The following is a 57,671-nucleotide window of genomic DNA, read 5'->3' as shown; positions in this document are numbered from 1 at the left end:
GTGCTCGTCGCTCTGATCTACGGCTTCTTCGTGATCAAGAAGGACGACCAGGAAGTCGGCGGTGACCCGTTCTACACCGACAAGCAGCTGCGCGCGATGGAAGCCGCCAAGGCCTGATCCGCTTCAGCCGCGCACACCTCGCGGTATCCGGAGCCTCTCGCTCCGGATACCGTCTTCATAACCGAACACACCACTGAACACACGTTACGATCCGTCCGAACGGATCACCACCATCGCACTGCCCGAGCGGCGTAACGCCCGAACATTGCCACAGAAAGGAAGTATTCGACGATGAGTGACTTCTCCCCCACCCTTACCCCGATCAAGGACCATGCCGAGGAGCTCGCCAAGGCCGAGGTCGGCGTGACCGAGCTTGCCGCCAAGCGCGACAACCGCTGGTACCCCAAGTTCCACATCGCCTCCAACGGCGGCTGGATCAACGACCCGAACGGCCTGTGCTTCTATAAGGGCCGCTGGCACGTCTTCTACCAGCTGCACCCCTACGGCACCCAGTGGGGACCGATGCACTGGGGCCATGTCTCCTCCACCGATATGGTCAACTGGAAGCGCGAGCCCGTGATGTTCGCCCCCAGCCTCGAGCAGGAGAAGAACGGCGTGTTCTCCGGTTCCGCCGTGATCGGCGACGACGGAGCGCTGCGCTTCTACTACACCGGCCATCGCTGGGCCAACGGCGTGGACGGATCCGGCGGCGAATGGCAGGTGCAGATGTACGCCACGCCGGATAACGACGAGCTCACCAGCGCCACCAAGCACGGCATGGTCGTCGACTGCCCGCGCGATCAGGTCGATTCCCACTTCCGAGATCCGAAGGTGTGGAAGACCGGCGACACCTGGTACATGACCTTCGGTGTGTGCTCCGCCGACCGCCGCGGTCAGATGTGGCTCTACACCTCCGAAGACATGGTCGAGTGGACCTTCAAGCGCGTGCTCTTCCAGCATCCGGATCCGGATGTGTGGATGCTCGAATGCCCCGACTTCTTCCCCATCAAAGACAAGGACGGCAACGAGAAGTGGGTGATCGGCTTCTCCGCCATGGGCGCCAAGAAGAACGGCTTCATGAACCGCAACGTGAACAACGCCGGCTATATGATCGGCACTTGGGAACCGGGCGGCGAGTTCAAGCCGGAGACCGAGTTCCGCCTGTGGGATTGCGGCCATAACTTCTACGCTCCGCAGTCCTTCGCCACCGAGGACGGCCGCCAGATCATGTACGGATGGATGAGCCCGTTCGCACAGCCCATCCCGATGGAGAACGACGGATGGTGCGGCAACCTCACCCTGCCGCGCGAGATCACGCTGGGCGAGGACGGCGACGTGCACACCGCTCCCTGCGCCGAAGTCGAAGGCTACCGCGAGAGCACCGTCGAACATGGCGAGATCGCCTTGGGCTTCAACGAGGAGAAGGTCATCTGCGACGACGCCGAAGCCGTGGAGATCGAGATGGTTATCGATCTGGACAACTCCACCGCCGAACGCGCGGGTCTCAAGGTGCATGCCACCGAGGACGGCGCCTACACCTACGTGGCCTACGACGACCAGATCGGCCGTGTGGTCATCGACCGTCAGGCCGCGGTGAACGGCGATAAGGGCTACCGCGCCGCACCGCTGGACGAGGCCGAACTGGGCGGCAAGCTCAAGCTGCGCGTGTTCGTGGACCGCGGCTGCGTCGAGGTCTACGTCAACGACGGCCATCAGGCGATGAGCTCCTACAGCTACCCGACCGACGGACCGCGCGCCATCAAGCTCACCAGCGAGTCCGGCGAGCTGAAGGTCGACTCCCTGACCGTGCACACGCTCAAGAGCATCGGCCTGGAGTAAACACTCCCCCATTCCAAGAGCCCCTGTGAGGATCGCGCCATGAGATCCTCACAGGGGCTCTGTCTGTATGTATGACATTTCCGTGTTCGCCGGTGTCAGACGCGGAAGGATGTTTGAGATTCCTCGACTACGCTCGGAATGACGGGGTGACGGACAGCTCGGAATGACTGGGATGAGCCGAAGTCACTTTTTGACGCCGCCGAAGCGACGGTCGCGGTGGATGTAGTGGTCGATGGAACGCCACAGCACCTCACGGCCGCAATCGGGGAACAATTCGGGTACGAAGTCGAGTTCGGCGTAGGCGGCCTCCCACGGCAGGAAATTGCTGGTGCGCTGCTCGCCGGAGGTGCGAATCACCAGATCGCAGTCAGGGATGTCGGGGTTGTACAGATGGTCGGCGATCATCTTCTCGGTCACGCGGTCGCCGCTGATTTTGCCGTCGCGCACCTCGCGCGCGATCGCGGCGCAGGCGTCGGCGATCTCGGCACGGCCACCGTAGTTGATGCAGAACACCACATCGATCACCTTGTTGTTTTTGGTGCGCTCCATCGCCACCTCAAGCTCGTCGATCACCGACTTCCACAGTTTGGGGCGGCGTCCGGACCAACGCACGCGCACCCCCCACTCGTCCATCTGCGCCACACGGCGGTGGATGATGTCACGTGAGAATCCCATCAGGAAACGCACCTCTTGGGGACTGCGCTTCCAGTTCTCCGTGGAGAAGGTGTACAGGCTCAAGTAGCGCACGCCGGCCTCGATGGCACCGGCGATGGTGTCGAACACCACCGGTTCGGCGGCCTGATGCCCATTGGTGCGGATCAGTCCGCGCTCCTGGGCCCAACGGCCGTTGCCGTCCATAATCACGCCGATATGCTTCGGCACCTGGTTTTTCGGAAAATCGGGAATGCGCGACGGATCGGAGAAGGGCGCGGCGGGAACGCTCAGCGAGGTATAGTCCACGTGTTCAAAAGCCATACTCATGAATCTAGCAAGCGCAGTGAACGAATCGGCCGCTCCAGATAATATTCCCCCCATTCCTCGACCAACCGTTCGGTGGCGGATTCGAGCGTGCCGCCGTCCAGTACGTTCCAGTCACCGGTGACCAAGGCGTGGAATTGGGCCAGAACGGACGAGTCGACACGCTGCGACTCGGGGGTGTGGTCGATGGCGCACATCACGCCGCCCGCGGGAATCGACAGATATTCGGTCGGGATGCCGCCGCATACCACGCACGCCCCCAATCGTGGGCTCCATCCGGCAAGCGACAGCGCGCGCATCACATACGAGCCGCCGATCGCCTTGGGATCATGCGTATGCCGGGCGAGCGCGGCCAATGCCGCGATGAGCAGACGGTACTGCTCTCCCACATGTTCCATCTGCACGTCGATGAGTTTGTCGACGGTTTCCACAACGATGCTCGCCGCGCCATACGTGTCGAAATCGGCGGCGATCGCCCCGCCATACGCGGCGACCGATTCCGCCTGGGAAATCACATCCAGCGAACGTCCCTCGGCGATCAGCACATCGACGCGCATAAAGGGTTCCAATCGCCCGCCGAAGCGGGATTTGGTGCGGCGCACGCCTTTGGCGACCGCACGCACCTTGCCGTGCCCACGAGTGAGCAGGGTGACGATGCGGTCGGCCTCCCCCAGTTTGGCGGTGCGCAGCACCACTCCCTCATCTCGATACAACGGCATGCTCACCATTATGCCGCATGGTCTGCGGTATATGGAGATATGCCTTCAGATAAGCCCCGCCTTATTCCGGCGCATTCTCGGATGCCGCGCAGCCCCGTTCGCGAACGAAGCGTCGCATACCGATTGCATGCGGCCCAACATATGCGGAAAGACCGGGCATCGCGGATGGATCAGTGCCCTGGATGCTGGATCGGCACGACGACGGGACCGGTGGCGTTGACGGGCACCTGGCCGTCCGCCTCCATCTGCGCGGCGATCTCCTGCGCCTTGGAGAGCAGGGTTTCGACGATCTGGTCCTCGGGCACGGTCTGGATGACCTTGCCTTTGATGAAGATCTGACCTTTGCCGTTGCCCGAAGCCACGCCGAGGTCGGCCTCGCGCGCCTCGCCGGGACCGTTGACGATGCATCCCATCACGGCCACGCGGATGGGGGCGGTGACGTCCTTCAATCCGGCGGTCACGGCTTCGGCGAGCTGGATGACGTCCACCTGCGCGCGGCCGCAGCTCGGACAGGAGATGATGTCGAATTTGCGCTGGCGCAATCCCATGTATTCAAGCAGCTTGCAGCCCACCTTCACCTCTTCGACCGGTGGCGCGGAGAGGGAGACGCGGATGGTGTCGCCGATGCCCTCGGCCAGCAGCGCGCCGAACGCCAGACAGGATTTGATGGTGCCCTGCCAGGCGGGACCGGCCTCGGTGACGCCCAGATGCAACGGCCAGTCGCCTTTGGAGGCGAGCAGACGATAGGTTTCGACCATGGTGATCACATCATGGTGCTTGACGGAGATCTTGAAGTCGTGGAAGCCCACATCCTCGAACATGCGCGCCTCTTTGAGCGCGGAGGCGACCAGTGCCTCGGGAGTGGGACCACCGTACTTCGCGTAGAGGTCTTTGTCGAGGGAGCCGGCGTTCACGCCTATGCGCAGCGAGATGCCCGCATCGGTGGCGGCCTGGCAGATCGAGGGACCGACCTCGTCGAATTTACGGATGTTGCCCGGGTTCACGCGCACGGCCGCACAGCCGGCGTCGATGGCTTGGAACACGTATTTGCTTTGGAAGTGGATATCGGCGATCACCGGAATCGGCGATTTCCTCACGATCTCAGGCAACGCGTCGGCGTCGTCCTGGCTGGGCACGGCCACACGCACGATATCGCAGCCGGCTGCGGTGAGTTCGGCGATCTGCTGCAATGTGGCGGGCACGTTCGCGGTCAGCGTGTTGGTCATCGATTGCACGGAGACGGGCGCTCCCCCGCCGACGGGAACCGGGCCGACCATAATGCGGCGCGACTCGCGGCGCGGATGCAGAGGAGATTCGCTGATCGCGGCCTCGCCGGTTTTACGGAAGGGCTTGTCGACCGGCTGCTCGGCTGGGGCAAAGGGCTCGTTGGGCATGCGTTCGCCTCCCTGAAGGGCTTGGTTCGGATCCATATGCGTGCGCGGATGACTCACACTTGCTTGTTTATCAAATCATCGGCACGTCGACGCGCCTCAAGCTCAACCTGGCCCATTTCCTCCACGTCGGCGAACAGCGGCGCGCCACGCATGGCGGCGTCCATATCGTCGAGCACGGCCTTCACCGTGTCGACGATGCCGAGATACGGCAGCCGATGGTCGAGGAAGGCCTGCACGGCCTGTTCGTTGGCCGCGTTGAGCACCGCCGTATGCTTCTCCGAAGCGGCGAGGCATGCGCGGGCGAGCGAGACGGCGGGGAACGCCATATCGTCCAATGGTTCGAAGGTCCATGTCGCGGCCGTGGTCCAATCGCAAGCCGCGGCCACATCGGTCATGCGGTCCGGCGCGGACAGGCCCAAGGCGATCGGCAGGCGCATATCGGGCGGCGAGGCCTGGGCGATGACGGCACCGTCGACGAATTCCACCATCGAATGCACGATGGACTGCGGATGCACGGTCACCTCGATACGTTCCGGAGGAATGTCGAACAGACGCGAGGCCTCGATAACCTCCAGCCCCTTGTTCATCAGAGTCGAGGAGTTGATGGTGACCACCGGCCCCATACTCCATGTGGGATGGTTCAGAGCCTGTTCCGGCGTGATATCGGCCATCCGCCCGCGTTCCCATCCACGGAACGGACCGCCGGAGGCGGTGACGATAAGCTTGGACACCTCCTGGTGGGTGCCGCTGCGCAGCGACTGCCAGATGGCGGAATGCTCGGAGTCCACGGGGTTGATCTGGCCGCCGCGGGTTTGCGCGCCGAACAGCAGGTGTCCGCCGGCCACCACGGATTCCTTGTTGGCCAACGCCAACTGAGAGCCGGCGTGCAGGGCGGCGATCGAAGGCTCCAATCCGATGGAGCCGGTGATGCCGTTCAGCACCACATGCGCGCCGGAACCGGCCAGTGCCGTCACGGCCTGTGCGCCACCCTGCACCTGGGTGTTGCTCGCGCCGGCCTGTTCAAGCGCCTCACGAAGCGCAGGCACCGCGGTTTCGTCGAATACGGCGACCTGCGGCACATGGAATCGTGCCGCCTGCTGGGCGAGCAGATCGACATGGGCGCCGCCCGCCGCCAAGCCGGTGACGGTGAAACGCTCCGGATGCCGGGCGATGATATCCAGGCCCTGCGTACCGATGGAACCGGTGGATCCCAGAACGACGACCGTGGAGTTGGCGATCACTGCTGCCTCTTCGTGCCGTCGGAATCGATATCGTCCAGCGAGGGGAAGGACAGGTCGGGAATCTGCTCGTCCGCGGCGATGCGTGATGCGGAGAACATGTTGGGGAACATTTCTTCTTCCGACTTGCCCTGCGACTGGATCGGCGTGGTCGCAACGAACGGCGATCCGCTTGTGACGGACGGCTCGAAGGAGGGAAGCGTTCCCGCATCGGCCTTCGGCGCGACGGGCGTGGACAGATCGGGGATATATGGCTCGAAGGACGGCGTGTCGGCGATGGGATGTTCCTGCACGGTCTCGGCCATCTGCGCCAGGGCGGCCAGCGACGAGTCGGGGCTCGGCGAGCTTTGCTCGGCGGTCGAATCATGCTCGGGCTGCGCGGCCACAGCGGAAGCCGGTGTCACAGCGGAAGCCGGTGTCACAGCGGAAACCGGTGTCGCAGTGGAGGCCGGTGTCGCAGCGAAAAGCGGGGCTTGCGCGATCGGAGCCGGAGCCGGCGCTTCGGGTGCCGGCGGAACGGCGGGAGCGGCAGGGGCTGCTGGAGCCGCGCTGAACAGGCTGCGTTCCGCCTGATGCAACGCATCGAAGGACTCGTCATGCCGCGTCATGGACGGAGCGAACGACGGCAGGCTCTCCGTCGAGGAGGTCTCGTCACGGCGATAGCGCGTATCTGACGAGAACAGAGGAGAGACCGCTTCGGTCGCAGGAGCGGCCGTGGGAACAGGCGCGGGAGCGGGAGCGGCGCCCGCATCCGCAGACACGTAATCGGCCACACGGGCGTACGATTCGATACGGCTCAGCAACTGCACGCAGGAGTTGAGGAAGTGGTCGACCTGACGCTCGTCGTAGCCTCGTTTGCCCGTGCGCTGGGTGAAGATCACATTGGAGACGCTGGCCGCGTTGAGGTCGGCCAAAGCGCGCACATCGTCCTCGGTCACGCCGTCGATGCCCAATGCCGCGGCCGCTTTGTCCACGATCTGATCCGCGAGGCGGTCCACCTGCTTCCTGTCGTAGGAGGGGCTCTTGGGCGAGCCCGGCTTGAACCGTTCGCCCGGCTCGCGATCGACGTGGTTGATGATCTGACGGTACAGGGTCTCCGTCTCGGCCTTCCACGCGATACGGCCGTGCTGGGAGATCTCCCAGGTGGTCTGCTTATCGACCACGGCACGCTCCAGCCGGGCCAGCGCCGCATCCACCTGCGCGATCACGTAGCCGTTTTTGACGAGGTCGAAGGACACGTTCTGGATGTCGCGCTGCGTCAGCCGCGCGCCTTCGCTGTCGTATAGGGCGTGGGCGCGTTCCAAAAAGGCGTCCACCTGACCCGGATCGTACCCCCACTTACGCTTGCCCGACCGCGCGATACCCGCCGCGCTGCCGCCGGATTGAAGTTCCTGAGCCATTGGCTGTTCGACCTCCTGAAGGTAGTAAACTCGTCTCCACCTTACGCGATTGTTGCGACGCTCGCAGCCATCGGCACGCATCGGCCTCGCGATTGTGCCGTCCATGCGCTATGGTGGTCGACTGCGGGCAATTAGCTCAGTTGGTTAGAGCGCCACCTTTACACGGTGGATGTCAGGGGTTCGAGTCCCTTATTGCCCACGATCGCGACTCGCCGTCAGCGTCCCTTGCCGAACGCGCGCAGGCGGATGCCGTTCCAATCCGAACTCGCCGTCAACGGGGTGGCGGCGTTCATGCCGGCCGTTTTCGCAGCGGACTGCACCGTGCTCGAGCTGGCGGCGCCTCTACGTCCCGGCTTCGGAGTCAGCACCCACAATGGGCCGTCGTCGCCAAGCACCGCATAGGCGTCCACGATGGTGTCGGACAGTTCGTCCTCGTCATCGCCGTCGCGCCACCAGATGATCACTCCGTCGACGGCGGAGTCGTAGTCCTCGTCGACGAGATCCTCGCCAGTCAGTTCCTCGATCTTGGATCGAATCGAATCGTCCACGTCATCGTCCCAGAGCCACTCCTGGACGATATCGCCGGGTTCGAAACCAAATTCTTCAGCGTGTTGTGATGCCGTTTGATTCACAGTGGACACCTTAGCAAGAGTTCGCGAAAAACCACGTTAACAACCCGCGTGTGTGGGAGGACCGCCCGTATGGGCCGACGGCCGATATCGGGTGGGGCCGTTCTCATGCCGTGCAGTGCGGCAGATCGTCGCCTTCGCCGTTGCCGATGGCGACCAGCGCCGCATAGGCCTCCTCCAACGTGGAGACCTTCACGTCGCGCAGGCCATCGGGCACATGCCCGACTACGCTGTCGCAGTTGGCTTCGGGGGCGAGGAACCAGGTGGCGCCGTCGCGTTTGGCGCCCTGCATCTTCAATCGGATGCCGCCGATGGAACCGACTTCGCCGTTTTCGTCGATGGTGCCCGTTCCCGCGATGATCTGCCCGCCGGCCTCGTCCACCGCCGTGAGTTTGCTGATCAGTCCCAACGTGTACATCATGCCGGCCGATGGGCCGCCGATGTCGTCCACATGCATGGTGACCGTCGCCTCGTCCAGCACGTCGGGCGACACGCCCAGCTCGTCCGCATGCGCGGCGATATAGGTTTTCGCGGCGGCGACGGCGGCGTCCTGCGAACTGGACATCGACTCGGCGTTTTGTTCCGTGTACTCCTCGTCCGTCATCCCGACCGGCACCACCGCCTCACGCGGCAGCACCGAGGTCTGCGGGTTCAGCCATCCCCACAACGCCTGCGCGTTGGTGATCGGATATCCGGACACGCCCAGGGCGCTCACCGTGACCAGCAGCAGTTCACCGCTGTCCTCATACGTGTCGACGCCCTCCACATCGATCACCGTGCCGGAGTCGACCGTGCCAAGCACATCCTGTGTGGGGCCGGGCATCTCGACGACATACGGACTGGGCAGGATCAGCACGACCACGGACAGGGCCACGGCCGCCGCCCCTGCAAGATATCGCGCGGACCGCGCGGCGACATACCGTCCCACACGCCGGACGGCACCACGGATTTTTCCAAACATGCGTTCCAAGTGTAGACACGCGCCTGTGCGATGGCTGAATACCAGCCTCAAAGACGCGCCTGGGACGCCTCCCGACGGGCAGAACACGCCACGGCCGCACATGTGGGGAAACCGCGCAACCACTCGGCTCGCGGCGAAACGGGCTCGGGCACGCTCTACACTGGTGAGCAGTATCACCGGCATTCAAGGGACGGATATGGACGACAACGCGATTCACGAATGGCTGATCAAATGCTTCGGCCCCATCCAGGGCGAGATGGCTTGGCAGCAGATCAGCCAGCTGCCCGAACACATCCGCGAACAGCTGATGGACCAGGACCCCTCGCGTCTGCCCGACCCCGCGCAGGTGCAGCAGCTGATGGCGGCCTTCACGGCCGGCGGGCTCAACACCATGGGCGATATGCAGCGCACGCTTGATGAGGGCCCGATCAACGTCAAACTCGCCAAATCGATCGCCTTGCAGCAGGCCAACGCCGCCGGCGCGGCGACAAGCGTGTCCGCGCAGCAGGGAGAGGCGGCGCGCCGCGCGATCAGCGAGGCGAATCTGTGGCTTGACACCGCCTGCCAGTTCGACCCCGCGCCGGGCGAGTCCGATGTGCTCACCCGCGCCGATTGGGTCGAAGGCACCATCGGCCAATGGGCCAAGTTCGCGGCGCCGGTGGCGGAATCCATGAGCGACGCGATGTCCTCCGTGGTCGGAGAGAGGCTCGGGGACGCGTTCGAAGGCGAGGTCGCCGGCATGTTCGCAGGCCCCGTGCCGATTCCGATTCCCGATGGGATGAACAACCCCGCCCAATTGCTCAAACTGCTGGGCAACACCTCGTACGCCATGCAGCTGGGCCAGGCGGCCGGCAATCTCAGCCATGAGGTGCATGGCAGTTTCGATCAGGGCATCATGCTGCTGAAGAATCCCGCCGGCGCGCTGATCGCGCAGAATGTGGAGGAATACGCGACGTCGCTGGGAATCGACGCGGACGAGGTGACCGCGTTCCTGGCCCTGCGCGAGGTGGCGCACGCCCGCCTGTTCGCCGCCGTGCCGTGGCTGATGCCGCGATTCGAGGCGCTGATCGGCAAATACGCGCGTGGCATCACCATCGATCTGGACGCGATGGAGGAACAGCTGCGCGACGCGACCTCGATGGATCCCGAGTCGATCTCCGGGGCGGTGAACCTCACCAAGGTAGGCATCCCGGACACGCCGGAGCAGCGCGAGGCGATGGCTTCGTTGGAAACGCTGCTGGCGCTGGTCGAAGGATGGGTCGATTGCGTGGTGTGGCGGGCCGGCATGGCCCATATTCCGCATATCGAACAGATGCGTGAGATGATGCGCCGCGAACGCGCGGTGGGGGGACCCGCCGAACGCACATTCGAAAGCCTGCTCGGCCTGGAACTGCGTCCCAAGCGTATGCGGGAGGCCGCAGGATTGTGGGAGATGATCACCGTGGCCGAAGGTCCCGAGGCCCGCGACGCCAGATGGGGACATCCCGATCTGCTGCCCGCCCTGTCGGGGGACGCGCCCCAAACCATCGCGACGCCGGACTCCATCCATCCTTCGCGCACGGATTCCTCCCCCGCCCAGGCGGAGAGCACCGACGCCTCCGGCATGGCGGAGACCAGCGGCGCAACCGGCGGACAAAGCCCTTCGTCGCCGTCCGATTTCGAGGCCAAATCCGGCACCATCGACTGGGATGCGGAACTCTCCAAACTGCTTGGCGAGGCCGGCGGCACAACGGATAAAACCGACGATTCCGCGGATGACGCCACCGACAGCTCCACAGACGCGGATTCGACCCGATAATACGGGCCGGCCGCAGAAGGTTTTCCGCCGTATTTCAGCCGGAAGACCTTCTGCGCCGATCCCGGCCGGGCGGGAGACGGCGGCCACCCGCCAAGACGTCAGACCAGAAAGCGCGAGGCTCTGCGCCGTTGCGCGCCATATCCGTCCTTGCTGCGCGCATACGACAGATGCAGGGAGTCCTCGGCACGCGTGACGGCCACATACATCAGCCGGCGCTCCTCCTCCAACGCGTCCCCCGGCGCCGGAGCGCCGTACGGCAGCAGGCCCTCCGAGCAGCCGATCAGGAACACGTGTTTGAATTCCAATCCCTTGGCGGCATGGATGGTGGAGACGGTCACGCCGGAATCCTCGGGTTCGGGTTTCGCAGCCGCATCCGTCGCATCCTGCGGCACCGAGGTCTCGCCTGGGGCAGGCGTATCCAGCCCCGCCGCGATTCCCAACGCCTCAAGCAATGCCTGCCGTTGCGCCGTCTCGTTGGACAGCGTCGACGTCTGCCACCCGGTGTCGCGCCGCACGCGGTGGCGCAATCCCTCGGAGCGCAACGCCGCACAGCACAGCCGCTGCTGCGCGTTGATGCGCGTGAGAATCGCGCAATCCGAGGCTCTGACGCCATCGTGGGCGACCATCTGCGCGATACGCGCCGCCACCGCCTGCGCCTCTTCCTGATCGCTGTCATACACGGTTCTCTCGATACGGGCGCCCGTTTCGCGCGCGGAGGTCAGCATGAGGTAATCCTGGCGATCGGGGGACGCGGCGAGCACCGTGTTCGCGTAATCCACGATCCTGGCGGTGGAGCGGTAATCGGTGCCAAGACCGATATCCGCGCTCAGCGGACCGAATTCGTCGGCGAAGGCGAGCAGATCGTAGCTGGACGCGCCGGCGAAGGAATAGATGGTCTGGGCCGGGTCTCCCACCACGCAGATATTGCGGTTGAGCGCGCCCCGCTCCCCTTCTCCCAGCCACAGCGTCATCAGCCGATGCTGCAGGGGCGAGACGTCCTGGTACTCGTCGACGGTCAGCCATCCGATGGATGAGCGAATCTGGGCGGCCGCATCGGGAAAATCATCCAGCACATGGCAGGTCAACAGCAGAATGTCGTCGAAGTCGATCTCCCCACGCCCCGTCTTCTCCTGCTCATAGGCGTCGTAGATATCGGCGAAGTGTTTGGCGTCAAGCCCGGCCGGGGGCACGCGTCCCGCCAGTTCGGCGACATGGGCGTAATCCTCCACCGACACCATCGAGATTTTGGCCCAATTGATTTCGGCCTGCACGTCACGCGCGGCCGTGGGATCCATCCCGGATCGCCCCGACGCGCGGGTGAACGCGCGGACCACCAGATCGCGCTGGTCCTCGACCAGATGCGGAAAAGGGGCCTCGCAGATGTCCATCCACACGCCGCGCAGCTGGCGTAGGGCCGCCGAATGGAATGTGGCGGCGGTGACCTGGCCTGCGACACCGAGCATGGTCAGTCGCGCGCGCATTTCGGCGGCGGCTTTGACGGAGAACGTCACCGCCAACGTGCGGGAGGCGTCCCAGGCGCCGGTCGCGCAGGCGTAGGCGATGCGCCGCGTCACCGTGCGCGTCTTACCCGCGCCGGCACCCGCGATGATGCGCACGGGCCCCTGCAGCGTGGTGGCCGCACGCCGCTGCGCCTCGTCCAGCCCCTCGAGAATCGTCGATGCCTCCATGCCTCCATTGTGGCACCTCCCTGTGCCGCATGCCGCCGCGAACGGATCTTCGGTGCCGCCGCGAGCGACACACGGCGTTTCGAGATATGTCGGACGGCGAGATTTGCGCGCCCACGTGTATTAGTGTGGAACTGTGATGAAACGTAGCAAGTTTATGTTGGCCGCGCTTACCTCCGCGCTCTGCCCGAACATCGCCGTCGCCGGTGTGCGCGACAACGCGACCGGCAGCGCCACGGATGAGGCCGCAGGCATCGACCAGGCGGTTGTGCAGGATGCCTCGGGCAAACTGTACGACGTGTACGCCACCGATACCGAGACGGGACGCAAACGTCTCGCCTCCCGCGTGCGCGCGGCCCGCACGCTTGCCGACGCGCGCGACCCCGGCGGATTGGGATTCACCCTGGATCGCGTGATCGCGTTCGACGCCGGAGAGACGCCGAACGGTCCCACGGGATCCACCGCGGTGATGGTCACGCCCCACTGCGACGGACAGGCCCGCACCTTGGATCTGCTCACGCTGGACGATTGCGCCAGTATGGGCACCGCCATCGGCGCGATCCACCGTCTGCGCCCCGATTTCCTCGCCGAGGCGAAATATCCGGTGTTCACCACCGGGCAGATCCGCTCGCAACTGACCGCCTGGATCAAACGTCTGCGCGGAGCCGGCCATGTGCCCTCCGAAATCACCAATAGCTGGGCGCGCATCATCGAGACCGAGGGCCTATGGTCGTTCTCCACCTGCACGGTGCACGGCGGATTCTCGGACGGCGATGTGCTGTTCTCCGGATCGACCATCACCGCGGTCACCAACTGGCAGGATATGCAGGTGAACGATCCGGCGCGCGATCTGGCTTGGGTGTTCCTCAAGCTTGACGACGAGCATCGCAACGCCGTGCTCGCCGCCTACGGACGCATGATGGGATCCCGACTCGACGATCTGATCATGCTGCGCGCCAACCTGTGGCTGCAGATGGAACAGGTGGGCGAATTCATCCAAGCGCTCAACCGCGCGGACAACAGCCGAATCCTGCAATTCAAGGCGCAGGTGGAACGTCTCGCCCACCAGCTCGGCGTGCTCACACCCTCCGGCAATGGGACGCATGCCGCGCCGCGCCCGACCGGCGGCGCGAACCCGGATGCGGCGCAATCCCCCTCCACCATCACCGTCGGCACCCTGCTCAACGAATCCGAACGCCGCGCCGCGCAGGCCACCCGCGCCCATGCCGCCGCCGATCAGGCGTATGATCCCTCCGACGACACTCCCGACCCCGATCGTACCGGTTCCGCGCAGATCGTCGCCACCGCGTCACCGAACGACGATGCTTCCGATTCGACGGCGGACCGACCGGTCACCCCGGTCGATGCCGATTCGACCGCGGATCGACCTGCGGTCGCCACCGGCAACACACGACCCCAGCCTTCGGCGGAGCACTCGCCGGGCTCGTCGGTGACCATCACCATCAACGAGCTCATCGCCGGCGCCGAGCATGCGATACACGGCGACGGCGCCTACATGGTCGCCAACGCCACCACGCAGACCGACGACACCGACGAGCGCGGTCCGGTTCTCGCGGCCGCCATGACGCCCGGACCCCATACCGACACGCCGGAGCGCGAGGCCGAAACCACGCTTATCCCGCTGCTGGAACGCGAGGAGCGCGCGCTGCGCGACGCCCAGGCGGGATTGGAAGGCTTCGACGAGAACGGCATGCCGCTCAACCAGTGAACAAGGCCGACCGGCCGAACATCGTCCATGCCGAAGGCGTAACCCCGCGCGCCTCAGGCGCATGGACGGCACAATAGACAACAGACATCACCAAACCGCCGGCTTGCCGGCCGATACGAGGAGCATTCATGGATATCGAACTGGGCATTCAGAACGTGACACGACCGGTGAACTTCAGCACCGACGCCAGCGCCGACGAGGTCAGCCAGATCATCGAACAGGCCGTGGCGAACGGCCTCACCATCAACCTGACCGACGATAAGGGCCGCCGCATCGTGGTGCCGGCTGGCGCGTTGGGATACGCGCTTATCGGTTCGGAGACCAAGCACGCCGTCGGATTCGGCGCGCTTTAGGCGAACAGCGGCAATACGCCCCGCGCGACGATGGCCTCCACGGTCGCGTCGTCGGTGAGGTTCTCCCCCAACGCGTTGGGTTTGCCCGTGCCATGCCAGTCGGACCCACCGGTGGCCAGCAGCCCATACCGCCGGCACAGGTCGAGCAACCGCACGCGTTGTTCGGGCGGGTTGCCCCGATGCCACACCTCCAATCCGTCCAACCCTTCGTCGACCAAGACGCGGATCTGATCGTCCGACAAAAGGTGGCGGTTGCGACTGGTGTCCCCCGCATGCGCGACCAGCACGACGCCGCCGGCCGCCTTGACCGCGGCCACCACATCGTGCGTGGTCGGCGACGGCGTGGGAATGTAATATCGCGATCTCGCACTCACCGCATCGTCGAATGCCGCGGAACGGTTGTCGTACACGCCGGCCGCCACCAACGCGTCGGCGATATGGGGACGCCCGATGGTGGTGCGCTCCCCTTGCCTGACCTGCGCCAGCACCGCGTCCCAGTCGATGGGATAGTCCTCGGCGAGCAGCTCCACCATGCGTTTGGTGCGCGCAAGACGCGCGGCGCGGGTGTCGGCGAACAGATCGCTGATCCGACGGTTCGCGGGATCGTATTGGTAGGCGAGCATATGCACGGAGACCCTGCCGTCGACCGCGGTGACCTCCGTGCCGCGCAGCAGGCGCAGGCCATGCGCGCGCGCCGCGTCCTGCGCCTCATCCCAGCCGGCCGTGGTGTCATGGTCGGCGATGGCCATGCCATGCAATCCCAGACGCGCGCATTCGGCCGCCAATGTCGCGGGGCTTTCCGTGCCGTCGGAGAACGCGGTGTGGCAGTGGATGTCCCATCCGCCGCTCGGCGGAACGGGCATGGTTTCGGGCTGGTTCATATGTTCTATCGTAGAGCCTGTTCCCTCGCGACAAGCACATATCGGCCTCTTGCGGCGCGAAGTCGTGCGTCCGTGGCAGATACATCGCACGCGATATGCTCGCTGTCAGGTATGTCCGGCCCATGCATACGATATAGTTATCTCGATTCGAGGTATTCCATAGGGTTTCCGATTTCCGACCAAGGAGCGTGTCCATGACCACCACCGACAGCGCCATCATCGACGAACGTCCGCTACTCGGATGGCGGCACAGCGCATGGTGGACCTATCTGATCATGCTGGTCGCCTCAGCGGTGGCGCTGGGCGCCTCGTTCGTGCTGGCGGCCGAAACCCTGCAGTTGGCGCGACACCCCGAGGCCTCGTTGGGCTGCGACGTCAACAGCGTGGTCTCCTGCTCCGCAGTCGCGCAATCCTGGCAGGCGGAGATCGTCAAATTCGGCGGATTGAGCTATCCGAACGCCTTCTTCGGCATCGCCGCCGAATCGGTGTTCGTCACCGTCGCGGTGATCGGCATGGCGAAGGTCGCGGTGCCGCGCTGGTTCGCCGCCTGCACCTGGTTCGGCGGACTCGCCGCCTTGGCCTACGCCTACTGGCTGTTCTCGCAGTCGATGTTCGTGATCCAGGCCCTATGCCCGTGGTGCCTGACCTTGATGTTCTCGACCACCATCCAGTTCATGGCGTTAAGCCACGCCACCGTGGCGGTGCGCGGACTGCCCGCCAAGGCCGCCGGTCTGCGCAAGTACTACCGTCTGGGCATCGATCTGATGATCGACGTGTTGTGGGTGGTGGCGTTGGCCGCGCTGATCATCGTCGTGGAGGGACCGGCGCTGTTCGCCTGATCCGCCCCTAACGCAGCGCGATATCACCCACCAGCGTGGCCGATCCGGTAAGCGCCACATTCGCATCGGTCACGTCGACGCGCAGGATGCCGCCACGCACGGTGATATCCCAGTGGTCGACGCCGGTAAGCGCGCGCAGGGTGATCGCTGTGGCGCACAGACCGGTGCCGCAGGACAGCGTCTCGCCGCAACCCCGCTCATGCACGCGCATGGTGGCCTTGCCCTCGTGCGCGTCGGCGTTCACGGCGTCAATGCGCACGAACTCCACGTTCTGGTCGCTTTCGAGCACCGGCGAGACCCGCGGTTTGACCGTCAGATCCAGATCATCCACATCCGGCAGCGTGGAGTCCAACAGGTCGGCACGGGGAAGGTCGGCCAGCGCGCCGATGGCACACGACCCCACGTCCACACCGGTCACCGCCACCACATGGGGGTTGCCCATATCCACGAAAGTGCCGCGGGCCGAGCCGGACGCACCCGCGACGGCGACCTCATACGCGCCCAGTTCGCCGATACGCCACGCGCCCATATCCACATGCAGCACATCGCGCCCATACGGTTCCACATCACCCAAAGAGTCAAGCGTCTTCACTCCGGCGCGCGTACCCAAACGGAAAGGCTCGCCGCTGTCCGCAAGTCCGCGGTCCATCGCGAACAGGGTGATGGCGCGCGTGCCGTTGCCGCACATCTCGGCCAGCGAGCCGTCGGCATTGCGGTAGTCCATGAACCAAACGGCCCCGCCCGTCTCGCATGCCGCGCGTTGCGCCTCGTCGAGATCCGACACCGCCCGGGGATGGGCCAGGCGGATCAATCCGTCGCCGCCGATACCGCGATGGCGGTCGCATAGGAAGCGCACCTCGTCCGCGGTCGGTTCGAACTCGCCGGTCGGATCGGCATAGACGACGAAGTCGTTACCGGTGGCGTGGGCTTTGGTCACATGCTGAGGAATGGTCATACGCCCCAGCATACCCGCCACCATGCCGGCGCACCCGCACGCGACGGTGTAGTCTGGAGACGTTTGGCAAGGAGGTTGCGATGGCTTCGACGGCGCCGATCGGCGTATTCGATTCGGGATTGGGCGGCATCTCCGTGGCACGCGAGCTGCGCCGCGAACTGCCACATGAGCGTGTGCTCTATTTCGGTGATTCCGCCAACGCCCCGTACGGCACCAAAACACCGGACCAGGTGCGCGAATTAAGCTTCGCCATCGTGGAACGGTTCGTGCGGCAGGGAGCCAAAGCCGTGGTCATCGCCTGCAACACCGCCACCTCCGCCTCAGTCAACGAGCTGCGCGAGCACTACGACATCCCCATCATCGGCATGGAGCCCGCGCTGAAGGTCGCCTGCGACCGCGGCCAAGGCCGCCGTCAGCGTGTGATCGTCGCCGCCACTCCCCTGACGCTGGGCGAACGCAAATTCGCCGCACTGATGGCGCGGTTCACCGCCGACCATACGATTTTCCCCGAACCCTGCCCCGATCTGGTCGATATCGTGGAATCCGGCAGACTGGACGACCGTGACGCGGTGATGAGCACGCTGCACCATTATTTCGACCGTTACGATCTGGCCTCCATCGACTCGGTGGTGCTGGGATGCACGCATTTCGTGTTCTACCGCGACTATTTTCGCGAGCTGCTGCCCGATTCCGCCGCGATCATCGACGGCAACGCGGGCACTGTGCGGCATCTGTCGGTGGTGTTGGAATCCTTGGGGCACCTCGCGCCCGAATCACAGACCGGTTCGGTCGAGCTCGCCAACTCCGATCCTTCCGAGCGTATCGCCACGTTGGCGAGATCACTGCTGGATGCCGCCTAAGCCACGGCTTTCCAACCGATTGCGCTCTTAGACAAGCCGATACGGGTTTGTCCGCGATACGCGCGTAATCTCGATACCAAGTCGCAAAGAAAGGGGACGTCATGGCCAAGGGTACCGCGTTAATCGATGTGGGAGGCGGATTCCGCGCGATTTTCGGATGCGGGGTCATGGATCGGCTGATGGAGGCCGGCATCGACTTCGACCACTGCTACGGGGTGTCCGCGGGAGCGGCCAATATGACCTCCTATATCGCGCATCAGCCCGGGCGCAACCACAAGTTCTACACGGAATACGCCTTCCGCAAGGAGTACGCGAGCGTGAACAGTTTCGTGAAGAACCACAACTTCGCGAACCTCGACTACATCTACGGCACGCTGAGCAATCATGACGGCGAATATCCCGTGGATTACGAGGCGTTCGCGGCGAATCCGAGCCGGTTTACGGTGGTGGCGTGCAATGCCGAAGACGGTTCGACCATGTATTTCGACAAATCCCGCATACGCTACGACGATTTCGACGTGGTCAAAGCCTCGTCGGCCGTTCCGGTGGCCTGCGAGCCGTATGTGATCGACGGCGTGCCGTATTTCGACGGCGGCATCGCCGACCCGGTTCCGGTGCAAAAGGCGTTGGATGACGGCTATGAGCGCGTGGTGGTGATTCTCTCGCGCTTAAGGGACGAAATCCGCGAGCAGAAGAAGGACCTCGCCCCGGCGAAGGTGTTGGAGCGCTTCTATCCGGCCGCGGCCGAAAAGCTGCGCGACCGCTACCGCACCTACAACGACGAAGTGGCTCTGGCCAAGGAGTACGAGAAGGACGGCCGCGTGCTGATCCTCGCACCCGAGGACCTCTACGGACTAAGCACCCTGAGTAAAAGCTACGAGGGGCTGGAGCGCATGTACCGCGCCGGTTACGCGGCCGCCGAGGCCGTCGAGGGGTTCCTGAACTCGTAAACAAACGCGCCCTCCGCACTGAGACCCAGGCGGAGGGCGCGAGAAAACGGGCTGTTTTCGTTACTTGACGAAGCCGGGCTCGCTGGTCGAATTGGCGGTGAGCATGGCCTTGGTGATCTGCTCGTAGAGATCCTGGTAGCCGCCGGGCGTGGAGGCCGGCAGCACCACGGTTTTGGCGTTGTTCGACTCGGATAGCGAGCGCATCACGTCGAGATACTGGTTGAACAGCACCACGTTGTTCACATCGGTGATGTTCATGCCCACGGCCTGCAGGCTTTTGATCTGGTCGACGATGCCGTTGGCGATCTCGCGGCGGTAATTGGCCTGGCCCTCACCTTGCAGGCGGGTTTTCTCCGCCTCGGCGGCGGCCTGCGTCTCGATCTGGATACGCTGGGCCTCGGCGCGCTGGCGGGTGGCCTCCTTCTCGCGCTGCGCGGCGTTGATGGAGTCCATCGCGTTCTTGACCTGCTGGCTGGGGTCGATGGTGGTGATCAGGGTTTTCACCACGGTGAAGCCGAAGCGCGACATCTCCTGTCCGACGGTTTTCTGCACGTCGGAGGCCACGTCGTCCTTGCGGGCGAAGGCGTCGTCGAGGGTGAGCGCCGGAATGGCGGAGCGCAGCGCGTCCTCCATATAGGAGCGCAGCTGGCCGGCCGGATCGCGCAGCTCGTAGTACGCGGTGGCCACGTTCTGCGCGTTGACGCGGAACTGCGTGGACGCCACGACGGTGACGAACACGTTGTCGAGCGTTTTGGTCTCCAACTGCACGTTGAGTTGGTTGACGCGCATATTCGTCTTCATCGCGATGCGGTCCACGAACGGAATCCGAACATGGATGCCCGCGAACTGCACCTTATGCAGTTTGCCGAAGCGTTCGATGATGTACGCCTGCTGCTGCGGCACGATGAAAATCGCCGCGAACAGCAGCACCACAATCAGCGCCAGCAGCACAACACCTATCAGCATCGTCACTCCTACCATTCCCACTGTCATTGACATAACCGTTCCCTCCACGAGGTGCCGCGGCAACCATTGCCGCGACACCTCCCATCCTATCAACGTCCCATCAGACCAGATCTCCGCCGTCATCACATGTGTACAGGTCTTCGGCCGCCAGCATCGCCGTCACAACCGTCCGGGCGTCCGCTCCCGGCACCGCGCGGTCGAAGGAGCTGCGCGGGCCGGCGACGAACTCGGCGACCATGTCCAGATCACCGCCGCCCTCGGCGCACAACCGTACCGCGCGGGTCCCCGGTGCCGGCCGGCGCGGCCATAGGAATTACCTTGACGCCGCTATCGGCAGTTCGTATACCGCGCACCGCGATGGCTCCCCCTCTTTTCGATAAAGTGACCTGCGTAGGCGCCGACACCCGCCAACGGGCGCAGCCGCCATCCACACACCAACCACTGGAAGGGGCACATATCATGACCGAAACCACAGTGATCCAAGCGGATCCCTATGTGCAGCAATGGAACATCTGGCATACGCAGCGAGTCGAGGAACTGACCGCGCCGCACGGATATCTGGCACCAGCATCCATCAACTGGGTGGCCAACGGCGAGACCAAAACCATCGACGGCGTGCCCGGCACCTGGAGCGCCGAGAACGACACGTTGATCTACACGCCCGGGCAGGACGGGCGCGTCACCAATGCGGGCGAGCCTCTGGACGAACCGATCGCATTCACGCCCACGGCCTTCGGTGAGCAGGCGCTGGGATATGTGGAGTACGGCGACCTGCGTTTGGAGATCAACTCCCAGACCGATGCCATCAAACGCAACACCCACCGGTTCTGGATCCGCGTCAAGGACCCGAACACGGACCGCCGCCGCGATTTCACCGCGATCCCCCACTACCCCGTCGATCCGAAGTGGCGTTTCGCCGCCACGTTCCGCAGGGCAACCGAGGACGAGCAGGACATCCACGACTCCGTGGTCACCACGGTGCTGCAATCGTATCCGGTGGTCGGATTCGTGGAGTTCGACCATAACGGCGAGCATTATTCGCTGGTGGTGTCCAATGTGTTCGGCCATGCGAGCATCTTCTTCTCCGATGAGACCACCGGAAAAGAGACCTACGGAATCGGCCGCGTGCTGCAGCTCGACGCTTTGGGGATCGACTCGCTCGACTCCATCGATTTCAACTACGCCTACAACTATCCCTGCGCGTTCTCTCCGTACTGCACCTGCCCGATCCCCTCGAAGCGCAACCATCTGCCTTTCGCCGTGACCGCGGGCGAACGGACACCGTTGGAGGCCCAATACTGATTCGCGCCGATCCGGCGACACCTCCGACGACATGCGAAGAGGCGGAGATCCGATACGGGTCCCCGCCTCTTGTCTTGCGCCGATCGCAATCGGCCGACCACCGTCAGTAGTCGAACACCGGCACCACGGCGCCTTGGTAGTTGTTCTCGATCGCCTCGGCCACGGCCTTCGTATGGTAGGCGTCCACGATCGTGCGGTAGGTCTCATCGTCCTTGTTCTCGGTACGGGCGACGATCACGTTGACGTACGGCTTGAAGCTCTCGTTGTCCGAGTCCACCGGCGCCTGGTAGATGGCGTCGTCCACGCTCATGCCCGCATCGATGATGAAGTTCGTGTTGGTGATGCCGCCGGCGTAATCGGGCAGCGTGTTCACGATGCTGGCGGGATCGGTCAGCACCACCTCGACGCCGCTGGGATTGGACGCGATGTCGTCCACCGTCGGGTTCTCCTTGGTGTTGTCCTCAAGGGTGATCAGTCCGGCGGCGTCCAGCACTTTGAGCGCGCGGCCGGTGTTGGTCGCGTTGTTCGGGATGGCGATCTGGTCTCCCGGCTGGAAATCCGCGACATCGTCGTATTTGTCGGAGTACAGGTTGAGCGGTGAGATGTAGGTCTCGCCGATCACCGAAAGCTCATACCCTTTCTGTTCGATCTCCTGGTTCAGGAACGCGTAGTGCTGGAAGGCCGTGAGATCCAGCTCGCCGTTCGCCTGCGCCTGATTGGCGTAGATGCCGTCCTGAAATGTCTTGAGTTCCAGCGTGATGCCGGCCCCTTCATCGTCCAGCTGCTGCTGCACGGCCTGCCAGATCGCATCGTCGGAGTTGCCGACCACGCCGACGGTGATGGTCCTCCCGCCGGCCGCCTGCGCGCGCTGGTAGACGCCGACCGCGACGATCACGGCGATGACGGCCAGAACCGCGACCAGCACCGTTATGAGATTCCTTTTGGCTTTCGCCTTGCTTGTGGTTGCCATTGATAATCCCCTCTCCATAGTGGTTGTGTTTGTTGGTGGTATGCCCAAGGTCCCGCACCCATCCGTCCGATGACGGTGCAGACGCGCGCGGGCAAGGGTTGGTTTTCAGTGCTCGGTCAGCAGCACCAGCTGCCTGCCGACGAATTCGATCACACCGATGAGCAGCACGAGTACGATGATGGTGGCGTAGGTGGCGTCGAGCATGTAGCGCTGGTAGCCGTAGCGGATGGCGAAGTCGCCTAATCCTCCGCCTCCCACGATGCCGACGATCGCGGTTAGACCGATCAGACTGACCAAGGCGATCACGCTGACTCGGATGATCGAGGGCACCGCCTCACGCAAGTACACGCGCAGCACGATTCTGCCGACGCTCATGCCCATCGATTCGGCCGCCTCGATCAGCCCCGCGTCCACTGAGGCGAGCGCGGACTGTATCTGCCGGGTGAAGAACGGCGTGATGCCGACGATCAGCGGAAAGATCGCGCCCCGCGTGCCGATGGCGGTGCCGACCAGCGCGCGCGTGACCGGCACCAGCGCGGCGGCGAGGATGATGAACGGGATGGAACGGAACAGGTTGATCAGTTTGTCCACGATATTGAACGCCACGGCGTTAGGTGTGAGCCCGTCTTTACGCGTGAGGGTGAGCAGCACGGCGAACAGCACGGCGAACACGAACGAGACGGCTCCCGTCACGCCGACCATGATCAGCGTCTGTACAAAGCTGTCGAAGAATTCCGGCAGACGGCTCGCCACGTTGGGAAACCATTGGGTCAAAATGTTCATTGTTGCAAAACCTCGATTCCGATATTGCGGTCCTTGAGATAGCCGATGGCCGCCTTGGTGCGCGCGGCGTCCCCTCTGAGCACGACGACCAGACCGCCCAGCGGAGCGTCGTCGATCACATCGATATCGCCGAAGATGATGTTGACGTCGATGTCGAATATGCGGGAGATTCCGGAGACCAACGCCTGCGAGACCTCCTTGGAGACGTAGCGCATGCGCAGCAGCGTCTCGTTCTCATCCAGCCTGACCAGCGACGAGCCTTCCTCGATAAGGTCGTTGATCTTGTCGAGATTCGAGGTGGTCGCCACGAACGATCGGGTCAGCGGCGCCTTCGGATTGACGAAGATGTCGAACACCTTGCCCCTCTCGACGATGGTGCCCTGATCGATGACGGCCACTTTGTTGCACACCTGTTTGATCACCGACATCTGGTGGGTGATGATGATCACCGTCAGTCCCAAGGTGTCGTGCAGCCGGCGCAGCAGCTTGAGGATGGATTTGGTGGTGTTGGGGTCGAGCGCGCTGGTCGCCTCATCGCTGAGCAGAATGCTGGGATTGTTGGCGAGCGCTCGTGCGATCGCCACACGTTGCTTCTGTCCGCCGGACAGCTCGCTCGGATAGGCGTCGGCCTTGTCCCGCAAATCGACGAGGTCGAGAAGCTCCTCCACGCGCGCGGCACGGGCGGCCTTATCGGCCCCGGTGTCGAGCAGCGGCAGTTCGACGTTGCCGGCGACCGTACGCGAGGGCATGAGATTGAAGGACTGGAAAATCATGCCGATGTCGCGGCGCAGCGCGCGCAGTTCTTTGGTGGACAGCTCGCCCACTTCCTCGCCCAGCACGACGAGACTGCCCTCGTCGTACTTCTCCAGTCCGTTGATGCAACGCACCAGCGTGCTTTTACCCGCCCCGGACAGGCCGATGATGCCGTAGATGTCGCCTTTGTCGACGGTCAGGTCGATGTCATGCAAGGCGGTTTTATCGCCGTCCTCGCCGTGGTAGGTCTTCTTCAGTCCCTTGATCGCCACCACTGGCTCGGGCGGCGTGAAAGATGTCGGTTCGCTCATGGGTCGTTCCGTGTTCCTTGATGGATGGATGATGGTATGGGTCGGGTTCAGTAGGCGCGCTCGAGCACGGCGACGACGTCCTGGCGGCTCAGCGGCGAATAGTTGCCCACGGTGGTCTCACCCGCATGGGTGAGCTGGTCGGCGATGTGTCCGATCGCCTCGCGAGGAACTCCGATCTGCCTGAGACTCACCGGCAGACGGAGGGTTTTGAAAAAGTCCTCCAGTTCGTCGGCAAGCACGTTGGCCGCTTCGCGCGGCGTCAGATCATAGGGGTCGGCGCCGAACACCCGCACGGCCAGCTGGGCGTACCGCTCGGGACGACGCTCGGCGACATGTCGGATGATGGACGGCAGGATCGCGCAGATGCCCTCGCCATGGATCACGTCGAATTCGCCGCCGAGCTCATGCTCGACGCGGTGCGTGGTCCAGTCGTTCTCGCTGCCGGTGGCCAGCCAGCAATGGTTGAACATGGTGGCCGACAGCCAGTGCAGTTCGGCGCGCACAGCCGAATCCTGCGGATCGCGCGCGAAGCGGCGTCCGGCCGCAAGGGCCGCTTTGAATCCGCCCTCCAACAGTCGGTCGGCCGCCTCGATATGCGGCTTGGCGGTGAAATACGGTTCCAGGAATCCGACGGCGAGATCGGCCACGGCCGCCGCCTGATAGCGGTACGGCGCAGTGCGCGAGTATTCGGGATCCACGATGGCGAAGCTTGGAATGAGTATGCGGTTCTCCAAGGCGCGTTTGTCCTGCCCCTGCTGGAGCACGGCGCAGTCGGAAACCTCCGATCCGGATCCCGGAATCGTGCTTACCACGCCCACAGTCAGGGTTTCCGTCGGTTCGGCGGTGCCGTCGAACAGATCCCACACGTCTCCCGCGTACGGCACGCCCACCCCAACGGCCTTGGCCGTATCGAACGCGCTCGCCCCGCCCACGGCGAGCACCACGTCCACCTGATGCTCCCTCGCCTGCGCCACAAGCCCGCGCACCAGTTCGATGCGCGGATTGGGCACCACATCGCCGTTTTCGATCAGCGTGGCGCCGATGGACCGCACCGTCTCGACGATATGGTCACGGATGCCCAGGTCGAACACGTAGTCGCCGCTGTACACCAGCAGCACCGAGGTGGCCCGGCGCTCGCGCAGCAGGGCCTCGAGATTGGATAATGCGCCGGCACCGAAGACCAGCTTGGATTGAGAGTGGTATTCAAAAGTCATATCCCAGAAGCTACACGCTTCGTCCACGGCCTATGACGGCGTGGCTATATGGGTTGCTTATGGGCGGTTCAAGTTCGCAGCACGCGCGAGGACGTCGGCCACGCGGCGAACGGCCTCGTCCAACTCACCATCCGACTTCAATAGGCTGAAACGCACATAATCGGCCCCGACCGAACCGAAGCACGAACCCGGCAGTACGGCGACATGCGCGCGTTTCAGCACGAGGTCGGCGAATCCCACACCGTCGTAACCGGCCGGTGTGCGGGCCCATACGTAGATGCCGCCCTGCGAGTCGAACACATCGAGTCCGGCATCGTGCAACCCCCGCGATACGATTCCGCGGCGGCGGGCATAACGTTCCGCCAGCTCGTCCACGCAGCGTTGGTCGCTGTTCAGCGCCGCGGCGCCGGCGTCCTGCACGATGCTCGAAATCATCGATCCCATCTGATAGTGGTACCGCTTGAAATGCGCGACGATATCGTCATTGCCTGCGACGAAACCGGCCCGCCATCCCGCCATCGCATACATTTTCGACAGCGAGCACACCTCCACCGCCACATCGAACGCGCCCGGCACCGCGAGAATGCTGGACTGCTGACCATGGACGCCGAGTCCCGCGTAGGCGAAATCCTGAACGATCACGAAACGATGCCGCCTGGCCAGATCCACCGCATGCCTCAGAAAATCCCGCGGAGCCTGCGCGCCGGTGGGATTGTTGGGATAGTTGAGCACCAGCACCTTGACGCGCTCCCACACTTTCTGGGGAACCGCGTCCAGATCGGGCAGGAAACCCCGATCCGCCAATGCCGGCAGCAGCACCTCCTCGGCTCCCGCCATCACCGACATGCAGTGATACGACGGGTAATACGGATCGACGAACGCGACGGCATCCCCCGGATCGACGAGGATGGAGAACAGCCCGGCCAGACCATCGACCGCCCCCTCCACCGCGAATAGTTGGCTGCGACAGTCAAGGGGGACGTCATGCACGCGGGCGTACCAGCCGGCGGCGGCCTCCAGGAACGCCGGCTTGCCGTCGAACGGCGTGTACCGCGCATTCGCCGGGTCGTCGGCGGCTTTTTTCGCCTCCTCGCGGATGAACTCGGCCGGATACGCGTCCGGATTGCCTTTCGCCAGATCGATCACATCATGACCTTCGGCGATGGCGGCGGCGACCTTGCGATCCATATCGGCGAAAACGTTCGACGGAATCGAACGGGCCACTGCGGAGAACCTGACGGGAGAATCGTATCGCATCGTTTGCCTTCCTTCCCGTTCATTGTGTTTTTCGATGTCAACGTATCCGTTCCTGGAACGGCGCGGGCCGGCGTGGCTATATGGATTAGTTATGAGGGGTTCGCACAAACGGTTGCCGGCCGACGTTTCGTGCGACTTTTCCGCACAGGAACGCACATGGACCTCACATAGCAAAATGGCGTGATTCCAAGGAATCACGCCATTTCATGTGCGTTTCGACCCGCTATCAGGGTCGCACGGGAGCCCTCGGGGACGAGGCCCGTGCGAGGGGCTCCAATCAGACCTGCCCGCCCTCCACGACGATGTCGTCGGGATCCACGTCGTCGCCGTAAACCGGCTGGAGAGTCTCCTCGTAATCGTTGTGGAAGAAGTTCTCGTCGGCGAGCGCGGCGATCTCATCGTTGATGAAGTCGAGCAGCTCGGTATTGCCCTTCTGCACGGCGGGCGCGATGGTGTCCACGTCGCCCAGGCTGGTCACGCCCACGGTGAAGCCCTCGTTGGACTTGGCCCAGGCGAGCACCTCGGTGTTGTCGGTGGAGAAGGCGTCGCCGCGGCCGTCGAGCAGCGCGTTGTAGGCGTCGGCGTACTGGTCGTACTTCTGCAGGGTCACGTTCGGATAGTTCTCCTCGAAGTAGGTTTCGGCGGTGGTGCCCTTGACCACGATCAGGGTTTTGCCGTCCAGCTCGCTCACGTCCGAGATCACGGCGGATTCGGGCGAGACGATGCCGAGCGAGACCTTCATGTACGGATCGGCGAAGTCGACCTTTTCGGCGCGCTCGTCGGTGACGGTGAAGTTGGCGAGCACCACGTCGACCTTGTTGGAGGTCAGCACGTCCACACGGGCGGCGGCGTCCACGGAGGTGTATTCGGGTTCGACGCCGAGGTCTTCGGCGAGACGCTCGGCGAACACCACGTCGTAGCCGGCGTAGTCGCCATTGGCGTCCACATAGCCGAACGGCGCCTTGTCGGAGAACACGGCGACCTTGAGCACGCCGGACTCCTTGATCTCGTCAAGCGTGCGCGCGGTCGCGGAGGTCGTGGCCGTGGCGTCGTCGGAGGCGCTGTCGCTCGGCGTGCCGGCGGAGGGACCGCAGGCGGCGAGCGAGCCCGCCATGATCAGCGCCGCCGAGGCGGCGAGCAGGGTTTTGAATGGTTTTGTCAACGATGCGTTCATGGCATCTCTTTCTCTTGGGTGTGGTTGTTGCAGGGTAGGTCGGTATGCGACAAGTAGCGCTTGGGGTGTCGCTTCCGACAAGTATGGCGTGCGATTGCATCGCGATTGTTGCGAGCCTGTGACCGTGGAGGCCGGGCGGCCGGTCAGTGTTCCGCGCGTTCGAATTCGAAGGTGTGCAGGAACTGCCGTGCCCGCTCGGTTCGCGGCTGGGTGAAGAAACGTTCCGGATCGTCGGATTGTTCGACGATTACGCCGTCCTCCAGCAGCACGACGTGGTCGGCGATGGCGCGGGCGAAGGGCATCTCATGCGTGACGATCAGCATGGTCTGCCCCTGTTTCGCGAGGTCGAGGATCACGTCGAGCACCTCACGCACCATCTCAGGGTCGAGCGCGGCGGTCACCTCGTCGAACAGCAATATCTCCGGATGCAGGATCAACGCGCGGCAGATGGCCACACGCTGGCGCTGCCCGCCCGAAAGTTCGTGGGGCCAGGCGTCCTTACGGTCGGCCAATCCCACGCGTTCGAGCAGCCGCACGGCTTCGGCCTCGACTTGCGTTTTGTCGCGTTTCTGCACGATGGTCGGGGCCAGGACGAGGTTGCCAAGCACGGTTTTATTCGGGAACAAATCGTAGCTTTGGAACACCATGCCGATGCGCGTGCGCAGCTCGCTGCTCCGGTCGGACCTGCCGGACTTCTCACTGCCGGGTCTGCCGGTTTCGATGATCTGATCGTCCAAAGCGATGGTGCCGCCTTGGATCGGTTCGAGTCCGGCGACGGTGCGCAGCAGGGTCGACTTGCCCGATCCGGACGGGCCGACGATCACCAGGACCTGCCCTTTGGGCACGCTTAATGAGATGCCGTCGAGCACCGGATGGTCGGCGTTGGCGTACTGTTTGGTCAGGCCGGTCAGAGTCAGCGCGGCGGGAGCCTCGGTGCCGGCGTCCGGCTGGACCGCGGTCGCGTTGGTCTTGGTTGCGTCAGCCATTGGCCCACCTCTTTTCGAGTCTGCGGGCCACGATCGACAGCGGCCAGCACACGATGAAATACATGAAGAAGATCGCGCCGTACACCCACAGCGTGCCGTCGGGATATTGGAAACGGTTCACGTCGATGATCTGCTGGCCCACCTTGATGACCTCCACCACGCCGAGCAGCACGGCCAGCGATGTGGTTTTGACGATGCGGGTGGCGAGGTTCACCGACGCGGGCAGCATCCGACGCACGGCCTGCGGCAGGATCACGCGCGCGAAGGTCTGCCACGGGCCCAATCCCAGCACATACGCGGACTCGTACTGCGCCTTGGGAATCGAGGTGAGCGCGCCGCGCACGAGGTCGCCGAGCTCGGCGCCGCCCCACAGCACGAACACGAGCACGCAGGCGCCGGTCGCGTCGAGATTCCAGTTGAACCATCGGGCGAAACCGTAATAGGCGAGGAACAGCAGGGCGAGCTGCGGCATGATGCGGATGAAGTCGAGGTACACGCGCATGACGGCGCGCACAATCGGATTGCGCAGCGTCATCAGCCAGCCGACCAGCAGGCCGACGGGAACGGACGCGCCTACGGAGACGCCCGCGATCCACACGGTGACCCACAGACCTTGCAGCAGCCGCGGGAACACACCCGGCTGCAGGAGGATCTCAGCGCTTTGCATAGTCGAACCTCCTTTCGAGCCAGGTGCCGAACAGCGAAACCGGAAGCAGGATGACCAGATAGGCCACGACGAGCATGAACAGCGACTCGTAGGTGCTGTAGTACATGCCGATCAGGTCCTTGGCCATGTACATCACGTCGGCGAGCGCGATGGCGGAGACGACGGAGGATTCCTTGATGAGGAAGATCACGTTGGCGACCACGCCCGGCACTGCGGTGGAGACGGCCTGCGGCAGCACCACGCGGGAGAGCGACTGCATGGAGCTCAATCCCAGCACGTACGCGGTCTCGCGCTGCACGTCGGGCACGGCTTCGAGTCCGCCGCGGATGGCCTCGGACATATAGGAGCCGCCGAGGAAGCCGAGTCCCACGATGGCGCAGGTTTCGGCGGACCAGACGATGCCCAGTTTCGGCAGGCCGAAGTAGAGGAAGTAGAGTTGCACCAGCAGCGGGGTGTTGCGGCTGAGTTCGATGTAGACGCGTACGATCTGGCGCGCGACCGGAATGCGCGCGGTGTCGACGCCGGCGCAGACCAGTCCGACGGCGAGGGCGAGCAGGATGCCGAACACGGAGATGAACAGCGTCATCAACGTGCCGGAGACGAAGAAGGGCGCGTAACGCTCGACGAATGTCCAATCGAACATGGGCGTGGCTCCTTTCCTGGTCTCTGTCTCTCGTTGGCCCGCGCGATGTCGCGTTCGACCGGCTTATATCGACGGCTGCGAATCAGCGCGGCGCGGTGTCGGCCGGCGTGACGAGCGGCTGTTTCGACCGCGTGCGTTTGTTCACACGCCGCAGCGAGTTGCTTTATTGTGACACACGCCTGCGCGTTATGCCCTATGCGAAGCGGGCATACGCCCGCATACGCGAAAGTCATAGTACGTGGCGCGCGCGGCGCTTGCGGCGGCGTGGCTATAGGCGTTGCTTATAGACCGTGCAACCGCGCCCGCGTCGCGTTCCTGCCACGTCCGCGCCGCAGTCCGGCATGCCGCGTGCGGATGCCGGACTGCGTGCCGCACGAATGCGGCCCGTCCGCGGCTCTTCCGTCCCCGCGTATGGCGACGTGAGAGCAGGACTCCACACCACGCCGTACGACATGGTCCACGACGTTTCGGCCCCGCATATGGCGACGCGACCGTGTACTCTCAAGGCTACTGAAATACCGCTAGATTGGTGGTACACGCTGACCACAGTATGAGACGTCCGTTTCCCAAGCGAAAGAGGCATTATGGAAATCGCCGCCGCGCTCACCTCCCTGCATGGCTCCGCACAAACTCCCGTGTTCGTGTTGTTGCACGGCTGGGGCGCCGACGAACGGGATCTGCCCGATCTGCTGAACTATTGCGCGCGGGGCGCGGATTACGCGTCGCTGCGCGCGCCGATCGCGTACGGCATGGGATACACGTGGTTCGACGAGTGGGCGCATGAGGGCGTGCCGGAGGGAGCCTCGCTCGACCGTCAGGCCTTGCGGGCGGCCGAAGCGGTGGACCGGTGGGTCGCGGAGCATATCCCCGCCGACCGTCAGGTGGTGATGATGGGATTCTCTCAGGGCGGACTGCTGGCGGCGCATATGCTGCGGGTGAATCCGTCGCGCTATATGGCCGCGGTCGCGTTCTCCGGCTGGCTCGCGCCGGGCGCGTTGCCGGGCGACAGGACGCTAGCCGAGTCGAAGCCGCCGGTGTTCTACGGACATGGCGCGCTCGACCCGATTTTCTCAGCCGACGAGGTCACGGCCATGTCCGACTTCTGGAGGGGGCACGGCACGCTGGACGAGTACGTCTACCCCGGTGTGGCGCACGGCATATGCATGGAGGAGATGCGCGATGCGGCGAGGTTCCTGGAGAGGATCGGCACCGTACGACCGGTGATCTGGTAGTTCCGCCGTCACACTCCCGCTGTATCCACCGTCATGCCGAGCGCAGTCGAGGCATCTCACCCAACCCTCTGGTCTTTACGCGCCCGCTCCCCTATGATGGCAATCATGTCTCAACCTGCATCTTCCCACCGCGCATCCGTCCGCCTGTGGATTCCCGACCAACCCGGCGCTTGGGCGATGGCGCTGCTGCCCGCCATCGCGGGGGTCGTGCTCGCCGGGGCCAATCCCACGAACCTGTGGCTGCTGGTCCTGTGGCTGCTGTGCTACTGCACGCAGTTCACCGCCGCCCGGTGGGTGAAATCACGCTTCCGCAAACGATACCGCCTGCCGGCGTTGGGGTACGGTGCCGTGCTGGTGGTGTTGGGCGTGCCGTTCGTGGTGATGCATCCGCGCGTGCTGATATGGGCACCGTTGTATGTGGTGCTGCTGGCGCTGTCGATGCTGGCTGCATGGCGCCGGCAGGAGCGGACCCTATGGGGCAATGCGGTGGCGATTATCGCCGCATGCGCGATGGCTGTGGTCACCGCGTCGTTCGGTGCGGATGTCGAGGCCGGCGTGATGCCGATGTCCGAAGGCGCGCCGTTGGAACAGTATCTGACGAACGTGTATCCGCCGTTCCCGCGGATCGGCGTGCTTGCGGCGGTGCTGTTCGCTCTGACGCAATTCGGTTCGGTGCTGTTCGTCAAAACGATGATCCGCGAGCGCGGCAACGTGCCGTATCTCGTCGCGTCGATCGCATGGCATGTGGGGATGGTCGTCGGAGGTTTCGTGCTGCATCCCGCGCTCGGAGGCACCGCGCTGGTGCTGCTGGCCCGCGCGGTGGCGTTGCCGTTGATCGCAAACAAGCGAACGCTCAAGCCGATCGTCCCCGGACTGATCGAACTGTTCGCCAGCCTGCTGACCTTCGTAATGATCATCATGTCCGTGCCATGGCTGGCGGTATAGCGTCCCGGGCTTCCGCCCTGCCATCTCCCGCCGCGCTGCAACCCCAGCAGCGTTGGACCGTTTCCGTCGTTCCAAACGAAGACGAGGAATCCTCCCGCGCGCCTTGGCACGTATCCCAAGCGTCGTGCAGTGGCGGCGGTCGTAACTCGCGCAATCGCGATCGAGACGGACGCGGTCGTCGCGGATGGCTTCCGCCGTATCCGCGACGACCGTTGGAGAGCGTCATTCGGCAAGCGGTCAGTAGGCGACGACCAGACGTCCCTTGACCTCGCCGCGTTCGAGACGTTCGATCGCCTCGGGGATCTCGTCGAAACCGACCGTCGTGGTGACGGGATCGAGCTCGCCGGAACGCATGAGTTCGTAGACGCCTTTGATGTCTTCCGGAGTGCCGCCGTTGGAACCGCGCAGGTCGCACTGGTTCACGATCAGCGACTTGGCGTCGAAGGTGACGTCCAGTTTGCCCATGCCGACGAGCACGACCACACCGCCCAGTTTGATCACGTCGACCGCGTCGGCCGTCGTGTCGCCGAAGCCGGCGAAGTCGACGATGACGTCGAACCGCACATCGTCGAAATCCTTGATGGAGCGGCGCACATCCTTGGCGCCGAGCTCCTCGGCGAGCGGCCAGACGTCTTCCTTGATCTCGGCGACGTACACCTCTGCGCCAAGCAGATGCGCCACGCGGGCGCCGATCTGGCCAAGACCTCCGAGGCCGATGATGCCGACCTTGTCCCCTTGTTTGACGCCGCCGCGACGCACGACCGCGGCATAGGAGGTCATGCCCGCGTCGGTCGCTGCCGCGCCTTTGACGAAGTCGACCTCGTCGGGAATCGGCACCAACGCCTGCGTGCCGATGACGATTTTCGGACCGAAACCGCCGTCGAACGACGAGCCGGGGCATCCGGCGCTGGTGGTCGGGCAGATGGCCACGCGATCGCCGACTTGGAAGTCGGTGACGCCCCCGCCCACTTGGCTGATGACGCCGGCGTCCTCATGGCCGAGCGTCACCGGCACCTGCCCCAGCATCGACATCCAGCCGGGATCGGTCAGGATGCCGACATCGGTGTGGCAGATGCCCGCCGCCTTCACATCCACAACCACTTGGCCGGGGCCGGCCACGGGGTCGGGAAGTTCGACGAGTTCCAAGGGATTGTTCGTTCCGGTGAATCTCCAGGATTTCATAACAGCTCCTTTGCTGGCTTATGGTGTCGCGCGGGGCCGCCTCGCCCCGAACGCAATCGACTCTTCCACCCTAACGGAACGTTTGTGGAACACGCTGAACGATATGAGGGAGGTTGTCGTGTCCGGCGCGGATTCAGAACGATAATGAGACCATGACCACGATTCGCCATGCCACGCTTGCCGACCTCGACGCCATCGCCGCCGTGGAATCGGCCTGCTTCCCCGCCGCCGAAGCCGCTACCAAAGAAGGGCTTCACGCCCGACTGGAGGTGTATCCCGACTGTTTCTGGCTGCTGACGGAGGATGGGCGGGACGGCGCCATCATCTCGTTCATCAACGGATTCGCCACGGACCTTCCCGACCTGACCGACGATATGTATGAGGACGCGACGCTGCATGATCCGCATGGCGCGTGGCAGATGATCTTCGGCGTGGACACCGCGCCCCGATACCAGCATCAGGGCCACGCCAGCACCGTGATGCGCCAAGTCATCGCCGACACCCGCGCCGCCGGCCGCCGCGGACTGGTCCTCACCTGCAAGAAGCCCCTCATCGGCTTCTACGCCCAATTCGGCTTCCTCGACGAAGGCATTTCCTCCTCCACCCACGGCGACGCAACCTGGCACCAAATGCGGCTGGAGTTCTAGAAACCGATGTGCCCGGAACGATTGTGCAGCGTCGGTTCCTCATCGAGAGTGACCGGCTCGAATGACGCCGGATCATCAACGAAGCGCTCAATCAACCGCCATTGCCTGCGCGAGATGCCGATGCGGTCATCAGGATGGACCATCAGCACCGGTGATGCCGGGTTCAACGATTCCAACTGCATCGCCACACTGTCATAGCATTCCTCGTCATCGATCCAGACGATTGGCGCAGAATCCGCGAACTGACATTCAGCTTCGACCCGGCAAAACACCGTTCTGCGTTTGCCGGTGAGGCGTCCTTGCCCGGAAACCGGATCATACCAGTTCACCGTGCTGACGATTTCAGGACCCCAACTCAAGGTCTCGTTCAGCGCAGCAGTGAACGGCTGCCACGTCGACAGCCAATTCAGCTCGATATCCCCTACCAAGGCCATTGCATGCAGCGCATCGGTCAGTTCCGCCGACCAGCGAACCCGAAACTTACCCATAGGAGTCGGCACACGTCTTGTTCGATCCAGAAGAAACGCATTCCTCACGTCGTACAGCGTTTTGCGTGGATCGCCGTCCTTCAACCAATCCAAATGCGCCTGTCCTCCGCGACGCAGCACCTTGTCATCCGGAAAAGCGTTCAACACCCCGTCAAAATCAGTGTAGACAACCGGTCTCGCCATCATCCATCCCCCATCGATTCAAACCACATGTCTATTCCGATGGGAACAATCCGCATCATACCGCCGATATCTAGTGTTGCTTCGTGCGCTAAGCTACATTTAGCTCAATAAATGTAGCTTAGCGAATTCTAAGCAACAGTTATAACCATCACACAGCAGCTCAATCATGGGGAAGGATGACTATACAGACTGAATTCCAAGCATCACCGATTCCCGACCATGGCGAGCGGCTCTCGGACGGAGGAACAGCCGAGAGCCGCTTGAAAGCAGGAGGTCAGATGCGCACATCGAGCCCGCGCTCGGATTCCGTGACTTCAAGGAACCGAGGATGCTCGGGTTCGCGACCATTCTGCGCATGCATCGCGAAGTAGCGTTTGCCGTCAGGCCCGGTGAACAGCATTCCGTGCCCGCCTTGACCAATCAGAGGCCTGTTCTCATGCGTCCATCGCCCACGAATGCTGCCGTCTGAGGACACGGCCTGCCCGACTGAATATCCCTGATCCGACCAGCTGGACCACAGCATGACCAGCTTTCCTTGCGCGGTTTTCTCCAGGAAAGGCCCGTCAGAGAAATACGCCGGTCCATCGATGCCGAATTCAGCTTTCGCGAATGGTACCGGCACACTCCAAGATGCGTCGGATGCCTGAAATACGGTGAATGGATTTCCAATGGCATAGGTCAAATCGGAAGATACCTCCACCGCGTCCATATTCCCCTCGGGCACGTCTTCAAGAGAATGCGAATACACGAGGTAGACCTTATCGTCTTCTTCGTAGAGCGTGCCGTCGATACATGCCTGAGCCGGATCGGTAAGGCGAGACAGATAGACGAACGGACCAACGGGCGATTCCGATTCCAGCACATTCACCGATTTGCGGCCTTCGGCATCTGCCAAAGTGGCGATCAGATAGAATTTGCCGTTGCGGCGATAACATTCCGGAGCCCAGTACGCACGCTCCGCCCAAAAGCCTTCCGGCTTGTGGAAAACCTCAACAGGTCCGTTCCATTGGACGCAATCATCGCTGACGTAGCAATCGAATCCGTCCATCTCGCCCCAAACGCCTTCGGTACGGGTTCCGTACATGTAGTAGCTTCCGTCATATTCCATAACGAAAGGGTCGCGAATATTGATCTGTTCAAGATTCATCATCACATCTCATTTCTTGTTCATACCAACGGGGCCGCCATTCACCGAACAGCATCCAGACAATGCTTCTGGTAGTTCGTCATGCCAAGGACAACGGCGACGATCAGAGCCATGGCGGCGCCAATGCACATCGCTCCTGCGGCAGTGGATCCGAACAGTCCGTTGATGGCGTTGACCACCACCGGACTGGCGAAACCGCCGAGCGCGTTCGCCGTGGTCATAGCGGCGATGCCAAGAGGGATCAGATACGGTTTCTCAAGCACGGTGATAAGGAAAGGAGCTTGAGCGTAGTACACGCTCAGTCCCGCGCCGACGAAGAAGCATCCGACGACGAGGACCAGCAGATTGGGAGCGAATCCGACAACAAGAAGGGCGACGCCTTCGATGACGAATCCAAGCATCAACAGGTGATTGGTGATGCGTTTCGCCAGCCGTCCGATAAGCAGGCCGGCGATCAAACCACCCAACTGGCCGATGGTGGTGGCGAGACCGGCGGTGCCGCTATCGCCAAGATTGTTCTGAGCGACCAAAAGCGCGAGGTTGTTGCTGTATGCGTTATTGGCGATCAGGAAGAAGAAACCAGCCACGAGCAGGAACAGGACCCTAGGCGTCAACGCCTGCGCGATGGAGAATTTCCGTTCGTCTCGGCTTCCATCCTCGCCCACCGCATCTTTGGGAAGGGTGAACCAGCAAACCAGCAGGACAACCGCGGCGAACAGGTACACCAGATAGGCGTAGTACCAAGCGATTGTGCCCAGCATGCCGGCGGCGTAGATGAAAACCATCGCGCCGATGCTGGCGAAGGCGACCTGCTTGCCCATCATTCCTTGCCGTTGCTCCACATCGTAATGATCGGAGATGAAGGCCGGCAACGTATTGTTGATGAGACCCAAGCACACGCCCAGGCATCCGGACAATGCGATAACGACGCTCAGACTCGAATGCGCGATAAACGGCAGGAATCCGAACACCAGAACGCCGGCGACGCCAAGCAATGCGACGGTCTTGCGCGAAAAGAGCTGCACGAGTTTGCCCGTGCACCAAGCTCCGACCAGAGCAGTCAACGTGGAGACGGAAACAATCATCTGCACGCTGCTCAACGAGGCCTGTGGGAAAGCCTCCGCCACGAGTCCGATCACCGGAGTGATGAATATTCCTGACAATGAAATCATGCTCAATGTCAGGATGCCTATTGTCGGTTTTGTGATACGCATACTATTCTCCTCGAAAACAACCTTGTTTTTGATGCGACATTGCTGTCAAGACATACTGTATTAAGCCATTTATCTTGCATAATGACCACAGTGTGCTCAATAATGACCTTTATGAAAGATAGACGTTCGCACGCATTGCCCCACCTGGACATAGGCGACGTCCTGCAGCGGAACCCCGACGACCTCATCAAGTACGTGGATTTTCAAAGCGCCGATATATCCCACGACAACATTGACGTCGCCCATCGGCGCATCGAACTCACATCCTTCCAAGACGTTTCCCAAGCGGTCGAACATATATCGACCGACGATGGGTTCGGCATCATCGCGCACGAACTTGAGCATCGGTCAAAACCCCATTTTCACGACTACGTTGAAGTCACGCATGTGCTCAAAGGCAGCGTCATGCTCTGGATCGAGGGACGGACGGAAGTCGTGCGGGCAGGCGGAACCATAGCCATCCAACCGGGAGCGAAACATCTGATCTCCCCCGTCGGAGGAGACTCCCAACCAACCCCCGTTGAAATAGACATGCTCATCTCCACGACCATCATCAGTCGAATGCAGGCGCTCGCACCACATTCCCATGATGAAGCCTTCCACCAGTGGGCCTCTTCATTGAGCGATATACCCTATATCGCCATCGGACCGGACAAGAGCCCTTCTCTGGAATCAGCCATCAATCGTCTTATCGTCGAATACGGCTCCTCCGAGCATTCGGTGCATTACGCGGTTGTCGGCAATCTATTGGAATGCGTTCACTATCTCAGCCAGGCGTTGGATGAGCGCGTCCACGCGGACCCGCTCATCGCATCCATCCAACAAATCATCGATCGAGATCTCGTGCATATCTCCATTGAATCCATCGCGCATCAACTGGGATACAGCATCGGATATCTCTCCCGTTACAGCAAATCGCACAGCGGGAAAACCCTCGGAACTCTTATCAATGAAACACGTCTCAATGAGGCGGCCACGGCTTTGACGCAATCGGAGCTCACCATCGCCGAAATCACCCGACTTGTGGGGTTCAAAAGCCCCAGCTACTTCCATAAGATTTTCCAGAAGCGGTTCTCGCTGACCCCCAAACAGTATCGAAACGCATTCCTCAAAACGGGATTGGGCGCATAGGAGCGCCGATATTCGTTGGGAATGCGCTTACGATTCCACCGACCAGTCAAGGTGCATGAAGTCGGGGACTTTGTACCATTTGACGGGGTAGCCGGCACCGTGCGCGCAGAACACCGAGTCCGGGGTGTTCTCAAGGTCGGATTCGGGATCATAGGCGGATTGCGCGACCACACGCTCCTCGTCGTGGCAGGGGCGGTATCCGGCGAAGACGCAGCTCAGACGGCCGCGGCCGTGCGTATATGAGTGCACCTCCATCGCATAGTCGCGCATTTCCGAGACGGGGCACTCCCCCACCAGCAACGCGTAGTCGGCATCCATCATCGGCGGTTCGAACGAGCCGGCCATGCGTTGAATATCCGACATGGCGCGCCCAACCATCTCCCCCGGCATCTCCAAGCGGAAACGGTACCACGGCTCCATCACGCGGCATGCGCCGCGCTCCTTGAGCCGCATCAGCCCCTGCCGGATCGCACGATAGGTGGCCTGGCGAAAGTCGCCGCCTTCCGTGTGCTTGAGATGGGCGCGTCCGGCGACCAGCGTCATCCTCACATCCGTCAGCGGCGAGCCGGTGAGCACACCCAGATGCTCCTTTTCGCGCATATGCGTCATGATGAGCCGTTGCCAGTTGCGGTCGAGTTCGTTCTCGCTCACCGTGCTGGCGACGCTCACGCCGCCACCCGGCTCCCCCGGCTCCAATAGGATATGCGCTTCGGCGTAATGACGCAGCGGCTCGAAATGCCCCACGCCTTCCGCCGTTTCGGTGACGGTCTCGCGGTAGAGGATGCCGCCCGGACCGAACGCCACGTCCAGACCGAACCGGTCATGCAGGGTCTGTTGGATGATCTCCAACTGCACGGCGCCCATCAGCTGCACGTGGATCTCCTGCAGCCGCTCCACCCACGCGACGTGCAGCAGGGGTTCCTCATCCTCAAGTTCGCGAAGCGCGCCCAGAAGTTTGTGCAGCGTCAGATCATCGAACGCCGGCTTCGGCGCGGCCTTGCGCTGTGCGGCGTCGGCTTGCGATTCGGCCGCTTCCTCGGTTTTGCCCGCGCCATCCGAATCGCTTTTTTCGTCCGAGGATTCGGATGCGGATGGCTTGGCCGGTCGTCGCGACGTTGTCTCCGTATCGGGTTTCATGCCGGGAGGCAGGACGGTGTAGGTGAGCACCGGTTGCAATGCGGGCGATTCGGCATCGCTCTCGAAGCCAAGTCCCTCGCCGGGGAATGTTTGGGTCAGGCCTGTCGCAGCGCAGATGGAACCGGCGGGCAGTTCCGTCGCGATGTCGAATTTCGCGCCGTTGTAGACGCGCAGTTGGTCGACTTTCTCATGCCAGCGTTCGTCTTGCGCGGCCACTCCCCCATCAGGCTGTCCACTGGCTGATTGGGGCGATGCCGCCGAAGCGACCGTCGCGGGACTCAGCATCGCCTTGGCTTTCAGCGTGCCGCCGGTCACCCGCAGCCACGTCAGGCGGTTGTGCTGCTGGTCGTGGGCGATTTTGAACACCCGCGCTCCGAATTCGGCCGGCCATTGAGGTTCGCGGGCGAACCGCGACAGTCCCGTCATGAATTCGTCGATGCCGTCGAGTTTCAGCGCGGATCCGAAGAAGACGGGGAACAGTCTGCGTTCGGCGATCATGGTTTGGATGCGGCCCAATGAGATTCCGCCGGTCTCCAGAAACTCGTCCAATGCGAGTTCGTCCTGTTCGGCGATGGATTCGAGCAGCGCGACGGAAGACTCGTCGTCTTGTCCAGCCGAGCCGGAGGATTCCGCTCCGCCGAACATTCCGGCCGTCAGCGGCAGACATGCGTCGGAGCAACGGCGATGCAGTTGGGCGAGCGTCGTCTCGCGGTCGGCACCTGAGGAATCCATCTTATTGACGAAAACGAACGTCGGCACATGGTATTGCGCCAGCAGTCGCCACAGCGTTTCCGTGTGCCCCTGCACGCCGTCGGTACCGGAGACGACGAGGATTGCATAATCGAGCACACGCAATACGCGTTCGGTTTCGGCCGCGAAATCGACGTGCCCCGGCGTATCCAGCAGAGTGAGCTCAAGATCGTCGTGGACGACTTTGGTCTGATGCGCGTGGATGGTGATGCCGCGCTGCTTCTCCAACGATTCGGTGTCGAGGAAGGCGTCGCCGTGGTCCACGCGACCGAGTTTGCGGATTTCGCCCGTGCGGTAGAGCAACGCTTCGGACAGGGTGGTTTTCCCCGCGTCCACATGGGCCAGCAGCCCCGCGACGATGTGTTTCATCGGAACCCCCTTCGCACGCGGCGACTCCCAGAATCCGTCCGTGCGACCCTTTTATGGGGAACAAACGAACAGAAACGGCTGGGATTCGTTGAAATTCCAACGAATCCCAGCCTGTACGAAATGTGCTTTCGTGTGCGGTTTCCTCGCACGGGCATCATTGTTCGCGATGCCCGTGCGAAGCCGTCAATCAGGCCTTGACAACCTGAACGCCAAGCTCCTTCACATCCTCGGCCTTGATCTCAAGGGAGGTGGCCAGCGTCTCACCGGCGATGAGGTCCTTGAACTGTTCGGCCTTGGCCGCGTCGGCCGTCGGCACGGTCAACGTCAGCGCGATACGGTCGGAGATGTCGAGACCGGCGGCCTTGCGGGCGTCCTGCACAGAGCGGATCGCGTCGCGCGCGTAGCCTTCGGCCACCAGATCGTCGGTCAGCGCGGTGTCGAGAATCACGAAGCCGCCGGTCGGCAGAGCCGCGGAGACGGAAGCCGCATCGGCGTCCGCGTTCTCCTGCTCCACGCGGTTGATCAGCTCGTACTCGCCTTCGACCAGCGCGATCTCACCGTTCGGGGTCTCCACCACGGGAGCGCCGGAGTCATCCACATGCCATGCGCCGGACTTGGAAGCCTTGATCGCGAACTGCACCTGCTTGCCCAAGCGAGGTCCGGCGGCGCGCGCATTCACACGCAGCTCGTTGACGATCTTGAGTCCATGCTCGCCGGCGTCCTCCAGTGTGGAAAGCGCGACGAACTTGACGTTGAGCTCGGACTTCAGAATCTCCTCATACGCGGCGACGGCGGTCGGATCGGCCACCACGACGGTGAGCTTGGACAGCGGCTGACGCACGCGGATCTGCTCGGCCTTACGCAGGGACAGAGTGCCGGAGACGACCTCGCGCACCTTCTCCATGGCCGCGACGAGCGCGTCATCGGCCACCAGCACTTGACCCAGCTCGGTCGCGGCACCGGTCTCGTCGACCAACGCCGGCCAGTCGGCCAGATGCACGGATTCACCGCCGGTCAGGCCGCGCCACACGGCCTCGGCCTCCATCGGAGCGAGCGGCGCGAGCACGCGCATGAACGCCTCGAGCACGGTGTACAGCGTGTTGAACGCGTTCTCGTCCTCGTTCCAGAAGCGGTCGCGCGTGTTGCGGATGTACCAGTTGGTGAGCACGTCGATGAAGTCGCTCACCGCATCACACGCGTCGGAGATCGCGAACTCGTCCAGCGAGGAGGTCGCGCGCTCGAGCAGCATGCGGGTGCGGGCCAGCAGGTAGCGGTCCATCTCGGGCAGGGCGGCCACCTCGTCGGCGCGCAGCGTGCGGGCGTCGAAGCCCTTGCCGCCGTTGGCCGCGTTGGCGTACAGCGTGAAGAAGTAGTACGAGCTCCACACGGGCAGCATGACCTGGCGCACGGTGTCGCGGATGCCTTCGGCGGTGACGATGAGGTTGCCGCCGCGCAGGATCGGCGAGGACATGAGGAACCAGCGCATCGCGTCGGAGCCGAAGTCGTTGAACACGCCGTTCACGTCCGGATAGTTGCGCAGATGCTTCGACATCTTCTGGCCGTCGGAGCCGAGCACGATGCCGTGGCAGATCACGTTCTTGAACGCGGGCTTGTCGAACAGGGCGGTGGCCATGATGTGCAGCGTGTAGAACCAGCCGCGGGTCTGGCCGATGTATTCGACGATGTAGTCGCACGGGAAGTGCTGTTCGAAGAACTCCTTGTTCTCGAACGGGTAATGGAACTGGGCGAACGACATGGAGCCGGATTCGAACCAGCAGTCGAGCACGTCGGTGATGCGGTGCATGCGGCTCTTGCCGGTCGGATCGTCAGGGTTGACGCGGGTCAGGTTGTCGATCCACGGGCGGTGCATGTTGACCTCGCCCTTGTCGTCGCGCGGATAGTCGCCGAAGTCGGCCTTGAGCTCCTCCAGCGAACCGTACACGTCGACGCGCGGATACTTCGGATCGTCGCTCACCCACACCGGGATCGGGCTGCCCCAGAAGCGGTTGCGGGAGATGGACCAGTCGCGCGCGTTGGCGAGCCACTTGCCGAACTGGCCGTCCTTGACGTTGTCCGGAATCCAGTTGATCTCCTGGTTGAGTTCGAGCAGACGGTCCTTGATCTTGGTCACGGAGACGAACCAGCTGGAGACCGGTTTGTAGATCAGCGGGGTGGCGCAACGCCAGCAGTGCGGATAGGAGTGCACGTAGCTCTTCTCCTGGAAGAGGATCGCCCGCTGGTCCTCGCCCATGCGGGCGAGCGGACCGTCGCCGGCGCGCAGGTTGCGCAGGATCGGCAGGTTCGCGTCGAACACGTACTGGCCCTCGTAGTCGGGGCACAGCGCGTTGAAATGGCAGCCTTCGTCAAGCACGTCCACGCTTTTGATGCCGTGCGCGTTGAGCGTGTTCATATCGTCCTCGCCGTAGGGCGCCTGGTGCACGAGGCCGGTGCCCTCATTGGTGTCGACGTAGTCGGCGGTGAAGATCTGATAGGCGTTCGGGCCGGGGGTGCCGTCTTCGGCGAGCGCATCGTCGCCGGCGAAGTACGGGAACACCGGCCAGTAACGCCAGCCTTCCATCTCGGCGCCCTTGAGCTCGCGCACGATCTCGTAGTCCTCGCCGAGCTCCTTCGCGTAGGAGGCGAGCAGGGGCTTGCCGAGGTAAAACTTCTTGCCGGCGAATTTGCCTTCGGTGGGGCGCACCTCGACATAGTCGATGTCGGCGCCGACGACGATGGCGAAGTTGGTGGGCACGGTCCAGGGCGTGGTGGTCCAGAAGACGGCGTAGGCGTCCTCCTCGTCGCGCAGCTTGACGGCGACGGAGACGGTGGTGTCCTGGCGGTCCTGGTACACGTCGGCGTCCATGCGCAGCTCGTGCGCGCTCAGCGGCGTCTGGTCCTTGGGGCAGTACGGCAGCACGCGGTAGCCCTTATAGGCCAGACCCTTGTCGTAGAGCTGCTTGAACGCCCACATCACGGACTCCATGTAGGGGATGTTGAGCGTCTTGTATCCGTGCTCGAAATCGACCCAGCGGGCCTGGCGATGCACGTAATCCTGCCATTCGTTGGTGTATTTGAGCACCGAGGAGCGGCAGGCGTCGTTGAACTTGTCGATGCCGAGCTCGTGGATCTGGTCCACGGAGTCGATGCCGAGCTCCTTCTGCGCCTCCAGCTCGGCGGGCAGGCCGTGGGTGTCCCAGCCGAACACGCGGTTGACCTTGCGGCCCTTCATGGTCTGGTAGCGCGGGATCACGTCCTTCGCGTAGCCGGTCAGCAGGTGGCCGTAGTGCGGCAGACCGTTGGCGAAGGGCGGTCCGTCGAAGAAGACGAATTCGTTCTGGCTGTGGTCGCCGGAAGGGTTGCGTTCGATGGACTTGTTGAAGGTGTCGTCCTGGTCCCAATACTTGAGGACGGATTCCTCCAGATTGGGGAAGCTGGGGTTCGGCGCGACGCGCTTGGTCTCGTCGCTCACCGCCGCCTTGGGATACACACTGTTGGTGTTCTCGCTCACCGCTGTTCTCCTCGTGAGATGCTTCGTTGGTTTCCTCACGAGGACGATGATGACGGGCCGGCTTGCGCTCCCGTCATGCGCCGGGACGCCGTGCCGACCGAGGCATACCGCGGTACCACCTCGCTTGCCACGCCCGCCCGCCTGTGTTTGGCGGATGATGCGCGACCGCTTCATGTCCGGCTATGTCGGGCCGGTCCCGTCGGGTCTAATAAGCCGTTCCCGCCATGCGATTCCTCGCACCGTCGATCGCGGCCGTTCTTCCGAGCGCTCCCCGCTGATAACGGATCATCGCGTCACAACGCCGCCTATCATATCACCGCCGGTCGGACGAAATCCCATTCGCTTCCGCGTCGCCGCACCACGACGACGGCCGCGCGCACGACATCGCGGTCCGTGCGCTCTATCGGCACGCCCAGTCACCCTACCGAACCACTTACACGCCTTGCCCTATCGCCAATCCCAGAAAACTGTTAGGAGATATCTGGAGTGAGTTGAAAAGAAAGCAGTCGGCTTAGGCTGATTGCGCGCGCCTCTTGGCGATGTCCGCCTCTTTATGGGCTGGCAGCGTATTAGGCCCGTTCCAAGGAGGGGCGGGTAATATTTGAGTTGGAAGCGAGGTGAGTTATGACTGCTGTTGAATCGTTGCCGCGTTATGCCGAGGCTGAGGCTTTGGCACGTTCACGCGGGGTTGATCTGATTAGCCTGCTTGGCGCATATGTGAGTGGTTATGCGGATTCGGGTACGCCGGCGTACGCACTCGATAATGCGCCGGGTGAGGTCGTCTGCAAGTCACCGAGTGAGGCGCGTTCGTATATGGATACGATCATATCGGGAGCGGAGCGTGGTTGAGGTTCGTTTCACGCCGGAGTTTTCGGCGGACCTTGCGCGCTTGTCGCGTTGGCGTGTGGATTACGCGCGTGAAGTGCGTGATGTCGTCGCTGATTTTCTGGCAACTGATGGCTGCGTACCGGATTCGTATGGGCCGCATGTATTGAATAAACCAGGCGGCTGTTACAACGGGTGTGTTGAGTTCCATATGGGTGATGATGACGTGCTTGTGCTGTACTGGCGTGGACGAGGGTTCGTGCGTATGGTGCGTATCTGTTCTCATGCGGAGTTGAGTGCGTGCCGGTTCGGTGTGGAGTGGCCGCGCGGTGATTCTGCGAACAAATAAGTGACTCGGCTGGAGATTAAGACCTCTAGCCGAGTATTACGCTCGCCACACCATAAAGGCGAAATAGATCAAGCCATATCACATACCTATGCTGCGCGAGCGACAGTGAACTCAGACTCGCACCGCGGCGACGGCCGCGCGCACGACGTCGCGGTCCGTGCACTCTATCGGCGCGGCTCCCCCGCCACCGGGACCGCCTTCGGAGACGACAAGTCGTTTGGCGGACATATGCAGCGCGTCCACTCCCGTGGCCATCGCCTCGGGGATGGATTCGACCGTGAGTCCGCCTCCGGCTTGGATTTGAATACGACCGGCCGCATGATCGACCAGCTCGCGCAGGGCGTCCAATCCTTCGGGCACGCCTGCGGCACCACCCGAAGTGAGAATGCGCGTGTATCCCATGCCGATGAGTGCGTCCATCACGGCGAAACGATCACGGGTCACATCGAAGGCTCGGTGGAAGGTGATGTCGATATCGTGACCGACACGAGCCCCCGCCTCACGGGCCGCTTCGGCGAGCGCGGCGGCGAAAGGCTCGTCCAGCTTGCCTTCGTCCGTCAGCCCGCCCACGACCACTCCGGAGGCTCCGGCTTCGACGGCCGCGCGGACGTCATCCAACTGCACGTTCCGTTCGTCATCGCTGAACACGAACGAACCGGCGCGGGATCGGATGAGCACCTGCACGCCTTGGGGCACCTCCACGCGGGCGCAGGCCCGGATAAGTCCGAAACTTGGCGTGAGTCCGCCTGTGGCACCCAACGCCGAGCATAACTCAATACGGTCGGCACCTTCTTCTTTGGCGGTACGCGCGCCTTCGACATCCTGCACTGCGATTTCAATCATCGTCACAGCCCCAATCCTACCCCACCGCCGTAAGCCTTCATACTTTCCAGGTGACTGTCCTTACGAATTTCAACAAGCGAAATTCAGTCATGTGAAGACGCAGTAGCGACGCTGGCACGCCGCACGATAAGGACGCACACCAGCAGAATCACAGCGAAAATCGAGCCGAATAGTAGCCCGGCTTTGAGATTGTTGCCGTTGGCCGCGGCGATGAATCCCACTACGGCCGGGCCTCCGGCGCACCCCAAGTCGCCGGCCACCGCGAACAGGGCGAACATCAGCGTGCCGCCGCCGGGCATCGCATCCGCACCCAACGAGAAAGTGCCGGGCCACATAATGCCGACCGAGAAACCGGTTAGCGCACAGGCCACCAGCCCTAGTACCGGCGAAGTCGTTAGCGCCGCGGTCAGGTAGGTGGCCACGCACAGCATCGAACTGCCGGCGATGAATGCCCGGAGATTAAGCTTGTGCCCCAATATTCCGTAGATGGTGCGGGACAGGCCCATCATCAGAGCGAACGCAGCGGGGCCGGCGAGGTCACCTACCACTTTGGTCACGCCCAGTCCGGTTTCCGCGAAGGTGCTCGCCCACTGGCTCATGCCCTGTTCGGCCGCGCCCGCGCACAGCATCATCACGAACAGCAGATAGAACACCGGTTTGGCCGCCAAATCGACCAACCGCATCGTCGCCACGCCTTCGGGCACGATGCGCGGCATCGGCGCGCTCCAGAACATCACAATGCCGACCAGCGGCACAATCGCCCACAGGCAAGCCAGCATCGGCCACGTTCCCGTACCGAATGCCCACAGAAACAGTGTGGAAATCACCACAGTGCCCAGTTGTCCCCAGCAATAGAACGAATGCAGCAGACTCATCGCCTTGGCCTTGTGCTCGGAGGGGCAGGCCTCCACAATCGGCGAGACCATCACTTCGATCAGTCCGCCGCCCAAGGCATACAGCAAAATCGCCACCAGAATGGCCCAGTATGGGTCAGACACACGTGTTGGCACCAGTCCCAGCACCAGCAGTCCCGCAGCGGCCGACACATGCGCCGCGATAATACAGGGCTTGTAACCGATCCTATCCACAAACCGCCCGGCCAACACATCCACTACTAGCTGCGTAATGAAATTCACCGTGATCAACGCGGACAGGCGCGCCATATCGATGCCCAGCGTCGCCGCGAAGGTGACGAACAATAGCGGCATATAGTTGTTGATCACCGCCTGAGTGATGTAGCCCACGAAACAGGCGATCATCGTACGGTTGTAGTTCGGTGCAGCAGCGGGAACGGGAGACTGTGTCATAACAGTTAGGCTATCAGGAGTTCGGCCCTCATCAATGGAGTGCTGGAGTGGAAACTCCAGCACTTTCATACCGCCTCAGCCGCCGTCGTTGTTGTCCCGCCCTCAATGAAGTGCCAGAGCAGAGACTCCAGCAATTTTGAATCTCACATCATCCCCTAAGCCCTGCTCCCATTCCTCAATGAAGTGCTGGAGTACAGACTCCAGCAATCCCGGTCTGCCGCGCCTATCCGAGAGGGCAATGCACTCCTCAATGAAGTGCTGGAGCAGAGACTTCAGCAATTTGGAACATGGCGTGCAGACAGTCCCACGAGGACGGTCCTCAACGAAGTGCTGAAGTAGAGACTCCAGCAATACCGTCGCGGGCGACGGCGAGGTCGTCGACCTCGCTCCTCAATGAAGCGCTGGAGTAAAGACTCCGGCAATCGTCGGCGACGACGGTGAGAAAGTTGCACGAGTGCGTTCCTCAACGAAGTGCCGGAGTAGAAACTCCAGCAATCCGAGGCTGCTTGCGCGTGTCCTTGTATCCACGACAGTCCTCAATGAAGTGCTGGAGTAGAGACTCCAGCAATACGGCGCGGCGGAGGTCATTGCGCGCCGTCCCATGCCACCTCAATGAAGTGCTGGAGTAGAAACTCCAGCAATCTCCGCCTACGGCTGACAATGTGGAGCCAATCGCGCTCTCCTCAATGAAGTGCTGGAGTAGAAACTCCAGCAATCAAATCCAACAGAAAGGAAACTAACCATGTCCACCGTTCCTCAATGAAGTGCTGGAGTAGAAACTCCAGCAATCCATGTCAGCAGTCCTCCAATCCGTAGTGCGTACTGTCCTCAATGAAGTGCTGGAGTAGAAACTCCAGCAATGCCATTCAGAATCCCACGCAATTCGGTGATGCTCTGTTCCTCAATGAAGTGCTGGAGTAGAAACTCCAGCAATCGGATCGGCTATCGCGTCGAAGATACCCGAGCCCAGTCCTCAATGAAGTGCTGGAGTAGAAACTCCAGCAATTCGTTGACATGGCATGCGCCCGACGTGAATCCATCTCCTCAATGAAGTGCTGGAGTAGAAACTCCAGCAATCGGTGGGAACATCACGAACGTCACGCAGACGTTCAATCCTCAATGAAGTGCTGGAGTAGAAACTCCAGCAATTGCATCAGCTCATGCACCAACGTGCAGCGCTTCTGCCGTCCTCAATGAAGTGCTGGAGTAGAAACTCCAGCAATGAATCCCGACACGGACAGGATCTTCCAAATATGCAGTCCTCAATGAAGTGCTGGAGTAGAAACTCCAGCAATTAGGCCTCACTCCTCGACGTTGCGCCACGTGTAACCTCCTCAATGAAGTGCTGGAGTAGAAACTCCAGCAATAGAATCGTTTTACCGTCGCGCACAAGGTCGACGGTTCCTCAATGAAGTGCTGGAGTAGAAACTCCAGCAATCTTTATCTATTGGGCAATGCTTGTGACCCACTTAACCCTCCTCAATGAAGTGCTGGAGTAGAAACTCCAGCAATGCTGGTGTCGGTCTCCCATTTGCCCGCCCGCTCATTTCCTCAATGAAGTGCTGGAGTAGAAACTCCAGCAATTTGAGCCTTTGGTGGTGTCCGCCGCCTCGACGGCCTCTCCTCAATGAAGTGCTGGAGTAGAAACTCCAGCAATAGCCACTTGTATGCGATGTTCTGCACCGTGCTTCCTCCTCAATGAAGTGCTGGAGTAGAAACTCCAGCAATAATTTTCGCATGTAAGGCGACGTGGAAGGGGTTAGCTCCTCAATGAAGTGCTGGAGTAGAAACTCCAGCAATTACTACCAGCAGTCGTACACACCGAGCTACACGCCCTCTCCTCAATGAAGTGCTGGAGTAGAAACTCCAGCAATCTCGAAGACCTCCCCGACGGCGTGCAGGAGATCTGTCCTCAATGAAGTGCTGGAGTAGAAACTCCAGCAATGTGGTAATGTTCGGGCGTTTCGCGAACAGATTTTCGACTCCTCAATGAAGTGCTGGAGTAGAAACTCCAGCAATCGGCGTTCAACAGAGCCGTGGCGATGGCCATGGCCATCCTCAATGAAGTGCTGGAGTAGAAACTCCAGCAATGTTCGGACTGCGGCAGCACAGGGCTGAACACGTCGGATCCTCAATGAAGTGCTGGAGTAGAAACTCCAGCAATTTGTGCGAATTATTTTCTCGCATGTCTTCTGCAAAACTCCTCAATGAAGTGCTGGAGTAGAAACTCCAGCAATGGCAGGGTTTTGATGTGGTCGCGCCACCATTGCTCGCTCCTCAATGAAGTGCTGGAGTAGAAACTCCAGCAATTTTAAACGAAATCGAATTATGGAATGTAGCGCAATCCTCAATGAAGTGCTGGAGTAGAAACTCCAGCAATCGCGGGTCTTGACGCCGGTGGGCGTGTTCGAGTACGATCCTCAATGAAGTGCTGGAGTAGAAACTCCAGCAATGATGCTTCTGTTCCCTCGATTTGAGCGGCAGTTACTCTCCTCAATGAAGTGCTGGAGTAGAAACTCCAGCAATAGCATGAACCACACGAAGTCGGTGGACTTGGGCAATCCTCAATGAAGTGCTGGAGTAGAAACTCCAGCAATCCCACGAGATGGCGTACTGATCGCGGCGATTCTGCGTTCCTCAATGAAGTGCTGGAGTAGAAACTCCAGCAATGGTCATCCCACCAATGGATGGTGATGGAATCGATACCTCCTCAATGAAGTGCTGGAGTAGAAACTCCAGCAATGGCACCGTCGACGTGTCCGAATTCCCCGACGATACGTCCTCAATGAAGTGCTGGAGTAGAAACTCCAGCAATAATATCGTTTTACCGTCACGCACAAGATCAACAGTTCCTCAATGAAGTGCTGGAGTAGAAACTCCAGCAATTCCATCCCACACGGACAATAGCGAATACGCCTGATTTCCTCAATGAAGTGCTGGAGTAGAAACTCCAGCAATTCGCCGCGAAACATAATTGCGGACTATGGGTCGCCCATCCTCAATGAAGTGCTGGAGTAGAAACTCCAGCACTGGTATTGGATTCTTTCCTCTTGTGATTCTGCATCCCATCCTCAATGAAGTGCTGGAGTAGAAACTCCAGCAATTGGATCGTCGGTTTCGACGCTGCTGATGCGCACGTTCTCCTCAATGAAGTGCTGGAGTAGAAACTCCAGCAATAGCCAACCCCAATTCGAAATCACCGTCTCCTAAGAGAATCCTCAATGAAGTGCTGGAGTAGAAACTCCAGCAATAACAGTCTCCCACTCCCCTACGGCCAGCCCGAATGTCCTCAATGAAGTGCTGGAGTAGAAACTCCAGCAATTTGGGGCAGACCATGCGTGAGATCATGCCCTATTTTATCCTCAATGAAGTGCTGGAGTAGAAACTCCAGCAATCCTGCGACTTCGCCGTCAGAAACTTATCCAACAGTCCTCAATGAAGTGCTGGAGTAGAAACTCCAGCAATGCAAGCGTCATGCCTGTCAGTGTGATTGAGTTTTGTCCTCAATGAAGTGCTGGAGTAGAAACTCCAGCAATGCAAGCGTCATGCCTGTCAGTGTGATTGAGTTTTGTCCTCAATGAAGTGCTGGAGTAGAAACTCCAGCAATTTCCGTTAAGGCACGTGCATTCCACGACGCTGTACGGTCCTCAATGAAGTGCTGGAGTAGAAACTCCAGCAATCTTCACCGGCTACGCCTCGACGTGGGAGAAGGATCTTCCTCAATGAAGTGCTGGAGTAGAAACTCCAGCAATTGCCGTTACCTGTTACGTGACCGGTGGCATCAGGTTACTCCTCAATGAAGTGCTGGAGTAGAAACTCCAGCAATATTGCCCATCGCGAACTCCTGGACCTTCGCGTTCAGTCCTCAATGAAGTGCTGGAGTAGAAACTCCAGCAATATGACATGTGGCACCTGCACGGGCATACCCATTCAATCCTCAATGAAGTGCTGGAGTAGAAACTCCAGCAATCGGCGTTGTCGAGGCACCATGCCTGGATGCCGTCGGTGCTTCCTCAATGAAGTGCTGGAGTAGAAACTCCAGCAATGCCCCGTTTGAGGGGTGGAATGTCGGTGGACGGCATTACCGTCCTCAATGAAGTGCTGGAGTAGAAACTCCAGCAATTTCGTTTCCGTCCCATACTTGTCCTCACAGATTGTCTCCTCAATGAAGTGCTGGAGTAGAAACTCCAGCAATCCCTCGCGCGTTGCGTCGCTGGCTTGCCCATGATTATCCTCAATGAAGTGCTGGAGTAGAAACTCCAGCAATCCGCCGAAGCGTTCGACAGTGTGGAATACGATTCGCTCCTCAATGAAGTGCTGGAGTAGAAACTCCAGCAATCGGCGACCGAAAATAAGGAGACTTAAATGGCTAACAATCCTCAATGAAGTGCTGGAGTAGAAACTCCAGCAATATGAATTCATCTTTTAAGGTGCTTTCAACTACAGCGTCCTCAATGAAGTGCTGGAGTAGAAACTCCAGCAATTGGTCCACTGCCTAACGGAAGGTCCGCTTTTCCTCGACTCCTCAATGAAGTGCTGGAGTAGAAACTCCAGCAATTCCACACGCAAGCCGAGCCCCTGTGTGGCGGGATTCCATCCTCAATGAAGTGCTGGAGTAGAAACTCCAGCAATCGCCCAGTACGCGGACAACAATCAAACCGGCTATCATCCTCAATGAAGTGCTGGAGTAGAAACTCCAGCAATCGCATGCATGAAGCACGCGTAAGCCTCGTAATCATCCTCAATGAAGTGCTGGAGTAGAAACTCCAGCAATCTTCGTGTACGCGGTACCCACGGTGCCATCATTGTCCTCCTCAATGAAGTGCTGGAGTAGAAACTCCAGCAATCTCTCCACCAACACCAACCAGTACTTGCAGGAACTTCCTCAATGAAGTGCTGGAGTAGAAACTCCAGCAATTACATGCTGTTGACATCCCAGCTTGAGCAGTTTTCTCCTCAATGAAGTGCTGGAGTAGAAACTCCAGCAATTGGTCTCGTCGGTTGGCGCGGCGTCGAGATGCACCTTTCCTCAATGAAGTGCTGGAGTAGAAACTCCAGCAATGAAATTATCCGCGCCCAGATAGTCGGCCTGCGGATCTCCTCAATGAAGTGCTGGAGTAGAAACTCCAGCAATCGCCGTGAAATCTTACCGCCCCTACCGTTCGATGCGTCCTCAATGAAGTGCTGGAGTAGAAACTCCAGCAATTGTCATGGCTGGCGGCATTAGCGCTGGCGCTCTAAAGTCCTCAATGAAGTGCTGGAGTAGAAACTCCAGCAATCCACCTGCGCGGGGATTCCAATTCCGGGTAATCGTTTCCTCAATGAAGTGCTGGAGTAGAAACTCCAGCAATTCCGGTGCCGCGCGAGGTCATGGCATTGCTCGGCCTGTCGAACATCCTCAATGAAGTGCTGGAGTAGAAACTCCAGCAATAGCATTTCGCAAAACATTAATCAATGTGCTGTATACTCCTCAATGAAGTGCTGGAGTAGAAACTCCAGCAATTATCGGTTGATGATCGTCGCGTTGTCCACTGCCATTTCCTCAATGAAGTGCTGGAGTAGAAACTCCAGCAATCTGTACTTCAAAAGTGCCGACATCTCCATTCGCACTTCCTCAATGAAGTGCTGGAGTAGAAACTCCAGCAATCGTCCACGGCCTGTCTGATGTCGTATCCGCTACCCCGTCCTCAATGAAGTGCTGGAGTAGAAACTCCAGCAATTTGCCCTCCTCCAGGCGGGCGGTCAGCATGTCGATTCCTCAATGAAGTGCTGGAGTAGAAACTCCAGCAATTTATTTCAATCGCCGGTACGAGACGCTCGCATGGAATCCTCAATGAAGTGCTGGAGTAGAAACTCCAGCAATGACCTGACTTCATCGTCACCGACGGTGATATAAAATCCTCAATGAAGTGCTGGAGTAGAAACTCCAGCAATTTGTTTTGCACCCAAGCGTAAATCTGTGTTTCGTATCCTCAATGAAGTGCTGGAGTAGAAACTCCAGCAATGACAGGTCGCCACGGTATTGTTGATGATATTCCTTTCCTCAATGAAGTGCTGGAGTAGAAACTCCAGCAATCGTTGTCTTGGCATGATCGCACCTCGTTGCCATACATCCTCAATGAAGTGCTGGAGTAGAAACTCCAGCAATCTCATGGCCGATACCGCGCCGTCGTCAGCTGCTACGTCCTCAATGAAGTGCTGGAGTAGAAACTCCAGCAATCACCACAGGCCTGATCGTATCCGGCGCGTTGATTGTCTCCTCAATGAAGTGCTGGAGTAGAAACTCCAGCAATGTCAGATCCGCTCGTGGGCCGACAATCTCAAATTCTCCTCAATGAAGTGCTGGAGTAGAAACTCCAGCAATGGCGTTGCGGTTGTCCTTCGGTGTTTTTGAGGTTACTCCTCAATGAAGTGCTGGAGTAGAAACTCCAGCAATCACCACAGGCCTGATCGTATCCGGCGCGCTGATTGTCTCCTCAATGAAGTGCTGGAGTAGAAACTCCAGCAATCGCGCTTGTCCGTCGAATACTCACCGTCCTGCACTCCTCAATGAAGTGCTGGAGTAGAAACTCCAGCAATTTCGAGAAGCAGTGGGCGACCGGTGCCGCCTGCTATAGTCCTCAATGAAGTGCTGGAGTAGAAACTCCAGCAATTTCGCTTGGGTTGTTCACGTTGTAGGTGCTTGAGCTTCCTCAATGAAGTGCTGGAGTAGAAACTCCAGCAATCGCTTTATCCTACCTGACCGGAAAGACCGACGTTCTAAGTCGATCCGCGAGAGGTGGATATCTAGAAGCCAGCAATGAAACACCTATTACTCACGAGCGTCCCACGAAGGGCACAAAGACACCTGCGAGCAGTTCACGGCGTATGACTAGATGATTCACATCTCGCAAACATATTCGATGATAATTCACACTCTTCAGTTGTCATTTTTCAAGCACACTAGGCGCTAAATCACTGTAGGAGTGGCTATGTCTTCGTACGTTCGCCTTCCCAAGAACAACATTTCCTGACTAGCCTGACTGCTTGCGCCCAGAGGACACACGATTATCGAATCCAATCTTTGATCCATTTCTGATTCAAGTTGCTGCCTAACTCGGAGCATTTTTGTGGGTCTCACCTCAAGCAGAAAAACACTGTATTGCAGTCGCTCGCCACATGTTTGCAGTATTTTAGCTACACGATTACGTCGATAATCCTCAGCGATGTCATATGCCACCAGATAGCTCTGCTTCAGACTTGTCATGCCAATTCACCTACCGAATACGTATGCCTTTATACCGTGCTTGCGAGCCATCAAGATATCCCAAAATCATCCGCGCTTGAATCTCTACGATTCGTCGCCATGACGCCTTATATCCAAACATCGGGTGGGTCAGTTCCGTCTCCATACGTCGCTCATATGCTTTGACGAGAGCCTTACGCGTATTATCATCCATGCGAGTTGAGCCAAGTGAATGAACAAATCCCGACGCACGCACTTCACCATTATTCACAACGGTCTGCACCACTGAATCCGCGATAGGCGCTCGAAACTCTTCCATCAAATCCAGAGCCAACGCGGGTTTATTACGATTGCTACTGTGAAGAAAACCGGCATGAGCGTCTAAGCCACAGGCGACGATCGCCCTCACGCAATCAGAAAGCAGTAATGTGTAAGCGTAGTCAAGCAATGCATTAAGAGGGTCCGGAGCTGGGCGACGCATTCTCGCTGTCCAAACCCAATCGGCACGTTTCTCTGGCTTTATAAGGCATCCAAACTGCGAGAAATACAGAGAGGCTGCTTCACCTTCCAATCCCAACACGTCTTGCCATCGATTCGTATTCTCCACCTGCCGTTCAATGCGTCGCATTTGTTCTAATGCAGGATTATCTCGGTCGGATCTACGCAGCAGCACGGTCTGATTACGAATTTTAGCTGCGATAAATTCACGTGCAAGGCCGAGCCGACCTTCATGGGATGCCACATGCTGTTCCACTCGCTGTGCACCATTGGGGCCATATGAGGGCACCGACCAACCATATAAACGACCACTGCCACTGCACCACATAATAGGAATGTCACGCCACATAAGCTCTCGAATTAAGCCACTGGAAAGATCCGTGTTCCCGTGTATTTGCAAGCCTTGGATGGAATCCAGAGGAACGGAGGCCAACTCTTCACCTTCCTTGAATACCACCATGCGTCCCGCTCTACTGAAAGCCTTCGCTCCAGGCGTCGTGAGATGGGTAACTTGATTATCCGGAGAAGACACCACGATCCGTCGGGTCACCGCGCATAGTTTTCGTTCTTCCGGCAGGCAGATCCCCACATGAGAGCAACGCATACAGCGAGGATCATCTTCCAAAGGATCAGGGGCGGTATCCGAATTAATCAGAGCTCGCGTCTCGTCAACTGCTTGCTTCGCTGCGGCATAGTCATCTTCGTTCAAATCCACTTCCACTCGACGATGATGCGTGGTGAAAAATATTTCTGTACCTGCAACCCGATACCCCATATCATTCAGGCAAGATGCCTGCAATGCAAGCTGTATGCGCATTGCTTCAGTGACAGTCATGGCACGTTTCACCGGCGTCGCCTTGTATTCGCGAATGACCACGCCATCGTCAGTCATCTGAGCCGCATCCAATTTGCCTGATATGCCCCATTCCTCATGTCTGACATTCACCGCATGAAAAGCATCAGCATCCGACGCGCCACCAGTTCTATCAACCTTGCGATGATCATAAAACCCATGCGCCATCTGCTCAGAATCAATAGATTCCCCGACAGATTCCAACCACGCACGACGCGGACAGAATATGTAATTGGCAACAAGACTGATGGGGATGGGATCTTCATCATTCATGGGCATTCCTTTGTTGATTGGCGCATAACCCGCATCCACTATGAGACGGAGTACAATTGTCCTCTTTCCAGCCAGCGTTCCGGAGCACTGGCATTGTCTGACATATATTGCTTAAACACAACACATGCCACAACGCCTTTTTCTTTCAACCACCCGTTCGAAATAGAAATCCCTTCTTCGGTATGGCCGCTAAGCAAGACACCGCGATCCACCAGTTCGGTTCCTGCACGCACCATAGCGGCACTACGCACAACCGACCTGTACTTCGACAACGTCCAAGGGCTATCGCAAACCGGAAGAACAGCAAATCGCCGCTTCCCTGCCATCTGCATAAGTCCAGCAGTTGCATCACGATTTTTAGTGGACGTTGTAACCATATGAGGAAAAGCAGCGACGCCCATCAAAGCGCACCATGCGCGAGCGTTATCGGTCGCTTGTGGACGATGCAGCCCCGTGGCCGTACGGCTATCGCTTTTATCGGAGTTGAGTTCGTCTTTTGTCAGATTGCCCAGCAAACCGTCACGGATTCGGTCTACCGAAAAATCCGCCACGACATGCGATAACGGCAGCAAACGTCCTCCAACGAATTCCTGTCCTTTGTTTCGCGTTACCATTTCCCATCGGGATGCGCCAGAATCAGATTGCAGCTGTTTGTTGCTTCCTCTTCCCGACCAATACGATGGTTCGCCCAAAGCGCCTACATATCTTCTGTCGCCGACCGTCTGCAGTGCGTCAATCACCTCATGCCGATCCCTCTGGAGCTTGGACCAGCCACCTGATTCGGACAAGCCGCTTAATCTCGGAGAAAGCGTGGCATGAATCGAGGATTCTTTGTTGTCCGCCGTGTAGTTCCCTTTTGCGCGGAGCCAAGGAGATTGAGCCCATCGTTTGGCATGATCGCTGACGACTTGCGCCACATCATCCGGCGTAAAAGCCCGGTCAGCACTTATTTCCGCCGAGCGAAAGTCCCGCCAACGCAACAAGCATGTTTCATGCCATGAATCCTCAAGAATGGATGCAAGACCAACCAACATCAGATGGTCAAAAGCATCATGGACATCCACCGGCAATACGAGTTCACTCATGGTCTCAGCGTCCTTCCTTCGACACCGTAATATCGGCGGCACGCAACAATGATTCGAGGTAAGCCATGCCCCAGAAGCCATAGCGATGATTGGTCCGATCGATCAGGGACTCCCATCCTCCCTGATCGAACAATTCCCGGGAGTGTTTCAACAGTTGTTCCCGCCGTTCCTGTTGTTCCTCGGAAGGTTCGCCGTACTGCTGAGGCAACAAGAAGTCCGTCGCGTGTTTGAAGGAGGAACGTCCAT

General features: G+C 60.9%; 48 protein-coding genes, 1 tRNA gene and 1 CRISPR repeat array (2 of these 50 cut by a window edge). Of the genes, 16 read left to right on the top strand and 33 right to left on the bottom strand.

The features are described 5' to 3' along the window. A protein-coding gene (locus BE0216_RS11015; protein ID WP_094636995.1) for an MFS transporter crosses the window boundary here: on the top strand, positions 1 to 117 show its 3' end. It extends 1,203 nt beyond the left edge of the window; the window shows 117 of its 1,320 coding nt (coding positions 1,204-1,320); the start codon falls outside the window, past its left edge; its stop codon occupies positions 115 to 117. A 174-nt stretch (positions 118 to 291) separates the two neighbouring features. Beyond that, positions 292 to 1,839 carry a glycoside hydrolase family 32 protein gene (locus tag BE0216_RS11010; protein ID WP_094636994.1) on the top strand — a complete coding sequence of 516 codons (1,548 nt, stop codon included), beginning with the start codon at positions 292 to 294 and terminating at the stop codon, positions 1,837 to 1,839. A 183-nt stretch (positions 1,840 to 2,022) separates the two neighbouring features. Here the strand turns inward: BE0216_RS11010 and BE0216_RS11005 are convergent, their stop codons facing one another. From BE0216_RS11005 to BE0216_RS10985, 5 genes are all read right to left on the bottom strand, one after another. Next, positions 2,023 to 2,814 (bottom strand): isoprenyl transferase, encoded by a 792-nt coding sequence (locus tag BE0216_RS11005; RefSeq protein ID WP_094637176.1) that lies wholly within the window; start codon positions 2,812 to 2,814, stop codon positions 2,023 to 2,025. A 2-nt stretch (positions 2,815 to 2,816) separates the two neighbouring features. Further along, entirely contained in the window at positions 2,817 to 3,536 is a 720-nt protein-coding gene (gene recO / locus BE0216_RS11000; RefSeq protein WP_094637175.1) for a DNA repair protein RecO, read from the bottom strand. A 170-nt stretch (positions 3,537 to 3,706) separates the two neighbouring features. Next, positions 3,707 to 4,930, bottom strand: coding sequence for a flavodoxin-dependent (E)-4-hydroxy-3-methylbut-2-enyl-diphosphate synthase (ispG, locus tag BE0216_RS10995; protein WP_072726872.1), 1,224 nt, complete (start codon positions 4,928 to 4,930; stop codon positions 3,707 to 3,709). Between the two features lie 53 nt (positions 4,931 to 4,983). Beyond that, positions 4,984 to 6,168, bottom strand: coding sequence for a 1-deoxy-D-xylulose-5-phosphate reductoisomerase (dxr, locus tag BE0216_RS10990; protein WP_094637174.1), 1,185 nt, complete (start codon positions 6,166 to 6,168; stop codon positions 4,984 to 4,986). Beyond that, the gene (locus BE0216_RS10985; protein WP_094636993.1) at positions 6,168 to 7,568 is read right to left on the bottom strand and encodes a DivIVA domain-containing protein; all 1,401 of its coding nucleotides are present in this window, start codon (positions 7,566 to 7,568) and stop codon (positions 6,168 to 6,170) included. Before BE0216_RS10985 ends, dxr begins: the two co-directional genes overlap by 1 nt. Before the next feature lie 125 nt (positions 7,569 to 7,693). On the opposite strand from BE0216_RS10985, the gene BE0216_RS10980 reads away from it, so the two are divergent. Next, a tRNA-Val gene (locus tag BE0216_RS10980) sits at positions 7,694 to 7,767 on the top strand. 16 nt (positions 7,768 to 7,783) lie between these two features. On the opposite strand, the gene BE0216_RS10975 is transcribed toward BE0216_RS10980, so the two are convergent. Together BE0216_RS10975 and BE0216_RS10970 are read right to left on the bottom strand one after the other, a co-directional pair. Next, positions 7,784 to 8,209, bottom strand: coding sequence for a DUF3052 domain-containing protein (locus BE0216_RS10975; RefSeq protein WP_169714271.1), 426 nt, complete (start codon positions 8,207 to 8,209; stop codon positions 7,784 to 7,786). 94 nt (positions 8,210 to 8,303) lie between these two features. Continuing rightward, positions 8,304 to 9,158 (bottom strand): YlbL family protein, encoded by an 855-nt coding sequence (locus tag BE0216_RS10970; protein ID WP_094636991.1) that lies wholly within the window; start codon positions 9,156 to 9,158, stop codon positions 8,304 to 8,306. A gap of 196 nt (positions 9,159 to 9,354) precedes the next feature. Here BE0216_RS10970 and BE0216_RS10965 point away from each other — a divergent pair, with 196 nt between their 5' ends. Continuing rightward, positions 9,355 to 10,956, top strand: coding sequence for a zinc-dependent metalloprotease (locus tag BE0216_RS10965; RefSeq protein ID WP_094636990.1), 1,602 nt, complete (start codon positions 9,355 to 9,357; stop codon positions 10,954 to 10,956). A gap of 98 nt (positions 10,957 to 11,054) precedes the next feature. On the opposite strand, the gene BE0216_RS10960 is transcribed toward BE0216_RS10965, so the two are convergent. Further along, entirely contained in the window at positions 11,055 to 12,644 is a 1,590-nt protein-coding gene (locus tag BE0216_RS10960) for an ATP-dependent helicase (RefSeq protein ID WP_094636989.1), read from the bottom strand. 136 nt (positions 12,645 to 12,780) lie between these two features. Between BE0216_RS10960 and BE0216_RS10955 the strand changes: the two genes are divergently transcribed. Next, entirely contained in the window at positions 12,781 to 14,370 is a 1,590-nt protein-coding gene (locus BE0216_RS10955; protein WP_094636988.1) for a phosphotransferase, read from the top strand. A gap of 128 nt (positions 14,371 to 14,498) precedes the next feature. Then, a complete protein-coding gene (locus BE0216_RS10950; protein WP_094636987.1) occupies positions 14,499 to 14,723 on the top strand; it encodes a DUF3107 domain-containing protein in 225 nt (74 codons plus the stop codon). Here the strand turns inward: BE0216_RS10950 and BE0216_RS10945 are convergent. After that, on the bottom strand, positions 14,720 to 15,604 hold the full coding sequence (locus BE0216_RS10945; protein ID WP_226805786.1) for a PHP domain-containing protein: 885 nt from the start codon (positions 15,602 to 15,604) through the stop codon (positions 14,720 to 14,722). The genes BE0216_RS10950 and BE0216_RS10945 overlap by 4 nt on opposite strands. A 194-nt stretch (positions 15,605 to 15,798) precedes the next feature. Here BE0216_RS10945 and BE0216_RS10940 point away from each other — a divergent pair, with 194 nt between their 5' ends. Next, positions 15,799 to 16,443 (top strand): vitamin K epoxide reductase family protein, encoded by a 645-nt coding sequence (locus BE0216_RS10940; protein WP_094636986.1) that lies wholly within the window; start codon positions 15,799 to 15,801, stop codon positions 16,441 to 16,443. Positions 16,444 to 16,450: 7 nt separating this feature from the next. Here the strand turns inward: BE0216_RS10940 and dapF are convergent, their stop codons facing one another. Continuing rightward, positions 16,451 to 17,398, bottom strand: coding sequence for a diaminopimelate epimerase (gene dapF, locus BE0216_RS10935; protein ID WP_094637172.1), 948 nt, complete (start codon positions 17,396 to 17,398; stop codon positions 16,451 to 16,453). A gap of 80 nt (positions 17,399 to 17,478) precedes the next feature. On the opposite strand from dapF, the gene murI reads away from it, so the two are divergent. Then, positions 17,479 to 18,258 (top strand): glutamate racemase, encoded by a 780-nt coding sequence (gene murI, locus BE0216_RS10930; protein WP_094636985.1) that lies wholly within the window; start codon positions 17,479 to 17,481, stop codon positions 18,256 to 18,258. A 101-nt stretch (positions 18,259 to 18,359) separates the two neighbouring features. Next, positions 18,360 to 19,208 carry a patatin-like phospholipase family protein gene (locus BE0216_RS10925; RefSeq protein ID WP_094636984.1) on the top strand — a complete coding sequence of 283 codons (849 nt, stop codon included), beginning with the start codon at positions 18,360 to 18,362 and terminating at the stop codon, positions 19,206 to 19,208. Positions 19,209 to 19,268: 60 nt separating this feature from the next. On the opposite strand, the gene BE0216_RS10920 is transcribed toward BE0216_RS10925, so the two are convergent. Both BE0216_RS10920 and BE0216_RS10915 read right to left on the bottom strand, forming a co-directional pair. Next, a complete protein-coding gene (locus BE0216_RS10920; RefSeq protein WP_094636983.1) occupies positions 19,269 to 20,207 on the bottom strand; it encodes an SPFH domain-containing protein in 939 nt (312 codons plus the stop codon). Between the two features lie 67 nt (positions 20,208 to 20,274). Next, a complete protein-coding gene (locus BE0216_RS10915; protein ID WP_158217220.1) occupies positions 20,275 to 20,412 on the bottom strand; it encodes a hypothetical protein in 138 nt (45 codons plus the stop codon). A gap of 221 nt (positions 20,413 to 20,633) precedes the next feature. On the opposite strand from BE0216_RS10915, the gene BE0216_RS10910 reads away from it, so the two are divergent. Beyond that, complete coding sequence (locus BE0216_RS10910; protein WP_158217219.1) at positions 20,634 to 21,476, top strand: DUF1684 domain-containing protein; 843 nt, start codon at positions 20,634 to 20,636, stop codon at positions 21,474 to 21,476. 103 nt (positions 21,477 to 21,579) lie between these two features. Here the strand turns inward: BE0216_RS10910 and BE0216_RS10905 are convergent, their stop codons facing one another. From BE0216_RS10905 to BE0216_RS10865, 9 genes are all read right to left on the bottom strand, one after another. Next, entirely contained in the window at positions 21,580 to 22,446 is an 867-nt protein-coding gene (locus BE0216_RS10905; protein ID WP_094636981.1) for a MetQ/NlpA family ABC transporter substrate-binding protein, read from the bottom strand. Positions 22,447 to 22,551: 105 nt separating this feature from the next. Next, positions 22,552 to 23,229, bottom strand: a complete 678-nt coding sequence (locus BE0216_RS10900; RefSeq protein ID WP_094636980.1) for a methionine ABC transporter permease — start codon at positions 23,227 to 23,229, stop codon at positions 22,552 to 22,554. After that, positions 23,226 to 24,293 carry a methionine ABC transporter ATP-binding protein gene (locus tag BE0216_RS10895; RefSeq protein WP_094636979.1) on the bottom strand — a complete coding sequence of 356 codons (1,068 nt, stop codon included), beginning with the start codon at positions 24,291 to 24,293 and terminating at the stop codon, positions 23,226 to 23,228. The genes BE0216_RS10900 and BE0216_RS10895 overlap by 4 nt, the downstream gene beginning before the upstream one ends. 47 nt (positions 24,294 to 24,340) lie before the next feature. Further along, positions 24,341 to 25,507, bottom strand: coding sequence for an iron-containing alcohol dehydrogenase (locus BE0216_RS10890; RefSeq protein ID WP_094636978.1), 1,167 nt, complete (start codon positions 25,505 to 25,507; stop codon positions 24,341 to 24,343). A gap of 57 nt (positions 25,508 to 25,564) precedes the next feature. Further along, the gene (locus BE0216_RS10885; protein WP_094636977.1) at positions 25,565 to 26,764 is read right to left on the bottom strand and encodes a pyridoxal phosphate-dependent aminotransferase; all 1,200 of its coding nucleotides are present in this window, start codon (positions 26,762 to 26,764) and stop codon (positions 25,565 to 25,567) included. A gap of 277 nt (positions 26,765 to 27,041) precedes the next feature. Next, positions 27,042 to 27,938 carry a cysteine ABC transporter substrate-binding protein gene (locus BE0216_RS10880; RefSeq protein ID WP_094636976.1) on the bottom strand — a complete coding sequence of 299 codons (897 nt, stop codon included), beginning with the start codon at positions 27,936 to 27,938 and terminating at the stop codon, positions 27,042 to 27,044. Positions 27,939 to 28,081: 143 nt separating this feature from the next. After that, positions 28,082 to 28,924, bottom strand: a complete 843-nt coding sequence (locus tag BE0216_RS10875; protein WP_094636975.1) for an amino acid ABC transporter ATP-binding protein — start codon at positions 28,922 to 28,924, stop codon at positions 28,082 to 28,084. Continuing rightward, complete coding sequence (locus BE0216_RS10870; RefSeq protein WP_094636974.1) at positions 28,917 to 29,591, bottom strand: amino acid ABC transporter permease; 675 nt, start codon at positions 29,589 to 29,591, stop codon at positions 28,917 to 28,919. Before BE0216_RS10870 ends, BE0216_RS10875 begins: the two co-directional genes overlap by 8 nt. Next, positions 29,578 to 30,234, bottom strand: coding sequence for an amino acid ABC transporter permease (locus BE0216_RS10865; RefSeq protein WP_094636973.1), 657 nt, complete (start codon positions 30,232 to 30,234; stop codon positions 29,578 to 29,580). The genes BE0216_RS10870 and BE0216_RS10865 overlap by 14 nt, the downstream gene beginning before the upstream one ends. A 584-nt stretch (positions 30,235 to 30,818) precedes the next feature. Between BE0216_RS10865 and BE0216_RS10860 the strand changes: the two genes are divergently transcribed. Then, positions 30,819 to 31,466, top strand: a complete 648-nt coding sequence (locus BE0216_RS10860; protein WP_094636972.1) for an alpha/beta hydrolase — start codon at positions 30,819 to 30,821, stop codon at positions 31,464 to 31,466. Positions 31,467 to 31,571: 105 nt separating this feature from the next. Beyond that, the gene (locus BE0216_RS10855) at positions 31,572 to 32,411 is read left to right on the top strand and encodes a YwiC-like family protein (RefSeq protein ID WP_226805785.1); all 840 of its coding nucleotides are present in this window, start codon (positions 31,572 to 31,574) and stop codon (positions 32,409 to 32,411) included. Between the two features lie 237 nt (positions 32,412 to 32,648). On the opposite strand, the gene BE0216_RS10850 is transcribed toward BE0216_RS10855, so the two are convergent. Beyond that, positions 32,649 to 33,593 carry a zinc-binding dehydrogenase gene (locus BE0216_RS10850; protein ID WP_094636970.1) on the bottom strand — a complete coding sequence of 315 codons (945 nt, stop codon included), beginning with the start codon at positions 33,591 to 33,593 and terminating at the stop codon, positions 32,649 to 32,651. A gap of 152 nt (positions 33,594 to 33,745) precedes the next feature. Between BE0216_RS10850 and BE0216_RS10845 the strand changes: the two genes are divergently transcribed. Then, positions 33,746 to 34,240, top strand: coding sequence for a GNAT family N-acetyltransferase (locus tag BE0216_RS10845; protein ID WP_094636969.1), 495 nt, complete (start codon positions 33,746 to 33,748; stop codon positions 34,238 to 34,240). Here BE0216_RS10845 and BE0216_RS10840 read toward each other — a convergent pair. The 3 genes from BE0216_RS10840 to BE0216_RS10830 all read right to left on the bottom strand — a co-directional run bounded on the left by BE0216_RS10840 (position 34,237) and on the right by BE0216_RS10830 (position 37,272). Further along, entirely contained in the window at positions 34,237 to 34,914 is a 678-nt protein-coding gene (locus BE0216_RS10840) for a hypothetical protein (RefSeq protein WP_094636968.1), read from the bottom strand. The genes BE0216_RS10845 and BE0216_RS10840 overlap by 4 nt on opposite strands. Before the next feature lie 271 nt (positions 34,915 to 35,185). Continuing rightward, entirely contained in the window at positions 35,186 to 36,061 is an 876-nt protein-coding gene (locus tag BE0216_RS10835) for a glycoside hydrolase family 43 protein (protein WP_094636967.1), read from the bottom strand. A 38-nt stretch (positions 36,062 to 36,099) separates the two neighbouring features. Further along, entirely contained in the window at positions 36,100 to 37,272 is a 1,173-nt protein-coding gene (locus BE0216_RS10830; RefSeq protein ID WP_094636966.1) for an MFS transporter, read from the bottom strand. A 111-nt stretch (positions 37,273 to 37,383) separates the two neighbouring features. Between BE0216_RS10830 and BE0216_RS10825 the strand changes: the two genes are divergently transcribed. Continuing rightward, positions 37,384 to 38,403 (top strand): helix-turn-helix domain-containing protein, encoded by a 1,020-nt coding sequence (locus tag BE0216_RS10825; protein ID WP_158217218.1) that lies wholly within the window; start codon positions 37,384 to 37,386, stop codon positions 38,401 to 38,403. 27 nt (positions 38,404 to 38,430) lie between these two features. Here BE0216_RS10825 and BE0216_RS10820 read toward each other — a convergent pair whose 3' ends face one another. Together BE0216_RS10820 and ileS are read right to left on the bottom strand one after the other, a co-directional pair. Continuing rightward, positions 38,431 to 40,659: an elongation factor G gene (locus tag BE0216_RS10820; RefSeq protein WP_094636964.1), complete on the bottom strand. Its 2,229-nt coding sequence runs from the start codon at positions 40,657 to 40,659 to the stop codon at positions 38,431 to 38,433. Between the two features lie 187 nt (positions 40,660 to 40,846). After that, positions 40,847 to 44,167, bottom strand: a complete 3,321-nt coding sequence (gene ileS / locus BE0216_RS10815; protein ID WP_094636963.1) for a mupirocin-resistant isoleucine--tRNA ligase — start codon at positions 44,165 to 44,167, stop codon at positions 40,847 to 40,849. Positions 44,168 to 44,791: 624 nt separating this feature from the next. On the opposite strand from ileS, the gene BE0216_RS10810 reads away from it, so the two are divergent. Next, positions 44,792 to 45,016: a hypothetical protein gene (locus BE0216_RS10810; protein ID WP_158217217.1), complete on the top strand. Its 225-nt coding sequence runs from the start codon at positions 44,792 to 44,794 to the stop codon at positions 45,014 to 45,016. Beyond that, the gene (locus BE0216_RS12270; protein WP_226805831.1) at positions 44,931 to 45,341 is read left to right on the top strand and encodes a type II toxin-antitoxin system YafQ family toxin; all 411 of its coding nucleotides are present in this window, start codon (positions 44,931 to 44,933) and stop codon (positions 45,339 to 45,341) included. Before BE0216_RS10810 ends, BE0216_RS12270 begins: the two co-directional genes overlap by 86 nt. A gap of 111 nt (positions 45,342 to 45,452) precedes the next feature. On the opposite strand, the gene BE0216_RS10800 is transcribed toward BE0216_RS12270, so the two are convergent. From BE0216_RS10800 to cas3g, 6 genes are all read right to left on the bottom strand, one after another. Beyond that, on the bottom strand, positions 45,453 to 46,184 hold the full coding sequence (locus BE0216_RS10800; protein WP_094637171.1) for a copper homeostasis protein CutC: 732 nt from the start codon (positions 46,182 to 46,184) through the stop codon (positions 45,453 to 45,455). Between the two features lie 83 nt (positions 46,185 to 46,267). Further along, complete coding sequence (locus BE0216_RS10795; protein ID WP_094636961.1) at positions 46,268 to 47,491, bottom strand: MFS transporter; 1,224 nt, start codon at positions 47,489 to 47,491, stop codon at positions 46,268 to 46,270. 172 nt (positions 47,492 to 47,663) lie between these two features. After that, positions 47,664 to 54,216: direct repeats of the CRISPR family, unit length 36 nt; unit sequence TCCTCAATGAAGTGCTGGAGTAGAAACTCCAGCAAT. A 224-nt stretch (positions 54,217 to 54,440) separates the two neighbouring features. After that, positions 54,441 to 54,737: a CRISPR-associated endonuclease Cas2 gene (gene cas2, locus BE0216_RS12265; protein WP_094637566.1), complete on the bottom strand. Its 297-nt coding sequence runs from the start codon at positions 54,735 to 54,737 to the stop codon at positions 54,441 to 54,443. Positions 54,738 to 54,747: 10 nt separating this feature from the next. Continuing rightward, positions 54,748 to 56,340, bottom strand: coding sequence for a CRISPR-associated endonuclease Cas1 (cas1, locus tag BE0216_RS10785; protein ID WP_211279952.1), 1,593 nt, complete (start codon positions 56,338 to 56,340; stop codon positions 54,748 to 54,750). A gap of 38 nt (positions 56,341 to 56,378) precedes the next feature. Further along, on the bottom strand, positions 56,379 to 57,425 hold the full coding sequence (locus BE0216_RS10780) for a hypothetical protein (protein WP_094637564.1): 1,047 nt from the start codon (positions 57,423 to 57,425) through the stop codon (positions 56,379 to 56,381). A gap of 4 nt (positions 57,426 to 57,429) precedes the next feature. After that, positions 57,430 to 57,671 carry the end of a type I-G CRISPR-associated helicase/endonuclease Cas3g gene (gene cas3g / locus BE0216_RS10775; protein WP_094637563.1) on the bottom strand. The gene runs 3,076 nt beyond the window's last position, so 242 of the gene's 3,318 nt are visible here — the last part of the coding sequence; its start codon lies beyond the right edge, outside the window; its stop codon occupies positions 57,430 to 57,432.

It is taken from the genome of Bifidobacterium eulemuris (assembly GCF_014898155.1).
Taxonomy (GTDB): Bacteria; Actinomycetota; Actinomycetes; order Actinomycetales; family Bifidobacteriaceae; genus Bifidobacterium; species Bifidobacterium eulemuris.
This window is presented reverse-complemented; position numbering and strand designations above follow the sequence as displayed.

Coding starts and splice junctions, on each gene's coding strand:
- BE0216_RS10810 (WP_158217217.1), top strand. CDS start 44,792: ATGACTGCTGTTGAATCGTTGCCGCGTTATGCCGAGGCTGAGGCTTTG.
- BE0216_RS10955 (WP_094636988.1), top strand. CDS start 12,781: ATGAAACGTAGCAAGTTTATGTTGGCCGCGCTTACCTCCGCGCTCTGC.
- BE0216_RS10865 (WP_094636973.1), bottom strand. CDS start 30,234: ATGTTCGATTGGACATTCGTCGAGCGTTACGCGCCCTTCTTCGTCTCC.
- recO (WP_094637175.1), bottom strand. CDS start 3,536: ATGCCGTTGTATCGAGATGAGGGAGTGGTGCTGCGCACCGCCAAACTG.
- BE0216_RS10940 (WP_094636986.1), top strand. CDS start 15,799: ATGACCACCACCGACAGCGCCATCATCGACGAACGTCCGCTACTCGGA.
- BE0216_RS10800 (WP_094637171.1), bottom strand. CDS start 46,184: ATGATTGAAATCGCAGTGCAGGATGTCGAAGGCGCGCGTACCGCCAAA.
- BE0216_RS10970 (WP_094636991.1), bottom strand. CDS start 9,158: ATGTTTGGAAAAATCCGTGGTGCCGTCCGGCGTGTGGGACGGTATGTC.
- BE0216_RS10795 (WP_094636961.1), bottom strand. CDS start 47,491: ATGACACAGTCTCCCGTTCCCGCTGCTGCACCGAACTACAACCGTACG.
- BE0216_RS10870 (WP_094636974.1), bottom strand. CDS start 29,591: ATGCAAAGCGCTGAGATCCTCCTGCAGCCGGGTGTGTTCCCGCGGCTG.
- BE0216_RS10885 (WP_094636977.1), bottom strand. CDS start 26,764: ATGCGATACGATTCTCCCGTCAGGTTCTCCGCAGTGGCCCGTTCGATT.
- cas2 (WP_094637566.1), bottom strand. CDS start 54,737: ATGACAAGTCTGAAGCAGAGCTATCTGGTGGCATATGACATCGCTGAG.
- BE0216_RS10840 (WP_094636968.1), bottom strand. CDS start 34,914: ATGATGGCGAGACCGGTTGTCTACACTGATTTTGACGGGGTGTTGAAC.
- BE0216_RS10905 (WP_094636981.1), bottom strand. CDS start 22,446: ATGGCAACCACAAGCAAGGCGAAAGCCAAAAGGAATCTCATAACGGTG.
- BE0216_RS10830 (WP_094636966.1), bottom strand. CDS start 37,272: ATGCGTATCACAAAACCGACAATAGGCATCCTGACATTGAGCATGATT.
- BE0216_RS10875 (WP_094636975.1), bottom strand. CDS start 28,924: ATGGCTGACGCAACCAAGACCAACGCGACCGCGGTCCAGCCGGACGCC.
- BE0216_RS10835 (WP_094636967.1), bottom strand. CDS start 36,061: ATGATGAATCTTGAACAGATCAATATTCGCGACCCTTTCGTTATGGAA.
- BE0216_RS10850 (WP_094636970.1), bottom strand. CDS start 33,593: ATGAAATCCTGGAGATTCACCGGAACGAACAATCCCTTGGAACTCGTC.
- BE0216_RS10855 (WP_226805785.1), top strand. CDS start 31,572: ATGTCTCAACCTGCATCTTCCCACCGCGCATCCGTCCGCCTGTGGATT.
- cas1 (WP_211279952.1), bottom strand. CDS start 56,340: ATGAATGATGAAGATCCCATCCCCATCAGTCTTGTTGCCAATTACATA.
- BE0216_RS10920 (WP_094636983.1), bottom strand. CDS start 20,207: ATGTCAATGACAGTGGGAATGGTAGGAGTGACGATGCTGATAGGTGTT.
- BE0216_RS10960 (WP_094636989.1), bottom strand. CDS start 12,644: ATGGAGGCATCGACGATTCTCGAGGGGCTGGACGAGGCGCAGCGGCGT.
- BE0216_RS10950 (WP_094636987.1), top strand. CDS start 14,499: ATGGATATCGAACTGGGCATTCAGAACGTGACACGACCGGTGAACTTC.
- dapF (WP_094637172.1), bottom strand. CDS start 17,398: ATGACCATTCCTCAGCATGTGACCAAAGCCCACGCCACCGGTAACGAC.
- BE0216_RS10910 (WP_158217219.1), top strand. CDS start 20,634: ATGACCGAAACCACAGTGATCCAAGCGGATCCCTATGTGCAGCAATGG.
- murI (WP_094636985.1), top strand. CDS start 17,479: ATGGCTTCGACGGCGCCGATCGGCGTATTCGATTCGGGATTGGGCGGC.
- ispG (WP_072726872.1), bottom strand. CDS start 4,930: ATGCCCAACGAGCCCTTTGCCCCAGCCGAGCAGCCGGTCGACAAGCCC.
- BE0216_RS10900 (WP_094636980.1), bottom strand. CDS start 23,229: ATGAACATTTTGACCCAATGGTTTCCCAACGTGGCGAGCCGTCTGCCG.
- BE0216_RS12270 (WP_226805831.1), top strand. CDS start 44,931: ATGCGCCGGGTGAGGTCGTCTGCAAGTCACCGAGTGAGGCGCGTTCGT.
- BE0216_RS10825 (WP_158217218.1), top strand. CDS start 37,384: ATGAAAGATAGACGTTCGCACGCATTGCCCCACCTGGACATAGGCGAC.
- BE0216_RS10965 (WP_094636990.1), top strand. CDS start 9,355: ATGGACGACAACGCGATTCACGAATGGCTGATCAAATGCTTCGGCCCC.
- BE0216_RS10985 (WP_094636993.1), bottom strand. CDS start 7,568: ATGGCTCAGGAACTTCAATCCGGCGGCAGCGCGGCGGGTATCGCGCGG.
- BE0216_RS10915 (WP_158217220.1), bottom strand. CDS start 20,412: ATGGTCGCCGAGTTCGTCGCCGGCCCGCGCAGCTCCTTCGACCGCGCG.
- BE0216_RS11010 (WP_094636994.1), top strand. CDS start 292: ATGAGTGACTTCTCCCCCACCCTTACCCCGATCAAGGACCATGCCGAG.
- BE0216_RS10895 (WP_094636979.1), bottom strand. CDS start 24,293: ATGAGCGAACCGACATCTTTCACGCCGCCCGAGCCAGTGGTGGCGATC.
- BE0216_RS10820 (WP_094636964.1), bottom strand. CDS start 40,659: ATGAAACACATCGTCGCGGGGCTGCTGGCCCATGTGGACGCGGGGAAA.
- BE0216_RS10945 (WP_226805786.1), bottom strand. CDS start 15,604: ATGAACCAGCCCGAAACCATGCCCGTTCCGCCGAGCGGCGGATGGGAC.
- BE0216_RS11005 (WP_094637176.1), bottom strand. CDS start 2,814: ATGGCTTTTGAACACGTGGACTATACCTCGCTGAGCGTTCCCGCCGCG.
- BE0216_RS10890 (WP_094636978.1), bottom strand. CDS start 25,507: ATGACTTTTGAATACCACTCTCAATCCAAGCTGGTCTTCGGTGCCGGC.
- BE0216_RS10925 (WP_094636984.1), top strand. CDS start 18,360: ATGGCCAAGGGTACCGCGTTAATCGATGTGGGAGGCGGATTCCGCGCG.
- BE0216_RS10780 (WP_094637564.1), bottom strand. CDS start 57,425: ATGAGTGAACTCGTATTGCCGGTGGATGTCCATGATGCTTTTGACCAT.
- BE0216_RS10860 (WP_094636972.1), top strand. CDS start 30,819: ATGGAAATCGCCGCCGCGCTCACCTCCCTGCATGGCTCCGCACAAACT.
- BE0216_RS10845 (WP_094636969.1), top strand. CDS start 33,746: ATGACCACGATTCGCCATGCCACGCTTGCCGACCTCGACGCCATCGCC.
- BE0216_RS10880 (WP_094636976.1), bottom strand. CDS start 27,938: ATGAACGCATCGTTGACAAAACCATTCAAAACCCTGCTCGCCGCCTCG.